Here is a 54126-nt window from a genome sequence, read left to right on the forward strand (position 1 = left end):
CCGACGCGATCGCGGCGGGTTTACCGCCACTGTAAGAAAAGTCGCGGGGAATACAAAGCCGCGGACAGGCTTTTCGGTCAAAGGACCGTAGGGCGCATAACGCCTATGGCGTTATCCGCCGTTTGGCCTTGGCCCCCGGCGACTCCAGGGTTGACCTGGGCGCGGGCCGAGGCCTCCGTATATCGGCGGATAACCGCGAACGGTTATTCGCCCTACGCTCCGGCGTTCACGATAATTGCGGGTTGCGGCGAGGGAGCTGCTCAGCGGAAGCGGCGATTCGGATCGTCTTCGCTCAGCTCCAGGGTCAACCCCTGAGTCATGCTCGACAGATGATCCGCATCGGTCTCCGACCCAAGCTTGATCATCAACCGCAGATCGTTGGCCGAGTCGGCATAGGCCAGCGCATCCTCATAGGTGATCTCACCCTGGGAATAGAGCTGGTACAGCGCCTGATCGAAGGTCTGCATGCCCTGCTCGGTGGAGCGCTTCATCAACGGCTTCAGCTCATGCACCTCCCCCTTGCGGATCAGGTCGGCGGCCAGCGGAGTATTCAGCAGCACCTCGATCACCGCGCGGCGGCCCTTGCCGTCCGGGGTCGGCACCAGTTGCTGGGCGACGATGGCCTTGAGGTTCAGCGACAGGTCCATCCAGATCTGCTGGTGCCGGTCGGCCGGGAAGAAGTGGATGATCCGCTCCAGCGCCTGGTTGGCGTTGTTGGCATGCAGGGTGGCCAGACACAAGTGGCCGGTCTCGGCGAAGGCCACGGCGTGCTCCATGGTCTCGCGCGAGCGCACCTCGCCGATCATGATCACGTCCGGCGCCTGGCGCAGGGTGTTCTTCAGCGCCACCTCGAAGGTGTCGGTATCCAGCCCCACCTCGCGCTGGGTGACGATGCAGCCCTGGTGCTGGTGGATGTACTCGATCGGGTCCTCGATGGAGATGATGTGCCCGGTGGAGTTCTTGTTGCGGTAGCCGATCATCGCCGCCAGCGAAGTGGACTTGCCGGTGCCGGTGGCGCCGACGAAGATCACCAGCCCGCGCTTGGTCATGGCCAGCTTCTTGAGGATCTCCGGCAGCTTGAGGTCCTCGATGGTCGGGATGTTGGTCTCGATGCGGCGCAGCACCATGCCCACCAGGTTGCGCTGGTAGAAGGCGCTGACGCGGAAACGGCCGATGCCGCGGGCGCTGATGGCGAAGTTGCACTCGTGGTGCTCGGCGAAGTCGCGGCGCTGCTGCTCGTTCATCACCGCCAGCACCGTCTCGCGGGTCTGCTCGGGCGACAGCGGGGTCTTGGTCACCGGCAGCACTTTGCCGTTGACCTTCATCGACGGGGGCACGCCGGCGGTGACGAAGAGGTCCGAGGCGCCCTTCTCCACCATCAGCCGCAGAAGCTTCTCGAATTCCATGATCGATCCAACCTGATTCGTTCACGCACTGTGCGATTCGACTGTCATCCAGGCCGCCCGTGCGTGTGCCGCGCCGCCTGGCCGGGCACCGGGCCCGGGGAGAATCAGAAGTTTTCCGGAATCTTCGCCTTTTCCTTCGCCGCGTCGCGGGTCACCAGGCCCTTGGCGACCAGGCCCTTGAGGCACATGTCGAGGGTCTGCATGCCCAGCGCGCCGCCGGTCTGGATGGCCGAGTACATCTGCGCCACCTTGTCCTCGCGGATCAGGTTGCGGATCGCCGGGGTGCCGATCATGATCTCGTGGGCCGCCACCCGGCCGCCGCCGATCTTCTTCAGCAGCGTCTGCGAGATCACCGCCTGCAGCGACTCGGAGAGCATGGAACGGACCATGGCCTTTTCCTCGGCGGGGAACACGTCGACGATACGGTCGATGGTCTTGGCCGCGGAGGTGGTGTGCAGGGTGCCGAACACCAGGTGGCCGGTTTCCGCGGCGGTCAGCGCCAGGCGGATGGTTTCCAGGTCGCGCATCTCGCCGACCAGGATGATGTCCGGGTCCTCACGCAGGGCCGAGCGCAGCGCCTCGTTGAAGCCGAGGGTGTCGCGGTGCACCTCGCGCTGGTTGACCAGGCACTTCTTCGATTCGTGGACGAACTCGATCGGGTCCTCGACGGTGAGGATGTGGCTGTACTTGGTGTTGTTCAGGTAGTCGAGCATGGCCGCGAGCGAAGTGGACTTGCCCGAACCGGTCGGCCCGGTCACCAGCACCAGCCCGCGCGGCACGTCGGAAACCCGCTTGAACACTTCGCCCATGCCCAGGTCCTCCATGGTCAGAACCTTGGAGGGAATGGTCCGGAACACGGCGCCGGCGCCGCGGTTCTGGTTGAAGGCATTGACGCGGAAACGCGCCACGCCCGGCACTTCGAAGGAGAAGTCGGTTTCCAGGAATTCCTCGAAATCCTTGCGCTGCTTGTCGTTCATGATGTCGTAGATCAGCGCGTGCACCTGCTTGTGCTCCAGCGGCGGCAGGTTGATGCGGCGCACGTCGCCGTCGACGCGGATCATCGGCGGCAGGCCGGCCGAGAGGTGCAGGTCCGAAGCGCCTTGCTTGGCGCTGAAGGCGAGCAACTCGGTAATATCCATGGGACTCCCCAATCCAATGCAAGCAGGTAGAATGCCGCTGAACTTGCAGCAGCCGGGCCTCAGAGCGCAGGTAATGTCCACGATAGCAGAGAATATTGCAAAGGTTCGCGAGCGTATCCGTGAGGCGGAGCAAGCTTGCGGGCGGGCTTCGGGCAGCGTTGCGCTGCTGGCGGTGAGCAAGACCAAGCCCGCCGCCGACATCCGCGAAGCCCATGCCGCCGGCCTCGACGATTTCGGCGAGAACTACCTGCAGGAAGCCCTCGGCAAGCAGGTGGAACTGGCCGACCTGGCGCTCACCTGGCACTTCATCGGCCCCATCCAGTCGAACAAGACGCGGCCCATCGCCGAGCACTTCCACTGGGTGCACTCGGTGGACCGCCTGAAGGTCGCCGAGCGCCTGTCCGCACAGCGCCCGGCGCACCTGCCGCCGCTCAACGTCTGCCTGCAGGTGAACGTCAGCGGCGAGGCCAGCAAGTCCGGCTGCGCCCCCGGGGAACTGCCGGCCCTGGCCCGCGCCGTGGCCGCCCTGCCCAACCTGAAGCTGCGCGGGCTGATGGCCATCCCCGAACCCACCGAGGACGTCGCCGCCCAGCGCGCCGCCTTCGCCCGCCTGCGGGAACTCCTGACTGCCCTGAACCTCGGCCTGGACACCCTGTCCATGGGCATGAGCCACGACCTCGAAGCCGCCGTCGCCGAAGGCGCCACCTGGGTGCGCATCGGCACCGCGCTGTTCGGCGCGCGCGACTACGGTCCCCATTCTTGATCAAGGAACACAACCCATGAGCAGCACCCGCATCGCTTTCATCGGCGCCGGCAACATGGCCGCCAGCCTGATCGGTGGCCTGCGCGCCCAGGGCGTGCCCGCCAGTCACATCCGCGCCAGCGACCCGGGCGCCGAACAGCGCGCGAAGATCGCCGCCGAGCACGGCATCGAGGTGTTCGAGGACAACGCCAGCGCCATCGCCGGCGCCGACGTGGTGGTGCTGGCGGTCAAGCCGCAGGTCATGAAGCAGGTCTGCGAGCCCCTGGCCGCGCTGCTCGAACCGGGCCAGCTGATCGTCTCCATCGCCGCCGGCATTCCCTGCGCCAGCCTGTCGCGCTGGCTGGGCACCGAGCTGCTGGTACGCTGCATGCCCAACACCCCGGCGCTGCTGGGCGAAGGCGCCAGCGGCCTGTACGCCACCGCCCAGGTCAGCCCGGCCCAGCGCCAGCAGGCCGAACAGCTGCTGGGCGCCGTGGGCATCGCCCTGTGGCTGGACGAGGAGAAGCAGATCGACGCCGTCACCGCCGTCTCCGGCAGCGGCCCGGCCTACTTCTTCCTGCTGATGGAAGCCATGACCGCCGCCGGTGAGAAGCTCGGCCTGAGCCCCGAGGTCGCCGCCCGCCTGACCCTGCAGACCGCCCTGGGCGCCGCGCGCATGGCGCTGGCCAGCGACGTCGGCCCGGCCGAGCTGCGCCGCCGCGTGACTTCGCCCAAGGGCACCACCGAAGCCGCCATCACTTCCTTCCAGGGCAATGGATTCGAAGCACTGGTCGAGCGCGCCCTGGCCGCCGCCGACCACCGTTCCGCCGAACTGGCCGAACAACTGGGGCAATGAGGAGCCTTACATGACCGGACTTTCCACCGCTGCCATCTATGTCATCCAGACCCTCGGCAGCCTCTACCTGCTGATCGTCCTGCTGCGCTTCATCCTGCAGCTGGTGCGCGCCGACTTCTACAACCCGCTGAGCCAGTTCATCGTGCGCGCCACCAAGCCGCTGCTGAACCCGCTGCGCCGGGTGATCCCCGGCTTCGGCGGCATCGACCTGGCATCCCTGGTGCTGGCCATCCTGGTCCAGCTGGTGCTGATGATCGTCACCCTGACGCTGATGGGCTACGGCGTCGGCGGGTACGTCCTGCAACTGCTGGTGTGGTCGGTGATCGCCGTGACCTCGCTGTTCCTCAAGGTGTTCTTCTTCGCCCTGATCATCAGCGTGATCCTCTCCTGGGTCGCCCCCGGCAGCTACAACCCCGGCGCGCAGCTGGTGAACCAGATCTGCGAGCCGCTGCTGGCGCCCTTCCGCAAGCTGCTGCCGAACCTCGGCGGGCTGGACATCTCGCCGATCTTCGCCTTCATCGCGCTGAAGCTGCTCGACATGCTGGTAATAGGCAATCTGGCAGCCATGACCGGGATGCCGCAAATCCTCAGCCCGTTCATGTAATGAGCTTCTACCGCTGGGACGGCGAGGACCTGATCCTCGATTGCCACCTGCAGCCCAAGGCGAGCCGCGACGAGTTCGCCGGGCTGCACGGCGAGCGCCTGAAGATCCGCCTCACCGCCCCGCCGGTGGAAGGCAAGGCCAACGCCCACCTGCTGGCGTTCCTCGGCAAGGCCTTCGGCGTGCCGAAAAGCGCGGTGATACTCGAGAGCGGCGAGCTGAACCGCCAGAAACGCGTGCGCATCCCCCGGCCGGCGCGGCTGCCGGCCGAGCTGGGGATAACCGCTCGGTCGGCTTGACCGACCTTACGGATAGGAATGTGATACAGGCCAATTGACGCCACCTCGCCGCGCTTCATAATCCAGGCATTCTTCTCCCGCGCAGGACGCGCAAGCCACAGGACCGCCTGGATGAGCATGGAGCGACTCAGTCAGCAGATCGACGCCTACGTCACCTGGAAGCGGGAACTGGTCCGGGACATCATCCGCTATCGCAGCTGGCTGGAGCAGAGCCGGCTGAACAGCGCCGACATAGACGCGCGCCTGGAGCGCGCCCTGCGCCTGCTGCGCCTGGACCACATCACCCTGGCCTTCGTCGGCGAGTTCTCCCGCGGCAAGACCGAGCTGATCAACAGCCTGTTCTTCTCCGAGTACGGCCAGCGCATGCTGCCCTCCCAGGCCGGGCGCACCACCATGTGCCCCACCGAGATCTTCTTCGACCCGCGCTCCGAACGCCCCTACATCCGCCTGCTGCCCATCGAGACACGGGTGGCCGACGCCAGCATCGCCCGCTTCAAGCAGGTGCCGCGGCACTGGGTGAACATCCCACTGGACACCTCCGACCCGGCCAACATGGCCCAGGCCTTCGCGCAGACCGCCCGGACCAAGAGCCTGCCGGTGGAGCAAGCGATCCAGTTGGGCTTCCTCCCGGATATGCTGGAAGCCGCCGAACGCCCCGGCCACGTGCGCGTGCCGGCCTGGCGCCACGCCCTGGTCAACTTCGACCACCCGCTGCTGCGCCAGGGCCTGCGCATCCTCGACACCCCCGGGCTGAACGCCCTGGGCAGCGAGCCGGAACTGACCCTGTCGATGCTGCCCAGCGCCCAGGCGGTGGTCTTCCTGCTGGCCGCCGATACCGGCGTCACCGCCTCGGACCTGGCGGTCTGGCAGGACCACGTGCGGCACCTGGTGGAAGACGGCCAGTGCACCCTGTACGCGGTACTGAACAAGGTCGACGTGCTCTGGGACGACCTGGCCGGCGATACCTTCGTGCACAACGCCATCCAGCGCATCCGCGACGCCACCGCGCGGCAGCTGGGCATCCCCCGCGACAGCGTGCTGCCGCTGTCGGCCAAGCAGGCGCTGCTGGCCAAGGTGCGCAAGGACGCCGAACTGCTCGCCCGCAGCCAGCTGGAAAACCTGGAGAACCTGCTCTGCGAGCGCATAGTGGCGGACAAGGAGCGCCTGCTGGAGGGCGCGGTGCTCGGCCAGGTGCTGGCCCTGCTGAACAACAGCCAGCACAGCCTGCGCGCCCGCCTGGAGCGCCTGCGCGAACAGCAGGCGCAGCTCGAAGGCCAGCAGCAGGACAGCGGCCAGCTGCTGTTCGAGCTGACCGCGCGGACCAAGGAAGACCACGGCCTGCACCACCGCCGCCTGCTCAACCTGAAGACCAACCAGCGCCTGCTGCGCCGCCAGGGCGAGCTGCTCGGCCAGACCGTGCGCGCCGAACGCCTGGAGCGGCACCTGGCCAAGGTCCACGAGAAACTGCGCGGCAGCTGGACCACCCTGGGCATCAACCAGGCCATCCTGAACTTCTTCCAGGCCGTGGAGGGCGACCTGCACAGCCTGCAGCACGAGGCCGAGCTGGGTAACCGCATGGTCGAGGCCATCTACCAGCGGCACAACCAGGAAAACCCGCTGAACGCCCTGGACGCCCCGCGCTTCGACGTCGCCGCCTACCAGCGCGAACTGGCCCGGCTGCGCGAGCAGGCCGACCGCTTCCGCCTGCAGCTCAAGACCCTGCTCACCGAACAGCGCCTGCTGACGCGGCGTTTCATCGCCACCCTGGCCCAGGAAGTCATCCTCCTGCACCAGCGCGTGCGCGAGGAAGTCGAGCGCTGGGCCACCGACGCCCTGATGCCGCTGATGCAGTACACCCTGGAGAACAAGCAGCTGCTGGAAACCCACATGCTGCGCCTGAAGGCCCTGGCCCAGGAAACCCAGCAGGTGCGCCAGCGCGCCCTGCTCCTGGCGCGCTACCAGGAAGAGCTGGAAAAACAACTGGCCGAAGCCTCGGAAATCCTCCGCCTGCTGCGCCGTCCCTCGCCGCTGCAGCGCCAGGCCCGCGTGGTCGCCCTGCCCGGCTCGCAGCGCGCCTGAACTTGGTTTTTCCAGGCAGACTCCCTATGCTCGGAAAGTCCTATCGATGGGGAGTACCGCCCATGTCGAACTACAACCTGATCTCCAACCCCAACGAACCCAGCGAGGAGCAGTTGTCCGACCTGCTGAGCGAGGTTCGTCAGGCCGCCCGGCAGCGGATATCCCGCGTCGACCAGCAGCTCAGGGCATCGTTGAACGCCGCTTTCGAAGACAGCCGCAAGCGTCGTGACCAGCGCCCCCAGCCCAAAACCTGAAGCATGGAAAAACCCAGGCTGATCGTCTTCGCCGGCCCCAATGGCTCCGGCAAGACCTCCATCACCGAGCAGCTTCGCGAACATCAGTGGCTGGAAGGCTGCATCTTCATCAATCCGGATGAAATCGCCGAACGGGAATTCGGGGGCTGGAACTCCGAAGAGGCAGCCATCGAAGCGGCCAACAAGGCCCAGCAACTGCGTGAGAAAGCCTTGGTCGAGGGGACGAGCCTGGCCTTCGAGACGGTGCTTTCCACGGATGACAAACTGGACTTCATCGCTCGGGCCAAGGATGCCGGCTATTTCGTCAGGGTATTTTTCGTCAGCACTACGCACCCAGCCATCAATGCCTCACGCATCACTTTCCGCTATATGGATGGCGGCCACGAAGTGCGCATCAGCAAAATCGTCTCGCGCTACTTCAAATCCATAGTCAATTGCGATGCACTGGCCAATTGGGTGGACCGACTCTACGTGTTCGACAACTCCGTGGATCGACAGGAACCCCGCCCGCTATTCAGAACCCGCGACGGGCGACTTTCCAAATGCTACTGCGATGAATCCGAAACCCCGGAATGGGCTCTGAAAATCCGCCAGAACCTGCCTGGCTGAGCAACCTTGCCCTCTCTGGCCACCCTCTTTAGACTGGCGCCCTCCTTTTATTCATGAGCTGGGTCGATGCCAACAGTCTTCCCCGAAGATTCCGTCGGTCTGGTCTCTCCCCAGACGCTGCACTTCAGCGAACCCCTGGCCCTGGCCAGCGGCAGGACGCTGCCCGAATACCAGCTGGTGATCGAGACCTACGGCGAGCTGAACGCCACGGCGAGCAACGCCGTGCTGATCTGCCATGCGCTTTCCGGCCACCACCACGCAGCCGGCTACAACAGCCCCGACGAGCGCAAGCCGGGCTGGTGGGACAGCTGCATCGGCCCGGGCAAGGCCATCGACACCCGCAAGTTCTTCGTGGTCGCGCTGAACAACCTCGGCGGCTGCAACGGCTCCACCGGCCCCACCAGCCTCGACCCGGAGACCGGGCGCATCTACGGCTCCGATTTCCCGGTGGTCACCGTGGAAGACTGGGTCAACAGCCAGGCACGCCTGGCCGATCGCCTGGGCATCAATCAGTGGGCCGCGGTGGTCGGCGGCAGCCTGGGCGGCATGCAGGCGCTGCAGTGGACCATCAGCTACCCCGAGCGCGTGCGCCACTGCCTGTGCATCGCCAGCGCGCCCAAGCTCTCTGCGCAGAACATCGCCTTCAACGAAGTGGCGCGCCAGGCCATCCTCTCGGACCCGGAGTTCCTCGGCGGCCACTTCCAGGAACAGGGCGTGATCCCGCGCCACGGCCTGCGCCTGGCGCGCATGGTCGGGCACATCACCTACCTGTCCGATGACGCCATGGGCGAGAAATTCGGCCGCGACCGCAAGGCCGAGAAGCTCAACTACGACCTCTACAACGTCGAATTCCAGGTCGAGAGCTACCTGCGCTACCAGGGCGAGGAATTCTCCACCCGCTTCGACGCCAACACCTACCTGCTGATGACCAAGGCGCTGGACTATTTCGACCCGGCCTCCGCCCACGACGGCGACCTGGTGCGCACCCTGGCCGGGGTGAAGGCGGACTTCTGCCTGATGTCCTTCACCACCGACTGGCGCTTCTCCCCGGCGCGCTCGCGGGAGATCGTCGACGCCCTGATCGCGGCGAAGAAGAACGTCTGCTACCTGGAGATCGACGCACCCCAGGGCCACGACGCCTTCCTCATGCCGATCCCCCGCTACCTCCAGGCCTTCAGCGCCTACATGAACCGCATCAGCGTATAAGGAAGCCCCATGCGCGCCGACCTGGACATCATCCAAGACTGGATCCCCGCCGGCAGCCGGGTGCTCGACCTGGGCTGCGGCGACGGCGAACTGCTCGCCTGGCTGGCCGAGCACAAGCAGGTCACCGGCTACGGACTGGAAATCGATGGCGAAAACATCGCCAGATGCGTCGAACGTGGCGTTAACGTCATCGAGCAGGACCTGGACAAGGGCCTCGGCAGCTTCGCCAGCAACAGCTTCGACGTGGTGGTCATGACCCAGGCCCTGCAGGCCGTGCACTACCCGGACAGAATCCTCGAAGAGATGCTCCGCGTCGGCCGCACCTGCATCATCACCTTCCCCAACTTCGGCCACTGGCGCTGCCGCTGGTACTTGGCGCGCAACGGCCGCATGCCGGTGTCGGAATTCCTCCCCTACACCTGGTACAACACGCCGAACATCCACTTCTGCACCTTCAAGGACTTCGAGGCGCTGTGCCGCGAGAAGCGCCTGCGGGTGCTCGACCGCCTGGCGGTGGATCGTGACCACCGTCATCGCTGGTCGTGCCGAGTTTGGCCTAATCTGTTGGGTGAAATCGGCATCTACCGGGTCAGCGGTCCAAGCCTGCCGGACCACCGCATCGCCGTCTGAACCGCCCGGGGCCCCGAACCCAGGAGAAGAAAACCATGCGCCGCCTAGCCTCCCTGCTGTTCTGCCTGTTCCTGGCACTGCCGGCCTTCGCCGAGCAGGCCACCACGCTGGGGGACCTCAAGGTCCACTACAGCGTCTACAACTCCAGCTTCCTCCAACCCAAGGTCGCCGCGGCCGTCGGCGTGGTACGCAGCAAGGCCCAGGGCGTGGTCAACATCGTGCCGCTGGACGCCAGCGGCAAGCCGGCCCAGGTCACCGTCTCCGGCACCGCCAAGAACCTCATGGGCCAGCCGATCCCGCTGACCTTCAAGCGCGTGGTGGAAGAAGGCGCGGTCTACCACATCGCCCAGTTCCCCATCGAAGGCCGTGACACCCTGACCTTCGACATCCAGGTACAGAAAGGCTCCGAAGCCCCGCAAAGCTTCGAGTTCCTCCAGGAAATCTACCCAGACGAATGATCAAGCTCGAACAACTGGTGCTGGCCAGTCACAACGCCGGCAAACTCAAGGAACTCCAGGCCATGCTGGGCGCCCACGTGAAGGTGCGCTCGATCGGCGAGTTCAGTGACGTGGAGCCAGAGGAAACCGGCCTGTCCTTCGTCGAGAACGCCATCCTCAAGGCGCGCAACGCCGCGCGCATCTCCGGGCTGCCGGCGCTGGCCGACGACTCGGGCCTGGCGGTGGACTACCTCGGCGGCGCGCCGGGCATCTACTCCGCGCGCTACGCCGACGGCAAGGGTGATGCGGCGAACAACGCCAAGCTGCTGGACGCCCTGCAGGGCGTGCCGGACGACCAGCGCGGCGCGCAGTTCGTCAGCGTCCTGGCCCTGGTGCGGCATGCCGACGACCCGCTGCCGATCCTCTGCGAAGGCATCTGGGAAGGCAGCATCCTCCACGAGGCCCGCGGCGAGCACGGCTTCGGCTACGACCCGCTATTCTGGGTGCCGGAAAGCGGCTGCTCCAGCGCCGAACTGCCCCCCGAGCAGAAGAACCGCCTGAGCCACCGCGCCCGCGCCATGGCCCTGCTGAAGCAGCGGTTGGGGTTATGAAAGCAGCTGAAAGCTCGAAGCTCGAAGCTGAAAGCCACCAGCTTCCAGCTTCCGGCTTTCAGCTCCCGCCCCTGTCGGCCTACATTCATATCCCCTGGTGCGTGCGCAAATGCCCGTACTGCGACTTCAATTCCCACGCCGCCGGCCCGGAGCTGCCCGAGGACGCCTACGTCCAGGCGCTACTGGCCGACCTGGCGGCTGACCGGCAGCACGTCCACGGCCGCAAGCTGACCTCGATCTTCTTCGGCGGCGGTACGCCCAGCCTGTTCTCCGCCAGTGCCCTGGGGCGCATCCTCGAAGGCCTGGAGCGCGAAGTCGGTTTCGAAAACGACATCGAAATCACCCTGGAGGCCAACCCCGGCACCTTCGAGCAGGCCAAGTTCGCCGACTACCGGGCCCTGGGCATCAACCGCCTGTCCATCGGCGTGCAGAGCTTCCAGGCCGACAAGCTCAAGGCCCTGGGGCGTATCCACGATGGCGACGAGGCGGTGCGCGCGGCGGACATGGCGCGCCGCGCCGGCTTCGACAACTTCAACCTCGACCTGATGCACGGCCTGCCCGACCAGAGCGTGGCCGACGCCCTGGCCGACCTGGAGCAGGCCATCGCCCTGGCCCCGACGCACCTGTCCTGGTACCAGCTGACCATGGAGCCGAACACGGTGTTCTGGAGCCAGCCGCCGGAACTGCCGGAAGACGACGCCCTCTGGGAAATCCAGGAGGCCGGCCAGGCCCGCCTGGCACAGGCCGGCTACGTCCAGTACGAAACCTCGGCCTACGCCCGCGACGGCCTGCGCGCCCGGCACAACCTCAACTACTGGACCTTCGGCGACTTCCTCGGCATCGGCGCCGGCGCCCACGCCAAGCTCAGCAGCCCCGAAGGCCGCATCCTGCGCACCTGGAAGACGCGCCTGCCGAAGGACTACCTGAACCCGGCCAAGGCCTTCCAGGCCGGAGAGCGGGTGCTGGAAGCGGCCGACCTGCCCTTCGAGTTCATGATGAACGCCCTGCGCCTGGTGGACGGCGTCCCGGCAGAGCTGTTCGAGCAACGCACCGGCCTGCCGCTGCAAGCCATCGCCGAAGCCTGCCGCGAAGCCCGCGCCCAGGGTCTGCTGGCCGAGGACGACGAGCGCCTGCGGCCGTCCGAGCGCGGCCAGCTGTTCCTCAACGACCTGCTGCAGCAGTTCCTGCCCTGAGGCCTGCGCGCGGCATGCGAGCGACCATCGTCCTGGTGATCTACAAGCAGAAGCTCGGCGACTCGGAGAGCTTCCGCAGCCTCATGCAGAACCAGGCCCTGCTGGCCACCCATGACGTCAGCCTGGTCATCCACGACAACAGCCCAACGCCCCAGGCGCTGCCGCCCGGCGAATACCCCATCGCCGTGAACTACAGACACAACCCGAGCAACCCGGGCCTCGCCGCCGCCTACAACCTGGCGCTGCGCGACGCCTGCGAGCAAGGCCACGACTGGCTGCTGCTGCTCGACCAGGACACCCGACTGCCCGAGGCGTATTTCCACGAGCTGACAGAACGGGCGGACGGCCTGGCCGCCGATTGCGTCTGCCTGGTGCCGCGGGTCAGCGATGGCCAGCGCCAGGTCTCGCCCATGGACAACAGCCGTGTCCGCGCCAGTGCGGAGGGCATCGAGACCGGCTATCGCAGGCAGCAGATGACCGCGATCAACTCCGGCGCCTGCTGGCGCACGACCTGGCTGGACCGGATCGGCGGCTTCAATCCCGCCTTCCCGCTGGATTACCTGGACCACTGGGCCTTCCACCGCGCGCTGTCCGACGGCCAGCAGGTCTACGTCATGGCCGCGGGAATCCGCCAGAACCTCTCGATCAGCAGCCGCAACCAGGTCTCCCGGGCCCGCTACGAAAGCATCTACGAGTCGGAGTACCGCTACTACAGCCAGCACCGCCCCGAACTCTTCGCCAGCTACCGGCGCCACCTGCCGCTGCGCCTGATCAAGCAGCTTCTGCTGCTGCGCGACAAGAAACTGGCCTGGAAGACGTTGCAGTTGCTGCTGCGAAAAAAGCCCGGCGGCTGAACCACCCACCCGTCGCTCGGGTAAACTCCCCCGTCGACCGCCCCCGACCAAGGAGCCTGCATGGACTTCGCCCTCGACCTGATCGCCAGCGCCTCCCGCTGGAGCCGCAGCCATCTGTCCGATATCGCCCTGGCGATCATGGCCACCCTGCTGGTGCTGTTCGGCCCGGCGATCAACGCCTGGGTGCAGCAGCGCATCGGCAGCCTCAACTTCGTCTTCCGCACCCTGCTGTTCGTGCTCATCTGCGCCGTGGGCTACGGCCTGGCCATGGTCTTCGTCACCCCCTGGGTGGCCCACGGCCTGAACTACTTCAACAACTACACCCTGGCGCCGGTGCTGCTGTTGCTGTTCTTCATCATCGGCATGATCGCCGACCGCAGCTGACGGGCCTGCTAGTGTTTCCCCAGTAGCCAACGCGCAGCTGGGGAAACGCCATGAAACCGATCAAGCACCTGTACCTGCACTTCGTCGACGGCCAGCGCCTGGCGCTGCGCTTCCCGCAACAGAGCGAGGACCCGGTGGAGGTGGCGCAGGGCATCCGCAAGCAGCTCGAATCGCCCTGCCTGAGCATCGAGGTGGACGGCGACCTGCTGCTGATCCCGCGCAGCAGCATCAAGTACCTGCAGATAACCCCGGCGCCGCTGAGCCTGCCGGACATCACCGTGGTCGGCGCGGAGCTGATCGACTGATTCCGGGGTAGGAGCGCGCCCTGCGCGCGATCGCGGGCAGGGCCCGCTACAGGGGCAGGGGAACGCCCTCGTAGGATGGGTTGAGCGAAGCGATACCCATCACCGCGGCCGCATGGGTTTCGCAGGCTCAACCCATCCTACGAAGAGCACCTCGGCGCAGTCGACACGCCGCCGCTCCGCCCACGCCATTGCCATGTAGGAGCGCGCCCTGCGCGCGATATCGCGGGCAGGGCCCGCTCCCATTGCAGGCGAGCATGGCTCAGTCGACGCGCTGGAACTTCAGGTCCCAGACACCATGGCCCAGGCGCTCGCCGCGGCGTTCGAACTTGGTCACCGGGCGCTCTTCCGGGCGCGGCACGTAGGTGTTGTCCGGGGACAGGTTGCGGTAGCCGGGCGCGGCGTTCATCACTTCCAGCATGTGCTCGGCGTACTGTTCCCAGTCGGTGGCCATGTGCAGGACGCCGCCGACCTTCAGCTTGCTGCGCACCAGCTCCGCCCAGGCCGGCTGGACGATGCGGCGCTTGTGGTGGCGCGCCTTGTGCCAGGGGTCGGGGAAGAACAGCAGCACGCGGTCCAGGCTGGCGTCGGCCACGCAGTCGCGCAGCACTTCCAGGGCATCGCAGCTGTAGACGCGGATGTTGGTCAGGTTCTGCGTCAGCATGCCATTGAGCAGCGCGCCCACGCCCGGGCGGTGCACTTCGACGCCGATGAAATCCTGGTCCGGCGCCGCGGCGGCCATTTCCAGGGTGGCGTGGCCCATGCCGAAGCCGATCTCGAAGGTGCGCGGGGCCTGGCGCCCGAACACCTGGTCGAAGTCGCGCAGGCCGTCGACCAGTTCCAGGCCGAAGCGCGGCCAGCCCTGGTCGAGGCCGCGCTGCTGGCCGAGGGTGGTGCGCCCGGCGCGCATCACGAAGCTCTTGATGGTGCGCATCGGCCGGTCGGTGGCCTGCTCGGCCTGGGGCTGCTGGGTATCGCTCATGTTCGGACCTTGGAAAAAACGGGGTAGTGAAAGTGACGACGGGCCGGCCCGCGCTTGGCGAACCGGCCCGCTCGGGGCGCCGCGCCGGGGTCAGCCGATCAGGCCGCTCATCGGCGAGGAGGCGCTGGCGTACAGTTTGCGCGGCATGCGCCCGGCCAGGTAGGCCAGGCGACCGGCGACGATGGCGTGCTTCATGGCCTCGGCCATCATCACCGGGTTCTGCGCGTGGGCAATGGCGGTGTTCATCAGCACCGCCTCGCAGCCCAACTCCATGGCGATAGTGGCGTCGGAAGCGGTGCCCACGCCGGCGTCGACCAGCACCGGCACCGTGGCCTCTTCGAGGATGATGCGCAGGTTGTAGGGGTTGCAGATACCCAGGCCGGAGCCGATCAGGCCGGCCAGCGGCATCACCGCGATGCAGCCCATCTCAGCCAGTTGGCGGGCGATGATGGGATCGTCGCTGGTGTACACCATCACGTCGAAGCCGTCCTTGACCAGCACTTCGGCGGCCTTGAGGGTTTCCACGACGTTGGGGAACAGCGTCTTCTGGTCGGCCAGCACTTCCAACTTGACCAGGTTGTGGCCGTCCAGCAGCTCGCGGGCCAGGCGGCAGGTGCGCACCGCTTCCACGGCGTCGTAGCAGCCGGCGGTGTTCGGCAGGATGGTGTAGCGGTCCGGCGGGATCACGTCGAGCAGGTTGGGCTCGTCGGGGTTCTGGCCGATGTTGGTGCGGCGCACCGCCACCGTGACGATCTGCGCGCCGGAGGCCTCGATGGCGCGGCGCGTCTCGTCGAGATCCTGGTACTTGCCGGTGCCGACCAGCAGGCGCGATTCATAGGTGCGCCCGGCGAGGGAGAAAGGCTTGTCGACCGGCAGGGTGGAAGAGGCTTGGCTCATCGGATCTTTCCTCAGCAAAAGCGGGTGGGGCGGGGCCTGAATCGGGGAAGCGACGGCCTAGCCGCCGCCGATGGCGTGCACCACCTCCACCTGGTCGCCCTCCTTGAGGGCGGTGGCGGCGTGCTGGCTGCGCGGCACTATGTCCAGGTTCAGTTCGACCGCGACGCGGCGCCCGCCCAGTTCCAGGCGTTCGAGCAGGTGGGCCACGCTCTGGCCGTCGGGCAGCTCGTAGGGTTCGCCGTTCAACTGGATACGCATGGGCAGCACCGTCGCGATTGGAGGGGGTGGGCATTCTAGCCCGAGAGCCGGCGATGACCAAGGCGCAAGCGGGCCATCGGCCGGCGATTCTGACGTCCGGGTCAGCCCGCCAGCCTCCAGGCCGCCAGGCCCAGGCACAGCCAGCCGGCGAGGAAGCAGACGCCGCCGATGGGCGTGATGGCGCCGAGCACCGGGGTGGACGTCAGGGTCAGCAGGTAGAGGCTGCCGGAGAAGATCAGGATGCCGGCGACGAAGAACCCGCCGGCGATGCCCACCAGGCGGCCGCCCAGGTGCGCCGACAGCAGCGCCACGCCGAACAGGACCAGGGCATGGAGCATCTGGTAATGCACGCCGGTCTGGAAGATCGCCAGGTAGTCGGCGCTCAGGCGGCTCTTCAGGCCGTGGGCGGCGAAAGCGCCGAGAGCTACGCCGGTGAAACCGAAGAAGGCGGCGAACAGCAGGAAGGTACGCAACATGGGAAACTCCCCGATAGGTCAGGGCCGTTATAATGACGCGCACTATCGCCCGGGCAAACCCCAGCATGCGCAACCTACTCCGCCGCCTGTTCAAGTTCCTCGTCTATTTCGCCCTGGGCAGTGTGGCCGTGGTCGTCGTCCTGCGCTGGGTGCCGCCGCCGGGCAGCATGCTGATGGTCGAGCGCAAAGTGCAGTCCTGGTTCAACGGCCAGCCCATCGACCTGCAGCGCGACTGGCGCAGCTGGGACGCGATTTCCGACAACCTCAAGGTGGCGGTCATCGCCGGCGAGGACCAGAAGTTCGCCGAGCACCACGGCTTCGACCTGCCGGCCATCGAGCAGGCCCTGGCCCACAACGGCCGTGGCAAGAGCCTCCGCGGCGCCAGCACCATCAGCCAGCAGACCGCCAAGAACCTGTTCCTCTGGTCCGGCCGCAGTTGGCTGCGCAAGGGCCTGGAAGCCTGGTTCACGGTGCTGCTGGAGACCTTGTGGCCGAAGCAGCGCATCCTCGAGGTCTACCTGAACAGCGCCGAGTGGGACGACGGCGTGTTCGGCGCCCAGGCCGCCGCGCGCCACCACTTCGGCGTCGACGCCAGCCGCCTGTCGGCGCAGCAGGCCGCGCAGCTCGCCGCGGTGCTGCCCAACCCCCGCCAGTGGAGCGCCGCGCGCCCCAGCGGCTACGTGCGCCAGCGCGCCGCCTGGATTCGCCAGCAGATGTGGCAGCTCGGCGGCCCCGATTACTTGGAGCGCCTGCGCTGAGCCACGCTCAGTGCGCCAGGCTCTCCCGCGGCACCACCTGCAGCCAGACCAGCTCGCCATTGCGGTGCAGCAGCGTCAGGCCGCGCTCGGGGTAGATCCAGGCCTCGCCGCCGTCGGTCTGCAAACGCAGGCGCGGCGGGCCAAAGCTGGCCACCAGGCGGCCGACGCTCAGCGTCTGGCTGGGCGCCAGCAGCACCGAGGCCACCGTCTGCCGGCGCAGCTGTTCCAACATGGCGTCGCTGAGCGGCTGGTCGGGCGCACCCGGCGCTATGCCCGTGGCCTTCTGCAGGCTGCTGCGTTCTTCGTCGCTCAGCACCAGCTCGGCCTCCATGCGCCAGGGCCCGTCGGGCGTGCCCAGGGTGCCGCGGTAACTCAGCTGGGCGCCCTGCTGGTCGCGGGTCAGCCACAGCGCGCCCTCCTGCCAGCTGTGCAACTGGCCGAGGTCCAGGGTGCCGTCGGCCAGGGGGCCGAACACCTCGCGCTGCCAGTCCTCCAGCCAGGCCGGGGGCGGCAGCGGCGCTGTGGAGCGCGCCACCCACAGGCCGGCGGCGAAGGCCAGCAGGGCGAAGGCGAGGATCAGCAGGCCATGGGCCGGGCGTAGTCGGGGCATCGGGTCTCCGGGCATTCGCGGGCAGAAAAAAACCGCACCCCGAGGGGTGCGGTCTTCAGTCTAGCGGTGCAGCGGGCGCTTATGCCTCGATGCGCCCCTTGAGCTTGTTCATCGCGTTCTTTTCCAACTGACGGATGCGCTCGGCGGACACGTTGTACTTGGCCGCCAGGTCGTGCAGCGTCGCCTTCTCCTCGGCCAGCCAGCGCTGGTGGAGGATGTCGCGGCTGCGCTCGTCCAGGCCTTCCAGCGCCTCGTGCAGGCTGGCGGTGGAGCTGTCGCTCCAGTCCGCTTCCTCCAACTGGCGCGCCGGGTCGTAGCGATGGTCTTCCAGGTAGTGCGCCGGCGACTGGTAGGCGCTATCGTCGTCGGCGTCGGCCGCCGGGTCGAAGGCCATGTCCTGGCCGCTCAGGCGGCTTTCCATCTCGCGCACTTCCCGGGCTTCCACGCCCAGGCTCTCGGCGACGCGTTCGACTTCGTCGTTGCTCAGCCAGGCCAGACGCTTCTTCTGGCTGCGCAGGTTGAAGAACAGCTTGCGCTGCGCCTTGGTGGTGGCGACCTTGACGATCCGCCAGTTGCGCAGGATGAACTCGTGGATTTCCGCCTTGATCCAATGCACGGCGAAGGACACCAGACGCACACCCATTTCCGGGTTGAAGCGTTTCACGGCCTTCATCAGGCCGACGTTGCCCTCCTGGATCAGATCGGCCTGGGCCAGGCCGTACCCGGAATAACTCCGGGCGATGTGCACGACGAAGCGCAGGTGCGCCAGCACCATTTGCCGTGCCGCTTCCAGATCTTGCTGATAGAAGAGGCGTTCGGCCAGTTCGCGCTCCTGCTCCGGCGTCAACAGCGGGATGCTGTTCACCGAGTGCACGTAGGCTTCCAGGTTCGCGCCGGGAGCCAGGGCATAGACAGGTTGCAAAGAAGTGGTCATGCGAATCCTCCGATTCACGAAACTCGCGCAGTGTAGCACTGAGCGATCTGACTGCAAGCGGGTGTAAAAGTTCCTTTACAGCCTTGAAGAAAACCGGGCAAATCAGTCGTTTGTCAGCGCGGCGCCAGCTCCCGCAGGTGCCGCGCCACGGCCAGCCAGGCGCCGATCCAGCCCAGCAGCACCGCGCCTATGGTCAGCGACAGGCCGTCGTTCAAGGGCACGCCGGCCAGGGTGAAATCGCTGCCGTAGAGGCCGGCCAGGTTGACCACCGAGGCGTTCAGCCAGTTCAGCCCGAACTCCAGCAGGGCCCAGGACAGGATGCCGGCGCCCAGGCCGTAGAGCGCGCCCATATAAAGGAAGGGCCGACGCACGTAGCCGTCGGTCCCGCCGACCAGCTTGATCACTTCGATTTCGTTACGGCGGTTTTCGATGTGCAGACGAATGGTATTGCCGATCACCAGCAGCAGGGTCAGCACCAGCACCACGGTCAGGCCGAAGACGAAGCGGTCGCCCAGCTTGAGGATGGCCGACAGCCGCTCGACCCACACCAGGTCCAGTTGCGCCTGTTGTACACCCGGCAGCTCGGCCAGGCGTTGACGCAGGGCATCGAGCTGGTTGCGGTCGACCTGCTTGGGCGTCACCGAGATCACCGCCGGCAACGGGTTCTCCGGCAGCTCCTTGAGCGCCTCGCCCAGGCCGGACTGTTCCTGCAGCTCTTTCAGCGCATCCTCGCGGCTGATCAGCTGCGCCTCGATCACGTCGGGCATGCGCTCGATCTGTTCGCGCAGGTCCTGGCCCTGGCTCTCGCTGGTCTTCAGGTCCAGGTACAGGGAAATCTGCGCCGCGCGCTGCCAGGAGCCGCCCAGCCGCTCGACGTTGCCCAGCAGCAGCGACAGGCCCATGGGCAGGCTCAGGGTGATGCCCATCACCAGGCAGGTGAAGAAGCTGCCGAAGGGGTGGCCGAACATCCGCTTGAGGCTGTCCACCAGGCTGGCGCGGTGGCTTTCGCCGTAGGCGCTGAACAGTTGGCCCCAGTCGGTGGATTCCTTCTCCACGCGCTCGCGGCTCTTCTTCGGCTGCGTGCCCTCTTCCGGAGCGTGCGGCAGTTGCTGATCGTTCATCAGGCCTCCTCCTCGCGGTCCGCGATGATCCGCCCGCGCTGCAGGGTGATCATCCGATGGCGCATGCGCGCGATCAGCGCCAGGTCGTGGCTGGCGATCAGCACGGTGGTGCCGAGGCGGTTGATGTCCTCGAACACGCCCATGATCTCCGAGGCCAGGCGCGGGTCGAGGTTGCCGGTGGGCTCGTCGGCGAGCAGCAGGGCCGGGCGGTGCACCACCGCGCGGGCGATGCCGACGCGCTGCTGCTGGCCGGTGGAGAGGTCCGACGGCAGGTCCTCGGCCTTTTCCTTGAGGCTCACGCGGTCGAGCGCCGCTTCCACCCGCTGGGCGATCTCCGCCTTGGGCAGGCCGAGGATCTGCAGCGGCAGGGCGACGTTGTCGAACACCGTGCGGTCGTTGAGCAGTTGGTGGTTCTGGAACACCACGCCGATCTGCCGGCGCAGGAAGGGAATCTGCGCGGTGGTGATGCGCGCCAGGTCCTGGCCGCCGAGCAGCAGCTTGCCGGAGGTCGGCCGCTCCATCGCCAGGATCAGCCGCAGCAGGGTGCTCTTGCCGGCGCCGGAATGGCCGGTGACGAAGAGGATCTCGCCGCGATGGATGCGGAACGAAGCGTCATGCAGGCCGACGTGGCCGTTGGGATAGCGTTTGCCGACCTGCTCGAAGCGGATCATGCGGTCTCCCGGGTCTCGAACAATGCACGGACGAAAGCGTCGGCCTCGAAGGTGCGCAGATCGTCGATCCCTTCGCCGACGCCGATGTAGCGGATAGGCAGGCCGAACTGCTTGGCCAGGGCGAAGATCACCCCGCCCTTGGCGGTGCCGTCCAGTTTGGTCAGGGCCAGGCCGGTGAGTTCCACGGCGTTGTTGAACTGCTTGGCCTGGTTGATGGCGTTCTGCCCGGTGCCGGCGTCGAGCACCAGCAGGACTTCGTGGGGAGCCGTGTCGTCCAGCTTGCCGATGACCCGGCGCACCTTCTTCAGCTCCTCCATCAGGTTGTCCTTGGTGTGCAGGCGCCCGGCGGTGTCGGCGATCAGCACGTCGACGCCACGGGCCTTGGCGGCCTGCACGGCGTCGAAGATCACCGAGGCCGAGTCGGCGCCGGTGTGCTGGGCGATCACCGCGATGTTGTTGCGCTCGCCCCATACCTGCAGCTGTTCAACGGCGGCGGCGCGGAAGGTGTCGCCGGCGGCCAGCATGACCTTCTTGCCGTCCATCTGCAGCTTCTTCGCCAGCTTGCCGATGGTGGTGGTCTTGCCCACGCCGTTCACCCCGACCACGAGGATCACGTAGGGCTGCTTGCCGGCCGCGATGGCCAGCGGTTGTTCCACCGGGCGCAGCAGGCCGGCCAGTTCTTCCTGCAGGGCCTTGTACAGCGCTTCGCTGTCGGCCAGTTCCTTGCGCGCCACGCGCCTGGTCAGGTTCTGCACGATGGCGGTGGTGGCCTCGACGCCGACGTCGGCGGTCAGCAGGCGCGTCTCGATCTCGTCGAGCAGGTCGTCGTCGATAGCCTTCTTGCCCAGGAACAGGCTGGCCATGCCCTCGCCGAGGCTGGCGCTGGTCTTCGACAGGCCCTGCTTGAGGCGGGCGAAGAAACCGAGCTTGGCTGCTTCGGTCGGAGCGGCGGGCTTCTCGACGGCGACGGGCGCGGGCTCGGCGGCTGCCGGCAGCTCCGCAATCGGAGCCGGAGCCGGGACAGGCTCGACCACGGGCGCGGCGGGGACGACTGGCGCGGCCGCTTCCACCGGGGGCTGCGGCTCGACGGGCGCTTGCGGCTCGGCCGGGCGAACAGGCTCCAGCGGCTCGGCCGGCACGCTTTCGGCCTGCGGCGCCGGCGCCAACGGCTCGGCAGGGGCCACGGGCAGCGGCGTGCTCAGCTCGTCGACGGGGGCCGGACGGGGCGCGTCGGCCGCCGGGGCCGCCGGGGCCGCCGCGGGCTGCTCAGGCTGCGCCGGGCTTTCCGCCGGCTGCGCGGCAGCCGCCTCGGCCTCGGGGGCTGGCGCTACGGTTTCTTCGGCCTGGGGTTTCTTGCGGAACCAGCTGAACAGGCCTTTCTTCTCCCCGCCCTGCGGGGCCTTCTTGTCGTCGTTGGAACCAAACATGAATGGCTTGCATCTCAAGGGAGCGGCACGGGACGTGGCCGCCCGGAAAACGGATGGGTATCCTAGCATCTCCTCGCCTGCCGGGGTTAGGCGGCTGCCCGACAGCCATGCCACCGCCCTTCGGGCCACCAGCAAGGACCTGTTCGACCATGAAGAATCCTCCCCGCCGCGCGCTCGGCCTGCTCTGCGGCGTTCTCTGCCTGCCGCTGTTCGCCGTCGCCGCCGAACCCCAGCCGACCCACGAATACGTACTGGACAACGGATTGAAGCTGGTGGTTCGCGAAGACCACCGCGCCCCCGTGGTAGTCTCCCAGCTCTGGTACAGGATCGGCTCCAGCTACGAGACGCCCGGCCTCACCGGCCTGTCCCACGCCCTGGAGCACATGATGTTCAAGGGCAGCAGCAAGATGGGCCCGGGCGAGGCCTCGCGCGTGCTGCGCGACCTCGGCGCCGAGGAGAACGCCTTCACCACCGACGACTACACCGCCTACTACCAGGTGCTGGCCAAGGACCGCCTGCCGGTGGCCTTCGAGCTGGAAGCCGACCGCATGGCGCACCTGACGCTGCCGGCCGACCAGTTCAAGAGCGAGATCGAGGTGATCAAGGAAGAGCGCCGCCTGCGCACCGAGGACAAGCCCTACGCCCTCGCCTACGAGCGCTTCAAGGCCGCGGCCTACCTGTCCAGCGGCTACCACTCGCCGACCATCGGCTGGATGGCCGACCTGCAGCGCATGACCATCGACGACCTGCGCGCCTGGTACAAGGCCTGGTACGCGCCGAACAACGCCACCCTGGTGGTGGTCGGCGACGTCCAGCCCGAGGAGGTCAAGGCCCTGGCCCAGCGCTGGTTCGGCGACATCCCGCGGCGCGAGCTGCCGCCGGCGCGCAAGCCGCTGGAAGTGCCCGACCCGGGCGAACGCCGCCTCACCCTCGAGGTGCGCACCCAGTTGCCCAGCCTGATCATGGGCTTCAACGTGCCCAGCCTGGGGAGCAGTGAGAACCCCCGCGAGGTGCATGCCCTGCGGCTGATCTCCGCGCTGCTCGACGGCGGCTACAGCGCCCGCCTGTCCTCGCGCCTGGAGCGCGGCCAGGAGCTGGTGGCCGGCGCCTCCGCCTCCTACGATGCCTTCGCCCGCGGCGACACCCTGTTCACCCTGAGCGCCACCCCCAACGTGCAGAAGGGCAAGACCCTGGAGCAGGTGGAGAAGGCCCTCTGGCAGCAGCTCGACGAACTCAAGACCACCCCGCCCAGCCAGGAAGAACTGGAGCGCGTGCGCGCCCAGCTGATCGCCGGGCTGGTCTTCGAGCGCGATTCCATCGCCGCCCAGGCCAGCAGCATCGGCCAGCTGGAGAGCGTCGGCCTGTCCTGGCGCCTCGCCGACCAGGACCTGGAGGCCATCCGCCAGGTCTCGGCCGAAGATATCCAGAAAGCCGCCCGCACTTATTTCGTCCGTTCGCGCCTGACCCTCGCCCAGGTGCTGCCGCAAGCCGATACCGACAAGGAGCCGAGCAAATGAGTGAACGAAATGGCCTGCGCTACGGCCTGCTCGGCCTGGTCGTCCTCCTGCTGATCGCCGGCCTGGCGTTCTGCGTCAGCCGCCCCGCCGGCGGCAGCAACCCCGCCCCGCAGGCGCCGGCCACAGCAGCGCCCAGCGGCCTGCAGTCGCTGGCCGAGGCCGCCGGCAAGAAGCCCGGCCACCGCCAGCTGGACATCCAGCGCTGGACCACCGCCGAAGGCGCCCGCGTGCTCTTCGTCGAAGCCCACGAGTTGCCGATGTTCGACCTGCGCCTGACCTTCACCGCCGGCAGCAGCCAGGACGGCGACGCCCCGGGCCTGGCCATGCTGACCAACGCCATGCTCAACGAAGGCGTGCCGGGCAAGGACACCAGCGCCATCGCCGCCGGTTTCGAGGACCTGGGCGCCGACTTCATGAACGGCTCCTACCGCGACATGGCGGTAGCCGGCCTGCGCAGCCTGAGCGAGAAGGACAAGCGCGAGGCCGCCGTCGCCCTGTTCGACCAGGTAGTGGGCCAGCCGACCTTCCCCGAGGAAGCCCTGGCGCGCATCAAGAACCAGGTGCTGGCCGGCTTCGAATACCAGAAGCAGAACCCCGGCAAGCTGGCCGGCCTGGAACTGTTCAAGCGCCTCTACGGCGACCACCCCTACGCCCATTCCAGCGACGGCAACGAGCAGTCGGTGCCGAAGATCGGCGTCGCCCAGCTGCGCGCCTTCCACCAGAAGGGCTACGCCGCCGGCAACACGGTGATCGCGCTGGTCGGCGACCTCAGCCGCGCCGAGGCCGAGGCCATCGCCGCCAAGGTCTCCGCCGCGCTGCCCAAGGGCCCGGCGCTGCCGCCGGTGGCCCAGCCGGCCGTGCCCAAGCCGGGCCCCAGCCACATCGAGTTCCCCTCCAAGCAGACCCACCTGCTGCTGGCCCAGCTGGGCATCACCCGCAACGACCCGGACTACCCGGCGCTGTACCTGGGCAACCAGATCCTCGGCGGCGGCGGCTTCGGCACCCGCCTGATGGACCAGGTGCGCGAGAAGCGCGGGCTGACCTACGGCGTGTCCTCCGGCTTCACCGGCATGCAGGCGCGCGGGCCCTTCACCATCGGCCTGCAGACCCGCGCCGAACTCAGCGAAGGCACCCTCAAGCTGGTCCAGGACATCGTCCGCGACTACGTGAAGAACGGCCCGACGCATAAGGAACTGGACGACGCCAAGCGCGAACTGGCCGGCAGCTTCCCGCTGTCCACCGCGAGCAACGCCGACATCGTCGGCCAGCTCGGCGCCATCGGCTTCTACGGCCTGCCCTCGGACTACCTGGAGACCTTCCTGGCCCAGGTCCAGGCGCTGGACGTGGACAAGGTCAAGGCGGCCATGCAGCGCCACATCGACCCGGACGCCTTCGTCATCGTCACCGCCGGCCCCACGGTGCCGCAGAAACCGCTGCCGCCGCCCACCGACAAACCGGCCGAACAGCCCCTCGGCGTTCCGGAGCACTGATGAACAGAAGACCCAAGGCCCCTGCCCCCGCCAACGCCCGCCAGCATGGCGGCCAGGGCCAGCTGCGCATCATCGGCGGGGAGTGGCGCAGCCGCCGCTTCGCCTTCCCCGACGGCCCGGGCCTGCGCCCGACCCCGGACCGGGTGCGCGAGACGCTGTTCAACTGGCTGGCCGCCTACGTCCCCGGCGCCCGCGTGCTCGACCCCTTCGCCGGCAGCGGCGCGCTGTTTCTCGAAGCCCTGTCCCGCGGCGCCAGCAGCGGCCTGGCCCTGGACCTGAACCGCGAAGCCGTGGCCGCCCTGCGCGGCCATCTGACCACCCTCCAGTGCGAGAACGGCGAAGTGCAGTTGCAGGATGCCCTCGCCTACCTGGCCAAGCCGGCCCCGGCGCCGGTGGACCTGGTATTCCTCGACCCGCCCTTCCACCAGGACCTGCTGCAGAATACCTGCCGCCTGCTGGAGGAAAACGGCTGGCTAGCGGCCGACGCCTGGATCTACACCGAGAGCGAAAGCGCCCCTTCCAGCCTCGGCCTGCCGGCCAACTGGCGGCTGCACCGGGAGAAGCAGGCGGGGAATGTGCATTACGCGCTGTGGCGGCGCAGCAGCCGATAAGCCAAACCACCTGGCGCAAGGAGCAGCCAATGGACGAACCGACGCAGAGCCCCATCGCCATTTATCAGGCGGATGACGGCGGCCAGACCACCGAAGTTCGTCTGGAAGGCGAAAGCGCCTGGCTGACTCAGAGGCAGATGGCAGAGCTGTTCGCCACGACGCCGGAAAACGTGCTGATGCACCTGAGGAACATCTACCGGGAAGGCGAGTTGCAGGAAGAGGCAACTACTAAGGATTTCTTAGTAGTTCGCGAGGAAGGCCGGCGAAAGGTGCAGCGCCGGCTCAAGCATTATCACCTCGACGCCATCATCTCCGTCGGCTACCGCGTCAACTCCCGGCAAGGCACGCGCTTCCGCATCTGGGCCAACCAGGTGCTCAAGGACTACCTGGTCCAGGGTTACGCACTCAACGAGCAACGCCTGAAAGCCCAGCAGGCACGGGTTCGCGAACTGGAGCGGACGCTGACGCTGTTCCAGCAAAACCTCATCGACCAGGCCAGCCTGCCCGAGGCCCGGGGCCTGGTGAGCGTCATCGCCGGCTATGCGCGCACCTTCGTGCTGCTCAACCAGTTCGACAGCGAGCGCCTGCCCGCGGAAGGTTTCGATGAAAGCATCCGCTACGCCATCGAACCCGCCGATGCCCAAGCTGCGATCACGGCCCTGAAGGCCGACCTGCTGGCCAAGGGCGAGGCAAGCGAGTTGTTCGGCCGCCCCAAGGACGACAGCTTCCTCGGCATTCTCGGCAACGTCACGCAGTCCTTCGCCGGCCAGTTCCTCTACCCCAGCATCGAGGAGCAGGCTGCGCACCTGCTTTACTTCATCATCAAGAACCATCCGTTCACCGACGGCAACAAGCGTATTGGCGCCTTCCTGTTCATCTGGTTCCTGCAGCGCAACCAGCATCACCTCAAGCACGACGGCGAACTGAAGATCAACGACAACGCCCTGGCCGCCATCGCCCTGCTGGTGGCGCAAAGCGATCCGCGACAGAAAGAACTGATGATCCACCTGATCATGAACCTCATCCGCAACTGAGCCGTGCCCGCATGACACCGCCCTTCCAACCCGCCTGGTGGCTCCCCAGCCCGCATCTGCAGACGCTCTACGGCTCGCTGCTGCGCAAGGCGCCGGTGCTGCGCCGCGAGCGCGAGCGGCTGTGGCTGGAGGACGGCGACTTCCTCGACCTCGACTGGCACGGCCCGCACAGTGCGCGCACGCCACTGGTGCTGGCCGTCCATGGGCTGACCGGCTCTTCCGACTCGCACTACATCCGCGGCCTGCAGTTCGCCGTGCAAGCCCGCGGCTGGGCCAGCGTGGCGCTGAACTGGCGCGGCTGCTCGGGCGAACCCAACCTGCTGCCGCGCGGCTATCACTCGGGCATCAGCGAGGACCTGGCGGCGGTCATCGAGCACCTGCGGCGCATGCGCCCGCTGGCGCCGCTATACGCGGTGGGCTATTCGCTGGGCGGCAACGTGCTGCTCAAGTACCTCGGCGAGCAGGGCCAGGACTGCCCCCTGCGCGGTGCCGCAGCGGTGTCGGTGCCGTTCCGCCTGGACCGCTGCGCCGACCGCATCGGCATCGGCTTCTCGCGCATCTACCAGGCGCACTTCATGCGCGAACTGGTGGCCTACGTGCGCAACAAGCAGCAGAGCTTCGCCCGGCGCGGCGCCCAGGAGCACCTGGCGGCGCTGGAGCGCCTGGGGCCGCTGGACGGCATGCGCACCTTCTGGGACTTCGACGGCCGCGTCACTGCGCCGCTGCACGGCTTCGCCGACGCCCACGACTACTACAAGCGCGCCTCCAGCCGCTTCTACTTGGGCGGCATCCGCACCCCGACGCTGATCATCCATTCCAGCGACGATCCCTTCATCGACGCCGGCAGCATCCCGCCGGCGGACGAGCTCTCCGCCAGCACCGAGCTGGAGCTGCACGAGCACGGCGGCCACGTGGGCTTCATCGGCGGCACGCCAGGGCGGCCGGACTACTATCTGGAAAGGCGCATCCCCGACTGGCTGCTGGCCCTGCATGGCAGCGCCGGCTGACGCGAGCTTGACCGGGATCAGCATCTGCCGGCCAGCGATGGTCCAGGCTGGAAGCGCCAAAGGGCAAGGAGGGGAAGCCATGAGCGAAGCGACCATCCGCATCCACCGCGCCACTTCACTGGACGACACCCAGTGCGCCGGCATAGCCACGCTCTACCGCGCCGTCGGCTGGGGCCACCCGAACGACGCGGACGAGTTGCGCGATCTCTGCGAATCTTCCGGCTACGTGCTGCTGGCCAGCGAGGGCGAGCAGGTGGTCGGCCTGCTCCGCGCCGAGCCGGAGAACGCCCAGACCACCTGGCTGGCGGAGCTGGCGGTGCTGCCTGGCCACCAAGGGCGAGGTATCGGCACTTCGCTGATGCAGCGCTTCATCGCCGACCATCCCGGCGCGCGCCTGTACACCGATGCCACCGATGGGGTGGAGGGGTTCTTCCTCCGGCATGGCCTGGAACTGCGCCAACCGCTGGTGCCGGGGCCGCGCAAGGGGTGATACCGGCGGGGGTCGATACGGCTTTTCGTAGGATGGGTTGAGCGAAGCGAAACCCATGCGGTCGTGGTGATGGGTATCGCTTCGCTCAACACCATCCTACGGCGGTGCTCCTTCTTGCCATGTAGGAGCGAGCTTGCTCGCGAACGGTGTTTGCCGGTGGGAGCTTGGTGTTCGTCCAAGAGCACCCTCTCCCTAACCCTCTCCCTGAAGGGAGAGGGGACCGTTGGGCAGGGTCGGACATTCTAGTGTCAGCCGGCTAGCACAGAGATTGCTGGCTGAAACCTTCCTCCTCTCGGCACGGACAAGCCCCCTCTCCCTTCAGGGAGAGGGCTGGGGAGAGGGAAAGGAATTCAACTTCGCACCGAAGCAACCGGCAGACGCCCGTTCGCGAGCAAGCTCGCTCCTACGAAAAGCCGAACGTAGGACGCCATCCGTGATCACCCCTGTGGATAACTCACGCGCCCTGCGAAGAACTTTCCGTCAACGGCACATACAGCCGTTCGGCGATCCGCTCCACCGCCGCCTGCGAATCCTCGGCGATGTGCCCGCTCTCCAGCGCCAGCACCTGGTAGATGCCGCGCCGCAGCAGTTCCTCGCTGAGGTCGCCGGTGACTTCCTGGGTGGTGCAGAGGAAGCGCACCCAGGAGGTGAGAATGATCCAGGCGTTGAGGGTCAGGGCCTCCAGCTGGATTTCGTCCATCCGCAATATCCCGGCCTCGACGAAGCCGCGGTAGATGGCCTTGGCGTTCACCAGCGCGCGGCGGGCGAAGGCGCGGTAGGCCGCGGCCAGCTCCGCGTCGCTTTCCAGCAGGTGCTCCAGGTCGCGGTGCAGGAAGCGGTAGCGCCACATGGCCGCCAGCAGCGCCTCCAGGTAGAAGGTCTTGTCCTCGATGGTCAGCCCGCGGCCTTCGGGCAGGCGCAGGAAGTCGTCGACGCGCGCCTCGTACTCGGCGAACAGCTCGGCGATGATCGCCTGCTTGTTGCGGAAGTGGTAGTACAGGTTGCCCGGGGACATGCCCAGGTGCGCGGCGATGTGGTTGGTGGTGACGCTGCGCTCGCCCTGGGCGTTGAACAGCGCCAGGCTCTCCTGGACGATGCGGTCGCGGGTCTTGATGCGTGGGGCCATGCGCGGACTCGGAATCACTCTTCTACGGCAAGGGGCAAAGGTACACGGATTGCTACGTGCGATGCAGCCGGCGTAACACTCCGGACGGCCGCCCAGCTTTTCGTTGGGTGGGCCGCGCGGCGCTGACGCGGCATGCTATTTGACACTTTAGAGTAATTGCTCTAAAAATCCAGCGACAAGCACAACGCGAAGCGCCCCACCCACTCGGAGCGCTTCCCCCAGCCGGTCCGCCGAGGAGCCCGCCATGGTCGCCGACATCGCCTACCTGCAGCAGACGCAGCAGGACATCAACCAGCTTCAGAGCCTGTTCGAGCGCCAGCGCCAGGCCTACCGCGCCAACCCGCAGCCCAGCGCCGGCCAGCGCCAGCAATGGCTCAAGAGCCTGGCCGACCTGCTGGTGCGCGAGCAGCAGCCGATCATCGAGGCCATTTCCCGCGACTTCAGCCACCGCTCCGCCGACGAGACCCTGCTCGCCGAGATCATGCCCAGCCTGCACGGCGTGCACTACGCGCGCAAACGCGTGGCGCGCTGGATGAAGCCCTCGCGGCGCAGCGTCGGCATCCAGTTCATGCCGGCCTCGGCCAAGGTGGTGTACCAGCCGCTGGGCGTGGCCGGGGTGATAGTGCCGTGGAACTACCCGCTGTTCCTTGCCATCGGCCCGCTGACCGCCGCGCTGGCCGCCGGCAACCGGGTGATGATCAAGATGAGCGAATCCACCCCGGCCACCGCCCAGGCGCTCAAGGAACTGCTGGCCAAGGTCTTCCCCGAGGACCTGGTGGCCGTGGTCCAGGGCGAGGTGGACGTCGGCGTGGCCTTCTCCAGGCTGCCCTTCGACCACCTGCTGTTCACCGGCGCCACCAGCGTCGGCAAGCACGTGATGCGCGCCGCGGCGGAGAACCTCACCCCGGTCACCCTGGAACTGGGCGGCAAGTCGCCGGCGCTGATCTCCGAGAACGTGCCGATGAAGGACGCCGCCGAGCGCATCGCCTTCGGCAAGTCGCTCAACGCCGGGCAGACCTGCGTGGCGCCGGACTACGTGCTGGTGCCGCAGCAGCGCGTCGAGGAGTTCGTCAGCGCTTACCGCGACGTGGTGCAGGGCTTCTTCCCAACAGTGGAGAACAACCCCGACTACACCGCCATCGTCAACGAACGCCAGTTGGCCCGCCTCAACGGCTACCTGAGCGATGCCCAGGCCAAGGGCGCGCAGGTCATCCGCCTGCTGCCGGAAGCCAGCGGGCGGCGCCTGCCCCAGGCGCTGCTGCTGAACGTCGACGACGACATGAAGGTGATGCAGGACGAGATCTTCGGCCCGCTGCTGCCGGTCGTCCCCTACCAGCGCCTGGACGAGGCCCTGGCCTACATCAACGACCGGCCGCGACCACTGGCGCTGTACTACTTCGGCTACGACAAGCGCGAGCAGGAGCAGGTGCTGGCGCAGACCCACTCCGGCGGCGTGTGCCTGAACGACACCCTGCTGCACGTCGCCCAGGACGACATGCCCTTCGGCGGCGTCGGCCCCTCCGGCATGGGCCACTACCACGGCCACGAAGGCTTCCTCACCTTCAGCAAGGCCAAGGCGGTGTTCAGCAAGCCGCGCTTCAACGCCGCCCGGGTGATCTACCCGCCCTACGGCAAGGCGCTGCAGAAACTGGTCTACAAGCTGTTCGTCCGCTGAAACCGCGTATTCCACCCAGGTGAAACAACAACAATGACAGACACCTCCCTGAGCGCGCCGGGACTCTCCCGGCGCGGCGTGCTCAAGATCGGCCTGCTCGGCGGGGCCTTCCTGGCCACCGCCGGCGTCACCGCCACCCTCAGCGGCTGCTCGGCCAGCACCCCGGCCAGCGGCATGAAGGTCATCCGCGAGTCCGACCTGCCCTTCCTGCGCGCCCTGATCCCGGTGATGCTGGCCGGCGCCGTGCCGGCCGAGCGCATGGCCGAGGCGGTGCAGGCCAGCCTCGCCGGCCTCGACCACACCCTCGACCACCTCTCGCCGGAAATGCTCAAGCTCACCGTGCAGTTGTTCGACGTGCTGGCCCTGCCGGTCACCCGCGGCCCGCTCACCGGCATCTGGGGCAGTTGGGAGAAGGCCAGCGCGGACGACGTGAAGCACTTCCTGGAGCGCTGGCAGAACAGCTCCATCGGCCTGCTGAAGATGGGCCACAGCTCGCTGCTGCAGCTGGTGATGATGGCCTGGTACGGGCGCCCGGAATCCTGGGCGCACTGCGGCTACCCCGGGCCGCCGAAGGTCTGAGCCCCGCCACTCCCATAACAAGAATTCCCGAGAGTACCCCTGATGCCCGTACCCGATCTGTTCGCCGAGGGCCTGGCCCGCGGCTGGAAAGTCCACGACGGCTCGCGCTTGGACAACGACCTGACCCTGGAAGCCGACGTGGTCGTCATCGGCTCCGGCGCCGGTGGCGGCACCACCGCGGAAATCCTCAGCGGCGCCGGCTACAAGGTGCTGCTGGTGGAGGAAGGCCCGCTCAAGACCAGCTCCGACTTCAAGATGCAGGAGCCGGAGGCCTACTCCAGCCTGTACCAGGAAGGCATCGGGCGGATGAGCAAGGACGGCGCCATCACCATCCTCCAGGGCCGCGCCGTGGGCGGCACCACCCTGGTCAACTGGACCTCCAGCTTCCGCACCCCCGACGCCACCCTGGAGCACTGGGCCAAGGAACACGGCGTGAAGGGCCACAGCCCGGCGGAAATGGCCCCCTGGTTCGCGAAGATGGAAGAACGCCTGGGCGTGGCGCCCTGGATCATGCCGCCGAACTTCAACAACGACGTGATCCGCCGCGGCTGCGAAAAGCTCGGCTACCACTGGAAGGTCATCCCGCGCAACGTGCGCGGCTGCTGGAACCTCGGCTACTGCGGCATGGGCTGCCCGACCAACGCCAAGCAGTCGATGCTGGTCACCACCATCCCGGCCAGCCTGGACAAGGGCGGCGAGCTGCTGTTCCTGGCCCGCGCCAACCGCCTGTTGCACGACGGCGGCAAGGTCAGCGGCCTGGAATGCCTGGCCATGGACGCGCGCTGCGTGGCGCCCAGCGGCCGCAAGATCACCGTCAAGGCGCGCCACTACGTGCTCGCCGGCGGCGGCATCAACAGCCCGGCGGTGCTGCTGCGCTCCAAGGCGCCGGACCCCAACGGCCGCGTAGGCCAGCGCACCTTCCTGCACGTGGTGAACTTCAGCGCCGCGCAGTTCGACGAGGTGGTCAACCCCTTCTACGGCGCGCCGCAGTCGATCTACTCCGACCACTTCCAGTGGGACGACGGCACCGCCGGGCACATGTCCTACAAGCTGGAAGTGCCGCCGCTGCAGCCGGCCCTGGCGGCCACCCTGCTCGGCCGCTTCGGCATCGACAACGCCCTGCGCATGGAGCAGCTGCCGCACACCAACATGATCCTCGCCCTGATGCGCGACGGCTTCCACCCGGATAGCGCAGTGGGCACGGTGAGCCTGCGCGGCGACGACACCCCGGTGCTCGACTACCGCATGACCGACTACACCTGGGACGGCATCCGCCGCGCCTTCCACACCATGGCCGAGGTGCAGTTCGCCGCCGGCGCCAAGAGAGTGCTGCCGCTGCACGCCGACGCCGGCTACGTGAAGACGCCCGCCGAAGCCCGCGCGCTGATCGACGGCCTGAGCCTTGAGCTGTACCGCACCCGCCTGGGCAGCGCCCACGTGATGGGCGGCTGCGCCATGGGCGAGGACCCGCGGCAATCGGTGTGCGACAGCCTCGGCCGCCACCACCAGTTGGAGAACCTGTCGATCCACGACGGCTCGCTGTTCCCCACCAGCATCGGCGCCAACCCGCAGCTGTCGGTCTACGGCCTGACCGCGCAGCTGGCCAGCGGCCTCGCCGAGCGCCTGGGCAAGGCCTGAGCCCCGATCCCGGCGCGAAGGCTCTGCCACGGGCCTTGCGCGCCGGCCGGCGATTTCCTCCGGGGAAAATCCGGTAGTCCGCGCCGGCGGGCACTACCAAGGTCGCTTGGCCCATCCGGGCTGCTGCGTTACCATCCAGCCCCGCCAATGCCCACGCCTGCCCCTTGAACCACCAGGACGCTGCGATGAACCGAGTGCTGTACCCGGGTACCTTCGACCCCATCACCAAAGGCCATGCCGATCTGGTCGAACGGGCCTCGCGGCTGTTCGACCAGGTGATCATCGCCGTCGCCGCCAGCCCCAAAAAGAACCCCCTGTTCCCCCTGGAACAACGGGTCGAGCTGGCGCGCCAGGTCACCTCGCACCTGCCCAACGTCGAAGTCGTCGGCTTCTCCACCCTGCTCGCGCACTTCGTCAAGGAACAGAACGCCAACATCCTGCTGCGCGGCCTGCGCGCGGTGTCGGACTTCGAATACGAATTCCAGCTGGCCAACATGAACCGCCAGCTCGCCCCGGACGTGGAGAGCATGTTCCTCACCCCGTCGGAGAAGTACTCGTACATCTCCTCGACCCTGGTGCGCGAGATCGCCGCCCTGGGTGGCGACATCACCAAGTTCGTCCATCCCGCGGTGTCCAGCGCCCTGGCCGAGCGCTTCAAGCGCTGACCGGGCGCCGCCAGGGAAGGCGGCAATTGATCCGGCCGGCGTGCAACGCGCACGCCAATGCGGCAAAATTGCAGCATTCCTGTTGCTGACAGCCTGGCCATGGGCCAAGGCCGGAGTTTTTCGATGTCCCTGAAAATCACCGACGATTGCATCAACTGCGACGTCTGCGAACCCGAGTGCCCGAACGGCGCCATCTCCCAGGGCGAGGAGATCTACGTGATCGACCCCAACCTGTGCACCGAGTGCGTCGGCCACTACGACGAACCGCAGTGCCAGCAGGTCTGCCCGGTGGACTGCATCCCCCTCGACGACGCCCATGTCGAGAGCAAGGACGAGCTGATGCAGAAGTACCTCAAGATCACCGGCAAGGCCTGACCTCGCGGGCTTGACAGGCGGATCGCCGAAATCCCACAGGGCATTCGGCAACCGCGACGCGGCGGGATTGTCTATCCTCCCAATTCGCTCCCGTGGTTTTTCCCGGATGCCAGTCCGGGGCCACCCGACGATTCGTGAGATGCCATGTCCCTGCTGAACCACAGTTTCCGTTCCCTCGCCCTCGCCTGCGGCCTGCTGTTGCTCGGCGCCGCCAGCGTCCATGCCGCCAGCCAGCCGGTCGCCCAGGCCACCGTGGCCAGCGCCCACCCGGCGGCCACCGTGGCCGGCCTGGAAACCCTCGCCGGCGGCGGCAACGCCTTCGACGCCGCGGTGGCCATCGCCGCCGCCCTGGCAGTGGCCGAACCCTACAGCTCGGGCCTGGGCGGTGGCGGCTTCTTCCTGCTGCGCCAGGCCGGGCCGACGCCCAGCTACCGCTTCATCGACGCCCGCGAGCGCGCGCCGCTGGCCGCCAGCGCGCAGATGTACGTGCGCAACGGCAAGGTGCAGCCGGAACTGTCGCTGAACGGCCCGCTGGCCGCCGCCATCCCCGGCCTGCCCGCGGCCCTGGTGGAGCTCACCAGCCGCTTCGGCCGCAAGCCGCTGGCCGACAACCTGGTGCCGGCGATCCGCCTGGCCACCGACGGCGTTTCCGTCGACCGCATCTACATCACCCGCGCCGCCGGCCGCCTGGAAGCCATGCGCAAGGACCGCGAGACCTCGCGCATCTTCCTGCAGCAGGGCAACCTGCCCGAGGAATGGGACCTGCTGCGCCAGCCGGACCTGGCCAACACCCTGTCGCGCCTGGCGCGCTACGGCCGCAGCGGCTTCTACGAAGGCGAGACGGCGGAGCAGCTGGTGCAGGGCGTGCGCGCCGCCGGCGGCGTCTGGAGCCTGGAAGACCTGCGCAGCTACCAGGTGGTGGAGCGCCAGCCGCTGCGCTACCCGCTGGGCGACGGCCGCGAGCTGGTCAGCGCGCCGCCGCCCTCGGCCGGCGGCGTGGCCATCGCCCAGAGCCTGGGCATGCTCGCCCAGCTGCCCTGGCAGAAAGCCGAGCCCATCCAGCGCGTGCACTACGTGGCCGAGGTCCTGCGCCGCGCCTACCACGACCGCAGCATGCTCGGCGACCCGGACCGCATCGCCAACCCGGTGCAGCAACTGCTCGCCCCCGACTACCTCAAGCGCCTGGCCGCCGGCATCGACCCGCGCCGCGCCACGCCCAGCGCGTCCCTGCCGCCGGCGCCGAGCTGGCGCGAGGGCGACCACACCACGCACTTCGTGGTGATCGACGAACAGGGCAACGCGGTGGCCGCCACCCTCTCGGTGAACCTGCCGTTCGGCGCCACCTTCACCCCGCCCGGCACCGGCGTGCTGCTCAACGACGAAATGGACGACTTCGCCGCCGACATCCAGGGCAGCAACGCCTACGGCCTGGCCGGCAGCGCGGCCAACGCCATCGCCCCCGGCAAGCGTCCGCTGTCGAGCATGAGCCCGAGCTTCATCGAAAGCCCCGAGGAACTGGCGGCCTTCGGCACCCCGGGCGGCAGCCGCATCCCCAGCATGGTGCTGCTGGCCATGCTGCAATACCTGGACGGCCGCTCGGTGCAGAGCTGGGTGGGCGCGCCGCGCTACCACAACCAGTACCTGCCCGACGTGCTGGAGCACGAGCCGCGCACATTCACCGAGGCGCAGAAAGCCGAGCTGAACGGCCGTGGCTACAGCCTCAAGGAAGTCGCCCCGTCCTACGGCAACCAGCAGGTGCTGCTGTGGCGCAAGAAGACCGGGAACGTGGATGCCGCCAGCGACCCGCGCGGCATAGGCCTGGCCGCCGGGACCACGGTGCACTACTGAGTCAGGGCACCAGCAGCGAGGGCGCCCCGTCGGCGTCGCGCTCGGGCAGGGCGCCGTCCAGGCCCTGCTCGGCGCGCAGCTGCAGCACGTTGCGCAGGCTCTGCACGATACGGCTGGCGTAGCCCAGGTCGTTCATCAGCGAGCTGGTCTGGGCGCCGTCCAGCTCGTGGCGGCGCACCGCGGCGAACAGGCGGTTGCGGAAGGCGCCGTCGAATTCCGCGGCCTGCTCGTCGAACAGCGCCAGGCGCGCGGCCCAGGCGCCTTCCGGCAGCTGGCGGGGGTCGAGGGCGCCGATGGCGCGCACCTCGCGCAACGCGCCCAGCAGGTGGCGGCGCAGCTCCAGGTAGCATTCCCGCGCCACCGAAGGCTCGCCCTGCAGCGCCCTCCCCAGGTTCTTCTGCAGGTGCTTGGCGTCCTTCACCGCGTCCACCAGTTGCAGCGCCGCCACCTGGCAGGCCATCCAGAAATGCTGGTGCGCCTCGTCCAGCGGCGTCTCCAGGCGCCCCATGAAGCTCAACAGGTCGCCGTACACGCCCTTGATGTGCTGCTGGTAGAGCGCCTGGGCGTCCATGGCGAAGCGCTCCGGCCCGGCGTGCAGGGCGGCCTCGTCCACCTTCGGCTGGTTGAGCAGGTCCACCGGCAGGTAGAGCGCGTGGCAGATCACCTCGATGCTCAGGCGCCCCAGGTGCTGCAGCTCCTGGGTCACCGCGCTGGCGGCGGCGTCCGCCGAGTCCAGGGCGCGCTCGCTGAGGTAGCGCGCATGGGTGCGCTCCGGCAGTTGCACCGCGGTCGCCGGGGCCAGGTCGGTGATCAGCACCGAAGGCTCCTCGACGTCCGGCAGCCAGCGGATCAGCCACTGCGCCAGGCGCGTCTGCAACGGCCAGAACAGCAGCACGCCCATGCCGTTGAACAGGGTGTGGAAGGCCGCCAGCTGGATCAGCAGGTTGTCGCCCAGGCCGACCTGGGCGGTCAGCCAGCGCACCAGCCAGGTCAGCGGCGCCAGCAGGATGAAGGCGATCACTCCGCTGACTACGTTGAACAGCACGTGGGCCAGGGCCAGGCGCTGGCCGTTGCGGTTGCCGCCCAGGGAGCCGACGAAAGCGGTGGTCACGCTGCTACCGACGTTCGAGCCGATGGCGATGGCCAGGCTCTGGCCCAGCTCCAGTTGGCCGCCGGCCAGCGCGGCGAGGGTCAGCATCAGGGTGGCGTGGCTGGACTGCAGCACCACGGTGAGCAGGGTGCCGATGCCGACGAACAGCAAGGCGCCCAGCACGCCTTCGGCCTGCAGGCCGGTCATGTCCATGGCGTCGCCGAAGCTGGAGAAGCCTTCCTTGATCTGGTCGATGCCGAGGAAGATGAAGGCGATGCCCATGAGGATGCGCCCGGCGGCCTTGCTCTTGGGCCCGTTGAAGCTGGCCAGCACGCCGAACACCAGCAGCGGCAGGGCCAGCGGGCTCAGGCTGAGGTTCTGCCCGGCCAGGGCCAGCAGCCAGATGCCGCTGGTGGCGCCGAGGTTGGCGCCGAAGAGGATGGCGATACCGCTGGCCAGCTGGATCAGCCCGGTGCTGATGAAGGCGATGGTGAGCAGCGAGACCAGGGTGCTGGACTGCAGCACGAAGGTGCCGCACAGGCCGAACAGCAGGCTCTTGGACGGCGTCGAGGTGCTGCGTTCGAGCCACAGCTCCAGTTGGCTGCCGGCCAGGTCGCGCAGGCCCTCCTCCAGGCACTGCATGCCGAACAGGAACAGCGCCAGGCCCGCGCCCAGCTGCAGCAGCCCGGCGCTGGACCAGAAGGCGTAGCCGAGCCCGCCCGCCGCCAGCAGCAGGAGCAGCGGGCGCAGGTGCTTCTTCAGTTCGCTACGGGCCATGGCCCCCTCGGCAAGGGCGCGCCGGCGTACCGACGCGCAGGATCAGTCCTGCTTGTAGCCGCTTTCGGTGCAGCCCAGGCAGCGCACGAAGGTGGCCTTGCCCGGGTCCACCACCAGCGCCTGGCCGGCTTCCTTGACGTTGCCGCCCAGGGCGGTGAACGGCAGGCTGACGATGAAGGCCGCGGTGCCGATCACGGTGGCGCCCAGCAGCAGCGGGCGGGCGATGATCAGGTCGCCGAGCATCTTGTAGAACGGCGGCGAATCGGTGCTGTAGATCGGGTCCCCGCTGGAGGTGTTGCTGATCGCGTCGGAGGCCTGGGCGGTAACGGCCGACAGACCGAAGGTCAGGGCCAGAACGACGGCCAGGGCGCGGAACAGGTTCATGGCGTAAATCCTTTTTTATGCTGGGTTGGCAGGCAGACTGCCATTAACTATATCAGCGCGACAGGGCTTGTCAGCGTGATGGCCATCAACCGCCGAGGAAGGCGTGCTCCGGCTTCCTCGGCACGAAGGGGCGGTAGAAGGCCAGCATCCGCTGCAGGTCGGCCGCCTCGTCGCCGCTCGGCCAAAACGGCTCGCCGATGACGATGCGGCGGTTGCCGTAGTCCAGCGCGGCCAATACCACCGGAACATCGGCGCCGCGGGCGATGTGGTAGAAGCCCATCTTCCAGCGCTCGACCTTCTTGCGCGTGCCCTCGGGGGAGATGATCAGGATCATCTCGCGGCTGTCGCGGAAGGCCTGCACCGCCTGCTCCACGGTGTTCAGCTTGAGGTGGCGCTGGATCGGGATGCCGCCCCAGCGCCGCAGCAGGCCGCCGAACGGCCGGCGGAACAGGGTGTGCTTGGCGAACCAGCGGGCGTTCAGGCGCAGCACGAACTTGGCCGCCAGGAACAGCATGAAATCCCAGTTGGAAGTGTGGTGCGCGCCTATCACCACGAACTTGTCGAGGGGCGGCAGCGCGCCTTCGATGCGCCAGCCGGCGGCCTTGAGCATGCCGTGGCCGAGCCATTCGGCGAAAGGGTTGCGGGGCAGGTAGTTGCCGGACATCGATGGACCTTCTTGTTGTTATGGGTGCAGGGCAGGGTTCGCGAGCAAGCTCGCTCCTACAGGCGGCCGCTCTTCGTAGGAGCGAGGGGGGACGCCTAGTTCTTGCTCGCGAACCACCCGATAGCAATAGCGGAAAAGCGCCCGCTCAGCGTTGGCAGCGCGGACAGTAGACGCTGGCGCGCTGGCCCAGACGCACCTCGCGCAGGGTGCTGCCGCAGACCTTGCAGAACTCCCCGCCGCGGCCGTAGACGAACAGTTCCTGCTGGAAGTAGCCGGGCTGGCCGTCGCCGCCGACGAAGTCACGCAGGGTGGTGCCGCCGCGCTCGATGGCGATGGCCAGGATACGCTTGATCTCCTCGGCGAGCTTCAGGTAGCGCGCCCGCGAAATGCTCCCGGCCTCGCGGCGCGGGTCGATGCCGGCGGCGAACAGCGCCTCGGTGGCGTAGATGTTGCCCACCCCGACCACCACGGCGTTGTCCATGATGAACGGCTTGACCGCCATGCTGCGGCCGCGGGACAGCTGGTACAGGCGCTCGCCCTCGAAGGCGTCGGTGAGCGGTTCCGGGCCCAGGTGGCGCAGCAGCTCGTGCTCCAGCGGCGCCTGGCTCCAGAGCAGCGCGCCGAAACGCCGCGGGTCGGTGTAGCGCAGCGCCAGGCCCGACTCCAGCTCGATGTCCACGTGCTCGTGCTTGGCCGGCGCCAGGCCGCACTCCACCAGGCGCAGGCTGCCGGACATGCCCAGGTGGCTGATCAGCGTGCCCGCCTCGGCCTCCAGCAGCAGGTACTTGGCGCGCCGCGTGACCTGCAGGATGCGCTGCCCGGACAGGCGCACGTCCAGGTCCTCGGGCACCGGCCAGCGCAGGCGCCGGTCACGGACCACCACGCGGCTGACGCGCTGGCCTTCGAGGTAGGGCGCGATGCCCCGGCGGGTGGTTTCGACTTCGGGTAATTCAGGCATGGAAAGTCACGGCGATGATGATCTGTCTGTAGGCGCAAGCTTGCTCGCGAACCGCTTCGCTTGCCAGGGGCAACTGTCTTGCCGGCTGCGCCGAGATGCTCTTCGTAGGATGGGTTGAGCCTGCGAAACCCATGCGGTTGCGCTGATGGGTATCGCTTCGCTCAACACCATCCTACGGGTGTTTCCCTTGCAGCCCCGTAGGAGCGGATCTTATCCGCGAACCACGCCGGTGTATCCGGCTATCGCGGACAAGGTCCGCCCCTACGGGAAGCACCATGCCTCATGTTGAACTGTAGGAGCGGGCCCTGCCCGCGATTTCGCGCGCAGGGCGCGCTCCTACATGGGAATGGCGCGGAGGCGTGGCGTAGGAGCAAGCGGATCTTATCCGCGAATCGCGCCGGTGTGTCCGGCTATCGTGGACAAGGTCCGCTCCTACGGGAAGCACCATGCCTCAGTTGAACTGTAGGAGCGGGCCCTGCCCGCGATTTCGCGCGCAGGGCGCGCTCCTACATGGGAATGGCGCGGAGGCGTGGCGTAGGAGGATCTTATCCGCGAATCGCGCCGGTGTATCCGGCTATCGCGGACAAGGTCCGCTCCTACGGGAAGCACCATGCCTCATGTTGAACTGTAGGAGCGGGCCCTGCCCGCGATTTCGCGCGCAGGGCGCGCTCCTACATGGGAATGGCACGGAGGCGTGGCGTAGGAGGATCTTATCCGCGAATCGCGCCGGTGTGTCCGGCTATCGCGGACAAGGTCCGCTCCTACGGGAAGCGATTTCGTGCGCAGGGCGCGGGAAATCAATCCAGCGCGCGGGCCAGCTGGATCAGCTCGTCGCGCCAGGCCGCCGCCTTCGGCAGGGCCAGGAAGGAGCCGTTCAGGTAATCCTCGCGGGCCTCGTAGGTGAAGGCTTCGCCGCGCAGGTCCAGCACTTCGCCGCCGGCGCCTTCCAGCACGCCCTGGGCCGCCGCGGTGTCCCACTGCGAGGTGGGCGCCAGGCGCGGGTAGCAGTCGGCCGAGCCTTCGGCCAGCAGGCAGAACTTCAGCGAGCTGCCGATGTTGGCCAGCGCCAGGTCGCCGAAGCGCTCGCCCAGGCCGGCCAGCAGGCGCTCCTGGGCCGGGCTGGAGTGGCGCTTGCTGGCCACCACGGTAAAGGCTTCGGCAGGTGCGGTGCGCACGCTGATCGGTTCGACCGCGCCGTTCGCGTCCTGGCGCCAGGCGCCCAGGCCGGCGCCGCCGTAGTAGCAGCGGCCGGTAGCCGGAATGCCGACCACGCCGAACAGCACCTTGCCGTGCTCGATGAGTGCGACGTTGACGGTGAATTCCTCGCTGCCGGCGATGAACTCTTTGGTGCCGTCCAGCGGGTCGACCAGCCACCAGCGCGACCACTGGCTGCGCTCGGCCAGGGCGATGGCGCAATCCTCCTCGGACAGCACCGGCACCTCCGGCGCCAGCGCCCGCAGGCCTTCTTCCAGCACGCGGTGGGCGGCCAGGTCGGCGGCGGTCACCGGCGAGGCGTCGGCCTTCTCGTCCACTTTCAGTTCGCTGCGCCAGAACGGCAGTATGACTTCGCCGGCGCGCTGCACCAGCGCCACGACGGATGGAATCAGGTCTTGCATCAGAGCTGCAGCTCCCCACGCTGGATCAGGATGTCGCGCACCAGGTACAGCGCGGCCAGGGCGCGGCCTTCGCTGAAGGCGGCGTTCTGCGCCAGGCTGGACAGCTCGCGCAGGTTGATGCGGTCCACCCGCAGCGGCTCGGGTTCGTCGCCCGGCAGGCTTTCGGCGTAGAGGTCGCGGGCCAGCACCACCTGGATGCGCTGGCTCATGTAGCCCGGCGACAGCGACAGCTCGGTGATGTACTCCAGCTGCCCGGCGCCGTAGCCGGCTTCTTCCTTCAGCTCGCGGTTGGCCGCGGCCAGCACGTCCTCGCCCGGCTCCACCAGGCCCTTGGGCAGCGACAGCTGGTATTCGTCGACGCCGGCGCAGTATTCCTCCACCAGTACGGCGTGCTCGGCGTCCAGCAGCGCCACCACCATCACCGCGCCATAACCCTGGCCTTTGCCCACCAGGCGCTCGTAGGTCCGCTCGACGCCGTTGGCGAAGCGCAACTGCAGCTCTTCGACTGCGAACAGGCGGCTCTTGGCGACGATCTCGCGGGCGAGCACCTCGGGTTTCTGACGCATGGGACGACTCCTGGGGCGGGTCCGGGTGGGCTATGATACCCGCCTTTTCCGATAATCCGTGCCGATCCTTGCGCCCCGATGGCGACAGGACGGCACTTCGCGACAGGGCAGAACATGCCACGCCTGGACTGGGCCGGGATCGACAGCGTATTGCTGGACATGGACGGCACCCTTCTCGACCTGCACTTCGACAACCATTTCTGGCTCGAGCACCTGCCGCAGCGCTACGCCGAGCACCACGGCATCAGCCGCGGGCAGGCCGACGCCGAACTGCTGCCGCTGTTCCGCGACAACGCCGGGCAGCTCAACTGGTATTGCCTGGACTTCTGGAGCCGCGAACTGAAGCTGCCGGTCCGCGACCTCAAGCGCGAGGTGGCGCACCTGATCGCCCTGCGCCCGGACGCCGATACCTTCCTCGCCGCCCTGCGCGGCGCCGGCAAGCGCGTGGCGCTGATCACCAACGCGCACCGCGATTCGCTGTCGCTGAAGCTGGAGCGGGTGGAGCTGGCGCCCTGGTTCGACCGCCTGATCAGCTCCCACGACTACGGCTTCCCCAAGGAAGACCAGCAGTTCTGGCAGGCCCTGCACGCCGACTTCGGCTTCGAGCCGGCGCGCAGCCTGTTCATCGACGACAGCCTGCCGATCCTGCGCAGCGCCCGCGCCTTCGGCGTGGCCCACCTGCTGGCGGTACGCCAGCCGGACAGCCGCCAGGGAGCGAAGGACACGGCGGAGTTCGCGGCGGTAGAGGATTACCGCACCTTGATCGAGGGCCTGTAGGAAGAACACCGTCGTAGGATGGTGTTGAGCGAAGCGATACCCATCACCGCCGCCGCATGGGTTTCGCTTCGCTCAACCCATCCTACGAAGAGCGCCGTTACAGGGTATCGATCCCCCGCCTGCCCGCCTTACTCCGGAATCCGCAGCACCTGCCCCGGGTAGATCTTGTCCGGGTGGCTGAGCATCGGCTTGTTGGCCTCGAAAATCTTCATGTAGGCGTTGGCGTTGCCGTACTCGGCCTTGGCGATGGCGCTCAGGGTGTCGCCCTTCTTCACCGTCACGAAGCGCGCCGCCGGCGCCGCCTGGGGCACGCTGATGCTGTCCTCGACGCCGGCCACGCCTTCGACGTTGCCCAGGGCCAGGAGAATCTTCTCCTTCTCTTCCTGGCTGGCCGCCTCGCCGCTGACGATCACCTTGTCGCCCTCGACGCTGACCTGGATGTTCGGGTTGCCCAGGCCGACCTTGGCCACGTGCTCCTTCAGCGAATCGGCGGCCTGCGCCTTGTCGCCCAGCAGGCCGCCCAGCAGCTTCTCGCCGGCTTCCTTAACGAATGACAGAATGCCCATGTCCTTTCTCCTTGCGGTTACGGTTCCAGCGGCCGGCTCCAGGCCGCCCGCGCCGCCAGGAAGTCTAGACGCCACCCGGGGAGACAACGATAGGAGTCGTCCGAAAGCCGGCGGCAACCGACGGAACGCCCCGCCCAGCCTCGTGATAGACGCCATCGATCAAGGCATAGGCGCAGCCGATTAGACACCCTCGGCCCCCAGGCTTAGGCTGGGGCCATTATTCGAATACAGTGCCCACCCCATGCCTTGCCAGCCAGATCGCCCGGCGCCCGCGGATGCCGCAGCCGAGGGCGCCTACGCCTATGCCGAACTGGGCAGCGGGCCCGCTTCCGGCAGCGCCGTGCTGGCCGAGGAAGTGGCCCTGGCCATCGCCTACAACGGCCTGAGCCAGGCCGTGATGATGGCCTCGCCCGGCGACCTCGAGGATTTCGTCCGCGGCTTCAGCCTGAGCGCCGGTCTGGTCGAGTCCATCGACGACATCTATGACATCCGCCTGAAGCGCCTCGCCGACGCCGTCAGCGTCGACGTGCAGATCACAAACCGTGCCTTCTGGGCGCTCAAGCGCCTGCGCCGGCGCCTGGCCGGCACCAGCGGCTGCGGCCTGTGCGGCGTGGAAGCGCTGGAGCAGGCGCTGCCCGAACTGCGCCCGCTGGAGCCGGCGCCGCTGCCGCCTGCGGCCCACCTGCAGGGCCTGCGCCAGCGCATCGAGCAGGCGCAGAGCCTGGCGCAGCGCAGCGGCGCGTTGCACGCGGCGCTGTATGTCGACGGCACCGGCAGCATCGTCCTGTGCCGCGAGGACATCGGCCGGCACAACGCCCTGGACAAACTGATAGGCGCGCTCAAGCAGCAACGCCTGGACTGCCGCGAGGGCTTCGCGGTGGTCACCAGCCGCTGCAGCCTGGAGCTGATCCAAAAGGCCGTGCGCGCCAGCATCGCCACCCTGGTCAGCCTGTCCGCGCCCAGCGCGCTCACCGTCGAGTGGGCGCGCGGGCACCGGCTGAACCTGGTCCACCTCCCCCACCACAACGCGCCGCGGGTCTACAGCCCGGCGCCGGCCTCCCACCGACACCCGACATCCCGATGAGCCTGCAACCGATCAACCCCCGTTACCAACCCTACAAGGGCCCGGCAGCCGGCTGGGGCGCGCTGATCAGCGTCACGCGCTTCTGGCTGGACAGCAAGCAGCCGCTGAAGAACCTGCGCGCGCTGCTCAAGACCAACCAGAACGGCGGCTTCGACTGCCCCGGCTGCGCCTGGGGCGACTCCCCCGAGGACGGCCGGGTGAAGTTCTGCGAGAACGGCGCCAAGGCGGTGAACTGGGAAGCCACCAAGCGCCGCGTGGACGCCGCCTTCTTCGCCCGCCACAGCGTCAGCGCGCTGCGCGAGCAGAGCGACTACTGGCTGGAGTACCAGGGCCGGCTGACCGAGCCGATGCGCTACGACCGCGCCAGCGACCGCTACGTCCCGGTGACCTGGGACGAGGCCTTCGCCCTGGTGGCCAAGCACCTGAACAGCCTGGAAAGCCCCGACCAGGCCGAGTTCTACACCTCCGGCCGGGCCAGCAACGAGGCGGCCTTCCTCTACCAGCTGTTCGTCCGCGCCTTCGGCACCAACAACTTCCCGGACTGCTCGAACATGTGCCACGAGGCCAGCGGCGTGGCCCTGGGGCAAAGCGTCGGGGTCGGCAAGGGCACCGTCACCTTCGACGACTTCGAGCACGCCGACGCCATCTTCGTGTTCGGCCAGAACCCCGGCACCAACCACCCGCGCATGCTCGAACCGCTGCGCGAGGCGGTGAAGCGCGGCGCCCAGGTGGTGGCCTTCAACCCGCTCAAGGAGCGCGGCCTGGAGCGCTTCCAGCACCCGCAGCACGCCCTGGAGATGCTGACCAACGGCTCCGAGCCGCTGAACACCGCGTTCTTCCGCCCCGCCCTGGGCGGCGACATGGCCGCCGTGCGCGGCATGGCCAAGTTCCTCCTGCAGTGGGAGCGCGAGGCCCAGGCCAAGGGCGAGCCGGCGGTGTTCGACCACGCCTTCATCGCCGAACACACCCATGGCCTCGAGGCCTACCTGGCCGAGCTGGACGCCACCGCCTGGGACGCCATCGAGCGCCAGTCGGGCCTGAGCCTGACCGAGATCGAGACGGCGGCGACCATGTACCGCCGCGCCGAGCGCGTGATCATGTGCTGGGCCATGGGCCTGACGCAGCACCGCCATTCGGTGCCGACCCTCCAGGAAGTGGTCAACCTGCAGCTGCTGCGCGGCAACATCGGCCGGCCCGGCGCCGGCCTGTGCCCGGTGCGCGGCCACAGCAACGTGCAGGGCGACCGCACCATGGGCATCAACGACCGGCCGCCGGCGGCGCTGCTCGATGCCCTGGAGAAACGCTTCGCCTTCCAGGTGCCGCGGCACAACGGCCACAACACCGTGGAAGCCATCAACGCCATGCTCGAAGGCAAGGCGCGGGTGTTCATCGGCCTGGGCGGCAACTTCGCCCAGGCCACGCCGGACAGCCCGCGCACCCACCGCGCCCTGGCGAGCTGCGCGCTGACCGTGCACATCAGCACCAAGCTCAACCGCAGCCACCTGACCTGCGGCGAAGACGCGCTGATCCTGCCCTGCCTCGGCCGCACCGACGTCGACCGCCAGGCCGGCGGCCCGCAGGCGGTGACAGTGGAAGATTCCTTCAGCATGCTCCACGCCTCCTACGGCCAGCTGGAGCCGCTGTCGACGCAGATGCGCTCGGAACCGGCGATCATCGCCGGCATGGCCAAGGCCACCCTGGGCAACCGCCCGGTGGACTGGGACACGCTGATCGCCGACTACGACCGCATCCGCGAGCTGATCGCCGACACCATCCCCGGCTTCGCCGGCTTCAACCAGCGGGTCAAGCACCCGGGCGGCTTCTACCTGGGCAACGCGGCCCGGGAGCGGCGCTGGAACACCGCCAGCGGCCTGGCCAACTTCAGCGCCGCGCCCCTGCCCGAGGACCTGCTGCCGGAACAGGTGCGGCGCACCGGCCAGCGCCCCGACCTGATCCTCCAGACGCTGCGCTCCCACGACCAGTACAACACCACCATCTACGGCCTGGACGACCGCTACCGCGGCGTGCGCGGCCAGCGCGAGGTGGTCTTCGCCAACGAGGCGGACATCCGCCGGCTGGGCTTCGAACCCGGGCAGAAGGTGGACATGGTTTCCCTGTGGGACGATGGCGTGGAACGGCGGGTCAGCGGCTTCACTCTGCTGGCGTTCGACATCCCCGCGGGCCAGGCAGCGGCCTATTACCCGGAGACCAACCCGCTGGTGCCGCTGGAAAGCCACGGCGAAGGCAGCTTCACCCCCACCTCGAAGTTCGTCGCGGTGCGCCTGGAAAACGCCCGGGACGACAGCCGCATCCTCTGACGGTCTCGGGCGTGCGACCCCGCACGGTTGTACGCCCGAGTCATTCATCCGGAAAATTCGACGGGAAAGAGCCGAGGCTGGTCTACGGAATCGGCTTTCGCCTTTTTCCCCATCGCGTGAAATGCCATCATTGCAACAGCATTTTGTGAGAAAAACACGCGAATTCCGTACCCTCGGAATGTCATTCTGACAGCCCGAAATAGAAAAAGTTCTGTTCTTAAATCATATACTTGCGTTTTTTGATGAAAGTCGCGTCACTCGTCGGCAGAGGCTTGTAAGCGCCTTCGCACAACAGCAGCATCGGCGCCAACATCCACACAGAGAACCTCTCTATGAAGTACTCCTCGATGCTCCTGTTGTCTCTTGCGCTGGTCGGTGGTTCCGCCTTCGCGGACGGCGACACCCGTGCCGGCGTCGGTGGCGCCCTGGGCGGGGTATTGGGTACCGTCGTCGGCCAGGCGGTCGGCGGCAGCACCGGCGCAGCCATTGGCGCCGGTGTCGGTGGCGCGGCCGGCGGCGCGGTCGGCGCCCGCCGCGGCAACAAGACCGAAGCGGCCATCGGCGGCGGCCTCGGCGCAGCCGGCGGCCAGGTCATCGGCAACAAGATCGGCGGCAGCACCGGCGGCCTGATCGGCGCGGCCCTGGGCGGCGGCGGCGGTGGCGCCCTGGGCAACCACTATGCCGACAACAACCGCCACGACGATGACGACGACTACCGCGGCTACCGCCGCGCCCGCTACGACGACCGCCACCACTGGCACGACCGTGGCCGTCATCGCGGCTGGTACAAGCACCATCGCCACCACAAGCACTGGGATTGACCCAGGGCAGGCGCCCCGCGATAAACCCCGCAGCTCAGCCGGACACCCTTGTCCGGCTGTTTTGCGTTCGGAACAATGCTTCCACCCCCTTCCCTCCTGAAAGGTTCGAACATGCGCAAGACTCTCTCGGCCCTGGCCCTCGGCCTGGTCGCCAGCCAGTACGCCCTGGCCGGCGACAACACCAACGCGGCGGTCGGTAGCGGCCTGGGCGGCGCCCTGGGCAACGTCGTCGGCGGCGCCCTGGGTGGCAGCACCGGCGCGGCCATCGGCGCCGGCGTCGGCGGTGCGGCCGGCGGCGCCATGGGCGCCAAGGACGGCAAGAAGACCGAGGCCGCCATCGGCGGCGGCCTGGGCGCGGCCGGCGGCTCGGTGCTGGGCAACAAGGTCGGCGGCTCCACCGGCGCGGCCATCGGCGCCGGCCTGGGCGGCGCGGCCGGCGGCGCGGTGGGCAGCTCGCTGGCCGATGACAAGGATCATCACGACAGCGGCCACAAGCATAAGCACAAGCGCCGGCACAAACACCGCGACTGAGCCTTCAGCCGCACAGGCCACGCAAAACGCCGTTTCCTCCCGGAGAGGAAACGGCGTTTTTCATGGTGGCTGGAGCCCCTGGCCGTAGGTGAAACGGCGGATTGGAGGTTGGGTGCAGGGCGCATAACGCCTACGGCGTTATCCGCCGTTTGACCTCGTTCCCAGCCGCGCTTCGGGTTCGGACACGGAGCACCTCTTCCGGGCGCTCCGAGTTCAACCACGAAACCAGGCATGAGCCAAGTGAAACGGCGGATAACCGCGAACGGTTATTCGCCCTACGGTTTTTCTTCTCAGGCGCTCAGCGAACAAAAAACATTGAGCGTCCCTGGCTAAATAGCACTCTGGGGGTGCCGTTGCGCTCGTCCTGCGCAACGTAGATGGCAACCCACTCCGGCAACTCGGCACTGACCCTCTGTAGCACTTGCATCTTGCGCGGCTTGATCCCGGAATCGCCCGCCGTCAACGAAAGATTCACCCTCACCCGGTTACCGTCAAAGTCTCCCCAGTTGGAGAACAGGTAGCTCTGCCCTGAAGGATTGGCATGGAGGAAGTCCGGCGTCGGGTAAAGCCCGGCGGCCTTGTGGACGCTAAAGCTGATGCTGCACAGGCGCTTGAAGTTTTCCTCTACCAGGGGCGCACCGGCGAGATCGCACCCCATCTCGTGAGACTCGAAGAGGATCACCTTGTTGATGTTCGGATCACCGATGCCAAAGATCTCCCCATCGGACTCGTAGGTGCCGCGGTCAACATAGCGCATCCCCGCCCGATCGAAGGCCTCGGTGAACCCACGAGTGATTGTATCGACCAACTTGCGCTGAGCCTCTTGCGGAGTCGCGGCAAGTTCACTGGGCACCCATGCCAGGATGGCATCACGCTGGTAATTCTCCACGTGAAAGCCGTAACCCATGCCGATCAATAGCGGGGTCAAGTCGAGCATCGCATAGTTCGGCCATGCCTGGGCACCATCGATTGCCCCCCAGTCCAGGCCCGGGCCATCGATGAACGGACGTAGCGCTGGCGGCACTTCTGCGTCCTTGAGAACGGTCATCTTGCCCGCATCGGTGATGTTGGCAGCCTTGCTGCGAGTAGGGTCGTAGCTATAGTTCCCGAGGATGACATCCTGCACGGCCATGCAGCCGGAAAGGCCCAGTATCCCGGCAAGCAAGACACCCCGGGTCGATCTCCATTGTCGAAGCCGCTTCACGTTTCATCCCTGTCTGTAGATTTCGCCACAGCGTTTTAACCGGCAACGCCGTCGCGAATCAACCTGCCCCTCGATCCACCAGCAACGCCTGCATCGCCTCGCGCAGGCCGGCAGGGATCGCCACCGGCCGGTTGCCCGCGCGTTCGACGAAGACGTGCACGAAGCGCCCGGCGGCGCAGGCCAGGTCCTCGCCCTGGCGGAACACCGCCAGTTCGTACTGCACCGAGCTGTTGCCCAGCTTGCCGACGCGCAGGCCGACCTCGATGCGCTCGGGGAAGGCCACCGGGGCGAAGTAGTCGCAGCTGGAGCTGACCACGAAGCCGACCACCTCGCCGTCGTGGATGTCCAGTCCGCCCTGCTCGATCAGGTAGGTGTTCACCGCGGTATCGAAGAAGCCGTAGTAGGTCACGTTGTTCACGTGGCCGTAGATGTCGTTGTCGTGCCAGCGCGTGGTGATCGGCTGGAAGTGCCGGTAGTCGGCGCGGCTGGGGTGTTCGCTCATGTCGTCCTCAGTAGGCGGCGCGGTAGATCGCCAGGGCATCGGCCTCGTCGACCTCGCGCGGGTTGTTGACCAGCAGGCGCTGCTGCTGCATGGCGTCGCTGGCCAACAGCCGCAGCATGTGCTCCGGCACCCCGGCGTCGCGCAGGCGCGAAGGCAGGCCGCAGCGTGGGCTGAGGTCCGCCAGCTCGTCGATGAACTGCCCGACCAGGCCGTCGCGGTCGCCGGGGCGCAGGCGCTCGCCGAGCAACAGCGGCGCCAGCTCCGCATACAGCGCGGCGGCGGCCGGCGCATTGAAGCGCATCACCTCCGGCAGCACCAGCGCGTTGGACAGGCCGTGGGGAATGTGGAAATGCCCGCCCAGCGGGTAGGCCAGGGCGTGCACCGCCGCCACCGGCGCGTTGGCGAAGGCCTGGCCGGCCAGGCAGGCGCCCAGCAGCATGGCCTGGCGCGCCTCGCGGTTGGCGCCGTCGTGCACCACTGCATCGAGGTTTCGTGCCAGCAGGCGCAGGGCCTCGCGGGCCAGCAGGTCGGACAGCGGGTTCTTCTTCAGCTTGCTGGTATAGGCCTCGATGGCGTGGACCATGGCGTCGATGCCGGTGGCCGCGGTCACCGCCGGCGGCAGGCCGAGGGTCAGGTCGGCGTCGAGCAGGGCCAAGTCCGGCAGCAGGTGCGGGCTGACCACGCCGCTCTTGGTGGTGGCGCCGGTGGTGACGATGGCGATGGGGGTGACTTCCGAGCCGGTGCCGGCGGTGGTCGGCACCTGGATCAGCGGCAGCCGCGGGCCGCGGGCATTGCCCACGCCGAACAGCTCCGGCAGGGCCTGGCTGGCCTGCGGGTGGGCCAGCAGGGCGACCAGCTTGGCCACGTCCATGGAACTACCGCCGCCGAAGCCGACCACCAGTTGCGCGCCCATCTCCAGCGCCTGCATGGCGGCCTGCAGGACCACCGCCTCCGGCGGGTCGGCCAGCACCTGGTCGAACACCTGCACCGCCACCCCGGCGGCGGCGAAGCCCGGCAGCACCCCGTCGAGCAGGCCCAGGCGGGTGATTCCGGGGTCGCTGACGATGAGCACGCGGTCGGCGCCGCGCTCCCGGCAAAGCGCGCCGAGGCGGACGGCGGAACCGCTCTCGCAAAGGATCTGCGCGGTGGTGGCGAAGCTGAAAGGCTGCATGACATTTCCCCGTCGTTATCGTTGTTCGGCGCAAGGGCATGGCGCGGCGCAAGCGCAGTGGGGCCGTCCGGACAGCGACGGGCGATCGGGGCAGCATAGCAAGCCGCCACGATCAGGCGGAACCTTGTATCGCTATGCGAAATGAAGCACTACCAATCGAATGGATAGCGCAGCGGCGGGCAGTATTTACGAAGAGCCCAGCACCTTGGCGCGATTGAAAACAACGTAGGAGCAACTGTCTGCGTCGAGGTGCTTTTCGTAGGATGGGTTGAGCTTGCGATACCCATGCAGTTGCGCTGATGGGTATCGCTTCGCTCAACGCCATCCTACGAAAAGCCGTGCTTCCTGGAACCGTAGGAGCAGACCTTGTCCGCGATAGCCGGACGTCCCGGCGCGGTTCGCGGATAAGATCCTACGCTACGCCTCCACGCCATTCCCATGTAGGAGCGCGCCCTGCGCGCGAATCGCGGACGGAGTCCGCTCCTGGGCAAGGGCGGAACGGGAGGAAGGCCCCCGCCATGTGGGCGGGGACGAAGAGGCGGGCGGTCAGACGGCGACAGGCGCCTTGATGTGCGGGTGGGATTCGTAGCCGACCAGCTCGAAGTCCTCGAAGCGGAAGTCGAACAGGTCCTTCACCTCGGGGTTGAGCTTCATGGTCGGCAGCGGCAGCGGCTCGCGGCTCAGCTGCAGGTCGGCCTGTTCCAGGTGGTTGGCGTACAGGTGGCAGTCGCCGCCGGTCCAGATGAAGTCGCCCGGCTGCAGGCCGGCCACCTGCGCCACCATCAGCGTCAGCAGGGCGTAGCTGGCGATGTTGAAGGGCACGCCGAGGAAGATGTCCGCCGAGCGCTGGTACAGCTGGCAGCTGAGCTTGCCGTCGGCGACGTAGAACTGGAACAGCGCGTGGCACGGCGGCAGGGCCATCTCGTCGATCAGCGCGGGGTTCCAGGCCGAGACGATCAGGCGGCGCGAGTCCGGATTGCGCTTGAGCATGTCCATCAGATTGGCGATCTGGTCGATGTGGCGGCCGTCCGGCGCCGGCCAGGAGCGCCACTGGTAGCCGTAGACCGGACCGAGGTCGCCGTTCTCGTCGGCCCATTCGTCCCAGATGGAGACGCCGTTTTCCTTCAGGTAGGCGATGTTGGTGGAACCTTTGAGGAACCACAGCAGCTCGTGGAGGATCGACTTCAGGTGGCACTTCTTGGTGGTCACCAGGGGGAAGCCTTCGCCCAGGCCGAAGCGCATCTGGTAGCCGAATACGCTGTAGGTGCCGGTGCCGGTACGGTCGCTCTTGAAGGTGCCGTGCTCGCGCACGTGGCGCATCAGGTCGAGGTACTGTTTCATGGAAAACCCGTGTCGTAGAGAGGTCCGCGAGGCACGCCGAAGGTTCGGCGCGGGCACTTTCGCCCTGCAGAATCGCGAGATGCCGCAATACTAAGGGGCAGGCCCGCGTATCGCCACCCTTGGTTGGAGCGCGCCGACGATAAGCCAGAAGGCCGGGCCCGACCCAGCCCATAACCCCGTGATCCCGCCGCGGCCCCGGGCCGCCGCTGCCTGCTGAACGAGAGGTCCGCATGCCAGACCAGCCACGCTTTTCCCTGTCCCGCCGGCGCCTGCTGGCCATGGCCTGCGGCGGCGCCGTGGCCGGCGGCCTGCTGCTGGGCCCGGCGGCCCTGGCCTGGGCCGCGCTGACGCCCCAGGCCGAGGCGGAACTGGCGATCTTCATGACGCTGTCGCAGCGCCTGACCGGGCGCAGCAACCTCGACCCACGCATCGGCCAGCGCCTGTACCTGGCCCTGGCGCAGCGCGACACCGCCCTCGCCCAGAGCCTGGGCGAGCTGCAGGCGCGCCTGGGCGACGGCCCGCAGCGCTGGAGCGAGCGCCAGCAGTGGCTGGCGCGGCAGATGCTCGCCGCCTGGTACCTGGGCTACGTGGGCGAGGACGACCACCTCAGCGTGGTCGCCTATGAAAGCGCGCTGATGTTCCGCGCGGTGGACGACGTGCTGCTGCCGCGCAGCTACTGCAGCAACCAGCCGGGCTTCTGGGCCGCGCAACCGGTCGAGCGGGGGGCCTGAGCATGGCCGACACGCAAAGCGCCGACTACGTGGTGGTCGGCTCCGGCGTCGCCGGCGCCCTGGTCGCCCACCAGTTGGCCCTGGCCGGCAAGGACGTGCTGATCCTCGAGGCCGGCCCGCGGCTGTCGCGCTGGGAGATCGTCGAGCGCTTCCGCAACCAGGCCGACAAGTCCGACAACCAGGCGCCCTACCCGTCCATGGCCCACGCGCCGCACCCGCAGTACCACCCGGACAACCACTACCTGGTGCAGAAGGGCGAACACCCCTACGACGTGCAGTACCTGCGGGTGGTCGGCGGCACCACCTGGCACTGGGCGGCCTCGGCCTGGCGCTTCCTGCCCAGCGACTTCAAGCTCCAGAGCCTGTACGGCGTCGGCCGCGACTGGCCGTTCGAGTATGCGGAGCTGGAGCCCTGGTACCAGCGCGCCGAAGAAGCCCTCGGCGTCTGGGGCCCGGCCGACGAGGAGCTGGGTTCGCCGCGCAGCCAGGCCTACCCCATGGCGCCGCTGCCGCTGTCGTGGAACGAGCAGCGGGTGAAGGACGTGCTCAACGCCAACGGCTACCGCGTGGTCACCGAGCCGGTGGCGCGCAACAGCCGCCCCTTCGACGGCCGGCCGACCTGCTGCGGCAACAACAACTGCATGCCGATCTGCCCGGTCGGCGCCATGTACAACGGCATCGTCCACGTCGAGAAGGCCGAGGCCGCCGGCGCCCGGCTGCTGGACAACAGCGTGGTGTTCAAGCTGGAGAAGGGCGATGGCGGACGCATAGTCGCCGCCCTCTGCAAGGACCCGCAGGGCGAGGAGACGCGAGTCGAAGGCAAGGTCTTCGTGCTCGCCGCCAATGGCGTGGAGACGCCCAAGCTGATGCTGATGTCCGAGGTCGGCAACGCCTCCGGCATGGTCGGCCGCAACCTCATGGACCACCCCGGCACCGCGGTGCGCTTCTACGCCAGCGAGAAGCTCTGGCCCGGGCGCGGGCCGCAGGAGATGACCTCGATGGTCGGCTTCCGCGACGGCGCCTTCCGCAGCCAGTACGCGGCGAAGAAAATCCACCTGTCCAACCTCTCGCGGGTGGACCAGGTGGCCGCCGAGCTGATCCGCCAGGGCCCGCTGCTGCTCGGCCGCGAGCTGGAAGCGCATATCCGCGACCATGCGGCGCGCTTCGTGCGTTTCGACAGCTTCCACGAAATCCTCCCGCGCCCGGAGAACCGCATCGTACCCAGCGCCAGCGA

At 67.9% G+C, this 54126-nt stretch carries 58 protein-coding genes (1 of these 58 only partly in view); 35 read left to right on the forward strand and 23 right to left on the reverse strand.

What is annotated here, in order from left to right:
* Positions 1-260 precede the first annotated feature (260 nt).
* On the reverse strand, positions 261-1406 hold the full coding sequence (locus tag RN02_RS07610; protein ID WP_009615238.1) for a PilT/PilU family type 4a pilus ATPase: 1146 nt from the start codon (positions 1404-1406) through the stop codon (positions 261-263).
* Positions 1407-1510: 104 nt separating this feature from the next.
* Positions 1511-2545: a type IV pilus twitching motility protein PilT gene (gene pilT / locus RN02_RS07615; protein WP_009615237.1), complete on the reverse strand. Its 1035-nt coding sequence runs from the start codon at positions 2543-2545 to the stop codon at positions 1511-1513.
* A 73-nt stretch (positions 2546-2618) separates the two neighbouring features.
* On the opposite strand from pilT, the gene RN02_RS07620 reads away from it, so the two are divergent.
* The 15 genes from RN02_RS07620 to RN02_RS07690 all read left to right on the forward strand — a co-directional run bounded on the left by RN02_RS07620 (position 2619) and on the right by RN02_RS07690 (position 13605).
* Positions 2619-3308, forward strand: a complete 690-nt coding sequence (locus RN02_RS07620) for a YggS family pyridoxal phosphate-dependent enzyme (protein ID WP_043313966.1) — start codon at positions 2619-2621, stop codon at positions 3306-3308.
* A 16-nt stretch (positions 3309-3324) separates the two neighbouring features.
* Positions 3325-4143: a pyrroline-5-carboxylate reductase gene (gene proC / locus RN02_RS07625; protein ID WP_043313968.1), complete on the forward strand. Its 819-nt coding sequence runs from the start codon at positions 3325-3327 to the stop codon at positions 4141-4143.
* 10 nt (positions 4144-4153) lie between these two features.
* Entirely contained in the window at positions 4154-4747 is a 594-nt protein-coding gene (locus tag RN02_RS07630; protein WP_009615234.1) for a YggT family protein, read from the forward strand.
* Positions 4747-5043: a DUF167 domain-containing protein gene (locus RN02_RS07635; RefSeq protein ID WP_043313970.1), complete on the forward strand. Its 297-nt coding sequence runs from the start codon at positions 4747-4749 to the stop codon at positions 5041-5043. Before RN02_RS07630 ends, RN02_RS07635 begins: the two co-directional genes overlap by 1 nt.
* Positions 5044-5154: 111 nt before the next feature.
* Positions 5155-7122 (forward strand): dynamin-like GTPase family protein, encoded by a 1968-nt coding sequence (locus tag RN02_RS07640; protein WP_043313972.1) that lies wholly within the window; start codon positions 5155-5157, stop codon positions 7120-7122.
* A 62-nt stretch (positions 7123-7184) separates the two neighbouring features.
* The gene (locus RN02_RS07645) at positions 7185-7376 is read left to right on the forward strand and encodes a hypothetical protein (RefSeq protein ID WP_009615231.1); all 192 of its coding nucleotides are present in this window, start codon (positions 7185-7187) and stop codon (positions 7374-7376) included.
* A gap of 3 nt (positions 7377-7379) precedes the next feature.
* The gene (locus RN02_RS07650) at positions 7380-7985 is read left to right on the forward strand and encodes a zeta toxin family protein (RefSeq protein WP_043269507.1); all 606 of its coding nucleotides are present in this window, start codon (positions 7380-7382) and stop codon (positions 7983-7985) included.
* A 66-nt stretch (positions 7986-8051) separates the two neighbouring features.
* Entirely contained in the window at positions 8052-9191 is a 1140-nt protein-coding gene (gene metX, locus RN02_RS07655; protein ID WP_043269509.1) for a homoserine O-succinyltransferase MetX, read from the forward strand.
* A 9-nt stretch (positions 9192-9200) separates the two neighbouring features.
* Entirely contained in the window at positions 9201-9821 is a 621-nt protein-coding gene (gene metW, locus RN02_RS07660; protein WP_043269511.1) for a methionine biosynthesis protein MetW, read from the forward strand.
* A gap of 35 nt (positions 9822-9856) precedes the next feature.
* Positions 9857-10279 (forward strand): DUF4426 domain-containing protein, encoded by a 423-nt coding sequence (locus tag RN02_RS07665; RefSeq protein WP_009615227.1) that lies wholly within the window; start codon positions 9857-9859, stop codon positions 10277-10279.
* Positions 10276-10869 (forward strand): RdgB/HAM1 family non-canonical purine NTP pyrophosphatase, encoded by a 594-nt coding sequence (gene rdgB / locus RN02_RS07670; protein WP_009615226.1) that lies wholly within the window; start codon positions 10276-10278, stop codon positions 10867-10869. Before RN02_RS07665 ends, rdgB begins: the two co-directional genes overlap by 4 nt.
* A complete protein-coding gene (hemW, locus tag RN02_RS07675) occupies positions 10866-12062 on the forward strand; it encodes a radical SAM family heme chaperone HemW (RefSeq protein ID WP_043313974.1) in 1197 nt (398 codons plus the stop codon). The genes rdgB and hemW overlap by 4 nt, the downstream gene beginning before the upstream one ends.
* 14 nt (positions 12063-12076) lie before the next feature.
* Positions 12077-12916, forward strand: coding sequence for a glycosyltransferase (locus RN02_RS07680; RefSeq protein ID WP_043313975.1), 840 nt, complete (start codon positions 12077-12079; stop codon positions 12914-12916).
* A gap of 60 nt (positions 12917-12976) precedes the next feature.
* On the forward strand, positions 12977-13300 hold the full coding sequence (locus RN02_RS07685) for a DUF3392 domain-containing protein (protein ID WP_009615221.1): 324 nt from the start codon (positions 12977-12979) through the stop codon (positions 13298-13300).
* 50 nt (positions 13301-13350) lie between these two features.
* Entirely contained in the window at positions 13351-13605 is a 255-nt protein-coding gene (locus RN02_RS07690) for a hypothetical protein (protein WP_009615219.1), read from the forward strand.
* A 259-nt stretch (positions 13606-13864) separates the two neighbouring features.
* Here RN02_RS07690 and trmB read toward each other — a convergent pair whose 3' ends face one another.
* The 4 genes from trmB to RN02_RS07710 all read right to left on the reverse strand — a co-directional run bounded on the left by trmB (position 13865) and on the right by RN02_RS07710 (position 16215).
* A complete protein-coding gene (gene trmB / locus RN02_RS07695; RefSeq protein WP_236695165.1) occupies positions 13865-14536 on the reverse strand; it encodes a tRNA (guanosine(46)-N7)-methyltransferase TrmB in 672 nt (223 codons plus the stop codon).
* Positions 14537-14674: 138 nt separating this feature from the next.
* Positions 14675-15481: a thiazole synthase gene (locus tag RN02_RS07700; protein WP_043313977.1), complete on the reverse strand. Its 807-nt coding sequence runs from the start codon at positions 15479-15481 to the stop codon at positions 14675-14677.
* Positions 15482-15538: 57 nt separating this feature from the next.
* Positions 15539-15739 (reverse strand): sulfur carrier protein ThiS, encoded by a 201-nt coding sequence (gene thiS, locus RN02_RS07705; protein ID WP_009615213.1) that lies wholly within the window; start codon positions 15737-15739, stop codon positions 15539-15541.
* 101 nt (positions 15740-15840) lie between these two features.
* Positions 15841-16215: a DUF423 domain-containing protein gene (locus tag RN02_RS07710; RefSeq protein WP_043313978.1), complete on the reverse strand. Its 375-nt coding sequence runs from the start codon at positions 16213-16215 to the stop codon at positions 15841-15843.
* 32 nt (positions 16216-16247) lie between these two features.
* Here RN02_RS07710 and mtgA point away from each other — a divergent pair, with 32 nt between their 5' ends.
* Positions 16248-16973, forward strand: a complete 726-nt coding sequence (mtgA, locus tag RN02_RS07715; protein WP_043300404.1) for a monofunctional biosynthetic peptidoglycan transglycosylase — start codon at positions 16248-16250, stop codon at positions 16971-16973.
* A gap of 7 nt (positions 16974-16980) precedes the next feature.
* Here mtgA and RN02_RS07720 read toward each other — a convergent pair whose 3' ends face one another.
* From RN02_RS07720 to ftsY, 5 genes are all read right to left on the reverse strand, one after another.
* On the reverse strand, positions 16981-17583 hold the full coding sequence (locus RN02_RS07720; protein WP_043313979.1) for a hypothetical protein: 603 nt from the start codon (positions 17581-17583) through the stop codon (positions 16981-16983).
* Positions 17584-17662: 79 nt separating this feature from the next.
* Complete coding sequence (gene rpoH, locus RN02_RS07725; protein ID WP_009615206.1) at positions 17663-18517, reverse strand: RNA polymerase sigma factor RpoH; 855 nt, start codon at positions 18515-18517, stop codon at positions 17663-17665.
* A 113-nt stretch (positions 18518-18630) separates the two neighbouring features.
* Positions 18631-19638, reverse strand: coding sequence for a permease-like cell division protein FtsX (gene ftsX, locus RN02_RS07730; protein ID WP_009615204.1), 1008 nt, complete (start codon positions 19636-19638; stop codon positions 18631-18633).
* The gene (gene ftsE / locus RN02_RS07735) at positions 19638-20309 is read right to left on the reverse strand and encodes a cell division ATP-binding protein FtsE (protein ID WP_009615202.1); all 672 of its coding nucleotides are present in this window, start codon (positions 20307-20309) and stop codon (positions 19638-19640) included. The genes ftsX and ftsE overlap by 1 nt, the downstream gene beginning before the upstream one ends.
* The gene (gene ftsY, locus RN02_RS07740; RefSeq protein WP_043313980.1) at positions 20306-21736 is read right to left on the reverse strand and encodes a signal recognition particle-docking protein FtsY; all 1431 of its coding nucleotides are present in this window, start codon (positions 21734-21736) and stop codon (positions 20306-20308) included. The genes ftsE and ftsY overlap by 4 nt, the downstream gene beginning before the upstream one ends.
* 107 nt (positions 21737-21843) lie before the next feature.
* Here ftsY and RN02_RS07745 point away from each other — a divergent pair, with 107 nt between their 5' ends.
* From RN02_RS07745 to RN02_RS07770, 6 genes are all read left to right on the forward strand, one after another.
* Positions 21844-23253, forward strand: coding sequence for a M16 family metallopeptidase (locus tag RN02_RS07745; protein WP_177331045.1), 1410 nt, complete (start codon positions 21844-21846; stop codon positions 23251-23253).
* The gene (locus RN02_RS07750; RefSeq protein WP_043313984.1) at positions 23250-24743 is read left to right on the forward strand and encodes a M16 family metallopeptidase; all 1494 of its coding nucleotides are present in this window, start codon (positions 23250-23252) and stop codon (positions 24741-24743) included. Before RN02_RS07745 ends, RN02_RS07750 begins: the two co-directional genes overlap by 4 nt.
* On the forward strand, positions 24743-25354 hold the full coding sequence (gene rsmD / locus RN02_RS07755; RefSeq protein ID WP_043313986.1) for a 16S rRNA (guanine(966)-N(2))-methyltransferase RsmD: 612 nt from the start codon (positions 24743-24745) through the stop codon (positions 25352-25354). The genes RN02_RS07750 and rsmD overlap by 1 nt, the downstream gene beginning before the upstream one ends.
* Positions 25355-25383: 29 nt before the next feature.
* On the forward strand, positions 25384-26388 hold the full coding sequence (gene rhuM / locus RN02_RS07760; RefSeq protein WP_043313987.1) for a virulence protein RhuM/Fic/DOC family protein: 1005 nt from the start codon (positions 25384-25386) through the stop codon (positions 26386-26388).
* A gap of 11 nt (positions 26389-26399) precedes the next feature.
* Positions 26400-27395 carry a hydrolase gene (locus RN02_RS07765; protein ID WP_043313989.1) on the forward strand — a complete coding sequence of 332 codons (996 nt, stop codon included), beginning with the start codon at positions 26400-26402 and terminating at the stop codon, positions 27393-27395.
* Between the two features lie 79 nt (positions 27396-27474).
* A complete protein-coding gene (locus tag RN02_RS07770) occupies positions 27475-27885 on the forward strand; it encodes a GNAT family N-acetyltransferase (RefSeq protein WP_051878777.1) in 411 nt (136 codons plus the stop codon).
* Positions 27886-28339: 454 nt separating this feature from the next.
* On the opposite strand, the gene RN02_RS07775 is transcribed toward RN02_RS07770, so the two are convergent.
* Positions 28340-29011 carry a TetR/AcrR family transcriptional regulator gene (locus tag RN02_RS07775; protein ID WP_043269538.1) on the reverse strand — a complete coding sequence of 224 codons (672 nt, stop codon included), beginning with the start codon at positions 29009-29011 and terminating at the stop codon, positions 28340-28342.
* 244 nt (positions 29012-29255) lie between these two features.
* Here RN02_RS07775 and RN02_RS07780 point away from each other — a divergent pair, with 244 nt between their 5' ends.
* The 6 genes from RN02_RS07780 to ggt all read left to right on the forward strand — a co-directional run bounded on the left by RN02_RS07780 (position 29256) and on the right by ggt (position 35791).
* Positions 29256-30686: a coniferyl aldehyde dehydrogenase gene (locus RN02_RS07780; protein ID WP_009615184.1), complete on the forward strand. Its 1431-nt coding sequence runs from the start codon at positions 29256-29258 to the stop codon at positions 30684-30686.
* A 33-nt stretch (positions 30687-30719) separates the two neighbouring features.
* Positions 30720-31265, forward strand: a complete 546-nt coding sequence (locus tag RN02_RS07785; RefSeq protein WP_043269542.1) for a twin-arginine translocation pathway signal protein — start codon at positions 30720-30722, stop codon at positions 31263-31265.
* A 42-nt stretch (positions 31266-31307) separates the two neighbouring features.
* On the forward strand, positions 31308-32903 hold the full coding sequence (locus RN02_RS07790; RefSeq protein WP_043313990.1) for a GMC family oxidoreductase: 1596 nt from the start codon (positions 31308-31310) through the stop codon (positions 32901-32903).
* A 185-nt stretch (positions 32904-33088) separates the two neighbouring features.
* Positions 33089-33568: a pantetheine-phosphate adenylyltransferase gene (gene coaD / locus RN02_RS07795; RefSeq protein ID WP_009615178.1), complete on the forward strand. Its 480-nt coding sequence runs from the start codon at positions 33089-33091 to the stop codon at positions 33566-33568.
* A 123-nt stretch (positions 33569-33691) separates the two neighbouring features.
* Positions 33692-33943 (forward strand): YfhL family 4Fe-4S dicluster ferredoxin, encoded by a 252-nt coding sequence (locus RN02_RS07800; RefSeq protein WP_009615176.1) that lies wholly within the window; start codon positions 33692-33694, stop codon positions 33941-33943.
* Between the two features lie 144 nt (positions 33944-34087).
* A complete protein-coding gene (ggt, locus tag RN02_RS07805; RefSeq protein WP_043269548.1) occupies positions 34088-35791 on the forward strand; it encodes a gamma-glutamyltransferase in 1704 nt (567 codons plus the stop codon).
* A 1-nt stretch (position 35792) separates the two neighbouring features.
* Here the strand turns inward: ggt and RN02_RS07810 are convergent, their stop codons facing one another.
* From RN02_RS07810 to nudE, 6 genes are all read right to left on the reverse strand, one after another.
* Positions 35793-37658, reverse strand: a complete 1866-nt coding sequence (locus RN02_RS07810) for a Na/Pi cotransporter family protein (protein ID WP_043313992.1) — start codon at positions 37656-37658, stop codon at positions 35793-35795.
* 42 nt (positions 37659-37700) lie between these two features.
* Positions 37701-38042 carry a hypothetical protein gene (locus RN02_RS07815; protein WP_043269552.1) on the reverse strand — a complete coding sequence of 114 codons (342 nt, stop codon included), beginning with the start codon at positions 38040-38042 and terminating at the stop codon, positions 37701-37703.
* Between the two features lie 85 nt (positions 38043-38127).
* Positions 38128-38706, reverse strand: coding sequence for a lysophospholipid acyltransferase family protein (locus RN02_RS07820; protein ID WP_043313993.1), 579 nt, complete (start codon positions 38704-38706; stop codon positions 38128-38130).
* 145 nt (positions 38707-38851) lie between these two features.
* Positions 38852-39664 (reverse strand): bifunctional DNA-formamidopyrimidine glycosylase/DNA-(apurinic or apyrimidinic site) lyase, encoded by an 813-nt coding sequence (gene mutM / locus RN02_RS07825; RefSeq protein WP_043313994.1) that lies wholly within the window; start codon positions 39662-39664, stop codon positions 38852-38854.
* 797 nt (positions 39665-40461) lie between these two features.
* The gene (cysQ, locus tag RN02_RS07830; RefSeq protein WP_043313995.1) at positions 40462-41280 is read right to left on the reverse strand and encodes a 3'(2'),5'-bisphosphate nucleotidase CysQ; all 819 of its coding nucleotides are present in this window, start codon (positions 41278-41280) and stop codon (positions 40462-40464) included.
* On the reverse strand, positions 41280-41846 hold the full coding sequence (nudE, locus tag RN02_RS07835) for an ADP compounds hydrolase NudE (protein WP_009615159.1): 567 nt from the start codon (positions 41844-41846) through the stop codon (positions 41280-41282). Before nudE ends, cysQ begins: the two co-directional genes overlap by 1 nt.
* 114 nt (positions 41847-41960) lie before the next feature.
* Between nudE and yrfG the strand changes: the two genes are divergently transcribed.
* The gene (yrfG, locus tag RN02_RS07840; RefSeq protein ID WP_043313996.1) at positions 41961-42623 is read left to right on the forward strand and encodes a GMP/IMP nucleotidase; all 663 of its coding nucleotides are present in this window, start codon (positions 41961-41963) and stop codon (positions 42621-42623) included.
* A gap of 128 nt (positions 42624-42751) precedes the next feature.
* Here the strand turns inward: yrfG and lysM are convergent, their stop codons facing one another.
* Positions 42752-43189: a peptidoglycan-binding protein LysM gene (gene lysM, locus RN02_RS07845; RefSeq protein WP_043269560.1), complete on the reverse strand. Its 438-nt coding sequence runs from the start codon at positions 43187-43189 to the stop codon at positions 42752-42754.
* Between the two features lie 241 nt (positions 43190-43430).
* Here lysM and fdhD point away from each other — a divergent pair, with 241 nt between their 5' ends.
* The 4 genes from fdhD (at position 43431) to RN02_RS07865 (ending at position 47943) form a co-directional block, all read left to right on the forward strand.
* Positions 43431-44273, forward strand: a complete 843-nt coding sequence (gene fdhD / locus RN02_RS07850) for a formate dehydrogenase accessory sulfurtransferase FdhD (protein ID WP_043313997.1) — start codon at positions 43431-43433, stop codon at positions 44271-44273.
* Positions 44270-46591 carry an FdhF/YdeP family oxidoreductase gene (locus RN02_RS07855; RefSeq protein ID WP_043313998.1) on the forward strand — a complete coding sequence of 774 codons (2322 nt, stop codon included), beginning with the start codon at positions 44270-44272 and terminating at the stop codon, positions 46589-46591. Before fdhD ends, RN02_RS07855 begins: the two co-directional genes overlap by 4 nt.
* Positions 46592-46923: 332 nt before the next feature.
* The gene (locus tag RN02_RS07860; protein WP_043313999.1) at positions 46924-47412 is read left to right on the forward strand and encodes a surface antigen; all 489 of its coding nucleotides are present in this window, start codon (positions 46924-46926) and stop codon (positions 47410-47412) included.
* Positions 47413-47523: 111 nt separating this feature from the next.
* Complete coding sequence (locus RN02_RS07865) at positions 47524-47943, forward strand: glycine zipper domain-containing protein (protein WP_043314000.1); 420 nt, start codon at positions 47524-47526, stop codon at positions 47941-47943.
* Between the two features lie 298 nt (positions 47944-48241).
* Here RN02_RS07865 and RN02_RS07870 read toward each other — a convergent pair whose 3' ends face one another.
* The 4 genes from RN02_RS07870 to RN02_RS07885 all read right to left on the reverse strand — a co-directional run bounded on the left by RN02_RS07870 (position 48242) and on the right by RN02_RS07885 (position 52161).
* Positions 48242-49147, reverse strand: a complete 906-nt coding sequence (locus RN02_RS07870) for a hypothetical protein (protein WP_152623734.1) — start codon at positions 49145-49147, stop codon at positions 48242-48244.
* Positions 49148-49205: 58 nt separating this feature from the next.
* Positions 49206-49649 carry an acyl-CoA thioesterase gene (locus tag RN02_RS07875; protein WP_043314002.1) on the reverse strand — a complete coding sequence of 148 codons (444 nt, stop codon included), beginning with the start codon at positions 49647-49649 and terminating at the stop codon, positions 49206-49208.
* 7 nt (positions 49650-49656) lie between these two features.
* Entirely contained in the window at positions 49657-50820 is a 1164-nt protein-coding gene (locus RN02_RS07880; RefSeq protein WP_043314003.1) for an iron-containing alcohol dehydrogenase, read from the reverse strand.
* Positions 50821-51366: 546 nt separating this feature from the next.
* Positions 51367-52161, reverse strand: coding sequence for a thymidylate synthase (locus tag RN02_RS07885; RefSeq protein WP_043314004.1), 795 nt, complete (start codon positions 52159-52161; stop codon positions 51367-51369).
* A gap of 230 nt (positions 52162-52391) precedes the next feature.
* On the opposite strand from RN02_RS07885, the gene RN02_RS07890 reads away from it, so the two are divergent.
* Positions 52392-52892 carry a sugar dehydrogenase complex small subunit gene (locus RN02_RS07890; RefSeq protein ID WP_043314005.1) on the forward strand — a complete coding sequence of 167 codons (501 nt, stop codon included), beginning with the start codon at positions 52392-52394 and terminating at the stop codon, positions 52890-52892.
* Between the two features lie 2 nt (positions 52893-52894).
* On the forward strand, positions 52895-54126 hold the 5' portion of the coding sequence (locus RN02_RS07895; RefSeq protein WP_043314006.1) for a GMC family oxidoreductase. Its footprint extends 352 nt past the window's final position; only the first 1232 of its 1584 coding nucleotides appear in the window; the start codon lies at positions 52895-52897; the stop codon falls past the right edge of the window.

Source organism: Pseudomonas sp. PI1 (assembly GCF_000812405.1).
GTDB classification, from domain to species: domain Bacteria; phylum Pseudomonadota; class Gammaproteobacteria; order Pseudomonadales; family Pseudomonadaceae; genus Pseudomonas; species Pseudomonas citronellolis.

What these genes read in the sequence shown, in the direction of transcription:
- RN02_RS07610 (WP_009615238.1), bottom strand. Translation starts at nt 1,406, where the DNA reads ATGGAATTCGAGAAGCTTCTGCGGCTGATGGTGGAGAAGGGCGCCTCG.
- pilT (WP_009615237.1), bottom strand. Translation starts at nt 2,545, where the DNA reads ATGGATATTACCGAGTTGCTCGCCTTCAGCGCCAAGCAAGGCGCTTCG.
- RN02_RS07620 (WP_043313966.1), top strand. Translation starts at nt 2,619, where the DNA reads ATGTCCACGATAGCAGAGAATATTGCAAAGGTTCGCGAGCGTATCCGT.
- proC (WP_043313968.1), top strand. Translation starts at nt 3,325, where the DNA reads ATGAGCAGCACCCGCATCGCTTTCATCGGCGCCGGCAACATGGCCGCC.
- RN02_RS07630 (WP_009615234.1), top strand. Translation starts at nt 4,154, where the DNA reads ATGACCGGACTTTCCACCGCTGCCATCTATGTCATCCAGACCCTCGGC.
- RN02_RS07635 (WP_043313970.1), top strand. Translation starts at nt 4,747, where the DNA reads ATGAGCTTCTACCGCTGGGACGGCGAGGACCTGATCCTCGATTGCCAC.
- RN02_RS07640 (WP_043313972.1), top strand. Translation starts at nt 5,155, where the DNA reads ATGAGCATGGAGCGACTCAGTCAGCAGATCGACGCCTACGTCACCTGG.
- RN02_RS07645 (WP_009615231.1), top strand. Translation starts at nt 7,185, where the DNA reads ATGTCGAACTACAACCTGATCTCCAACCCCAACGAACCCAGCGAGGAG.
- RN02_RS07650 (WP_043269507.1), top strand. Translation starts at nt 7,380, where the DNA reads ATGGAAAAACCCAGGCTGATCGTCTTCGCCGGCCCCAATGGCTCCGGC.
- metX (WP_043269509.1), top strand. Translation starts at nt 8,052, where the DNA reads ATGCCAACAGTCTTCCCCGAAGATTCCGTCGGTCTGGTCTCTCCCCAG.
- metW (WP_043269511.1), top strand. Translation starts at nt 9,201, where the DNA reads ATGCGCGCCGACCTGGACATCATCCAAGACTGGATCCCCGCCGGCAGC.
- RN02_RS07665 (WP_009615227.1), top strand. Translation starts at nt 9,857, where the DNA reads ATGCGCCGCCTAGCCTCCCTGCTGTTCTGCCTGTTCCTGGCACTGCCG.
- rdgB (WP_009615226.1), top strand. Translation starts at nt 10,276, where the DNA reads ATGATCAAGCTCGAACAACTGGTGCTGGCCAGTCACAACGCCGGCAAA.
- hemW (WP_043313974.1), top strand. Translation starts at nt 10,866, where the DNA reads ATGAAAGCAGCTGAAAGCTCGAAGCTCGAAGCTGAAAGCCACCAGCTT.
- RN02_RS07680 (WP_043313975.1), top strand. Translation starts at nt 12,077, where the DNA reads ATGCGAGCGACCATCGTCCTGGTGATCTACAAGCAGAAGCTCGGCGAC.
- RN02_RS07685 (WP_009615221.1), top strand. Translation starts at nt 12,977, where the DNA reads ATGGACTTCGCCCTCGACCTGATCGCCAGCGCCTCCCGCTGGAGCCGC.
- RN02_RS07690 (WP_009615219.1), top strand. Translation starts at nt 13,351, where the DNA reads ATGAAACCGATCAAGCACCTGTACCTGCACTTCGTCGACGGCCAGCGC.
- trmB (WP_236695165.1), bottom strand. Translation starts at nt 14,536, where the DNA reads ATGCGCACCATCAAGAGCTTCGTGATGCGCGCCGGGCGCACCACCCTC.
- RN02_RS07700 (WP_043313977.1), bottom strand. Translation starts at nt 15,481, where the DNA reads ATGAGCCAAGCCTCTTCCACCCTGCCGGTCGACAAGCCTTTCTCCCTC.
- thiS (WP_009615213.1), bottom strand. Translation starts at nt 15,739, where the DNA reads ATGCGTATCCAGTTGAACGGCGAACCCTACGAGCTGCCCGACGGCCAG.
- RN02_RS07710 (WP_043313978.1), bottom strand. Translation starts at nt 16,215, where the DNA reads ATGTTGCGTACCTTCCTGCTGTTCGCCGCCTTCTTCGGTTTCACCGGC.
- mtgA (WP_043300404.1), top strand. Translation starts at nt 16,248, where the DNA reads ATGACGCGCACTATCGCCCGGGCAAACCCCAGCATGCGCAACCTACTC.
- RN02_RS07720 (WP_043313979.1), bottom strand. Translation starts at nt 17,583, where the DNA reads ATGCCCCGACTACGCCCGGCCCATGGCCTGCTGATCCTCGCCTTCGCC.
- rpoH (WP_009615206.1), bottom strand. Translation starts at nt 18,517, where the DNA reads ATGACCACTTCTTTGCAACCTGTCTATGCCCTGGCTCCCGGCGCGAAC.
- ftsX (WP_009615204.1), bottom strand. Translation starts at nt 19,638, where the DNA reads ATGAACGATCAGCAACTGCCGCACGCTCCGGAAGAGGGCACGCAGCCG.
- ftsE (WP_009615202.1), bottom strand. Translation starts at nt 20,309, where the DNA reads ATGATCCGCTTCGAGCAGGTCGGCAAACGCTATCCCAACGGCCACGTC.
- ftsY (WP_043313980.1), bottom strand. Translation starts at nt 21,736, where the DNA reads ATGTTTGGTTCCAACGACGACAAGAAGGCCCCGCAGGGCGGGGAGAAG.
- RN02_RS07745 (WP_177331045.1), top strand. Translation starts at nt 21,844, where the DNA reads ATGCCACCGCCCTTCGGGCCACCAGCAAGGACCTGTTCGACCATGAAG.
- RN02_RS07750 (WP_043313984.1), top strand. Translation starts at nt 23,250, where the DNA reads ATGAGTGAACGAAATGGCCTGCGCTACGGCCTGCTCGGCCTGGTCGTC.
- rsmD (WP_043313986.1), top strand. Translation starts at nt 24,743, where the DNA reads ATGAACAGAAGACCCAAGGCCCCTGCCCCCGCCAACGCCCGCCAGCAT.
- rhuM (WP_043313987.1), top strand. Translation starts at nt 25,384, where the DNA reads ATGGACGAACCGACGCAGAGCCCCATCGCCATTTATCAGGCGGATGAC.
- RN02_RS07765 (WP_043313989.1), top strand. Translation starts at nt 26,400, where the DNA reads ATGACACCGCCCTTCCAACCCGCCTGGTGGCTCCCCAGCCCGCATCTG.
- RN02_RS07770 (WP_051878777.1), top strand. Translation starts at nt 27,475, where the DNA reads ATGAGCGAAGCGACCATCCGCATCCACCGCGCCACTTCACTGGACGAC.
- RN02_RS07775 (WP_043269538.1), bottom strand. Translation starts at nt 29,011, where the DNA reads ATGGCCCCACGCATCAAGACCCGCGACCGCATCGTCCAGGAGAGCCTG.
- RN02_RS07780 (WP_009615184.1), top strand. Translation starts at nt 29,256, where the DNA reads ATGGTCGCCGACATCGCCTACCTGCAGCAGACGCAGCAGGACATCAAC.
- RN02_RS07785 (WP_043269542.1), top strand. Translation starts at nt 30,720, where the DNA reads ATGACAGACACCTCCCTGAGCGCGCCGGGACTCTCCCGGCGCGGCGTG.
- RN02_RS07790 (WP_043313990.1), top strand. Translation starts at nt 31,308, where the DNA reads ATGCCCGTACCCGATCTGTTCGCCGAGGGCCTGGCCCGCGGCTGGAAA.
- coaD (WP_009615178.1), top strand. Translation starts at nt 33,089, where the DNA reads ATGAACCGAGTGCTGTACCCGGGTACCTTCGACCCCATCACCAAAGGC.
- RN02_RS07800 (WP_009615176.1), top strand. Translation starts at nt 33,692, where the DNA reads ATGTCCCTGAAAATCACCGACGATTGCATCAACTGCGACGTCTGCGAA.
- ggt (WP_043269548.1), top strand. Translation starts at nt 34,088, where the DNA reads ATGTCCCTGCTGAACCACAGTTTCCGTTCCCTCGCCCTCGCCTGCGGC.
- RN02_RS07810 (WP_043313992.1), bottom strand. Translation starts at nt 37,658, where the DNA reads ATGGCCCGTAGCGAACTGAAGAAGCACCTGCGCCCGCTGCTCCTGCTG.
- RN02_RS07815 (WP_043269552.1), bottom strand. Translation starts at nt 38,042, where the DNA reads ATGAACCTGTTCCGCGCCCTGGCCGTCGTTCTGGCCCTGACCTTCGGT.
- RN02_RS07820 (WP_043313993.1), bottom strand. Translation starts at nt 38,706, where the DNA reads ATGTCCGGCAACTACCTGCCCCGCAACCCTTTCGCCGAATGGCTCGGC.
- mutM (WP_043313994.1), bottom strand. Translation starts at nt 39,664, where the DNA reads ATGCCTGAATTACCCGAAGTCGAAACCACCCGCCGGGGCATCGCGCCC.
- cysQ (WP_043313995.1), bottom strand. Translation starts at nt 41,280, where the DNA reads ATGCAAGACCTGATTCCATCCGTCGTGGCGCTGGTGCAGCGCGCCGGC.
- nudE (WP_009615159.1), bottom strand. Translation starts at nt 41,846, where the DNA reads ATGCGTCAGAAACCCGAGGTGCTCGCCCGCGAGATCGTCGCCAAGAGC.
- yrfG (WP_043313996.1), top strand. Translation starts at nt 41,961, where the DNA reads ATGCCACGCCTGGACTGGGCCGGGATCGACAGCGTATTGCTGGACATG.
- lysM (WP_043269560.1), bottom strand. Translation starts at nt 43,189, where the DNA reads ATGGGCATTCTGTCATTCGTTAAGGAAGCCGGCGAGAAGCTGCTGGGC.
- fdhD (WP_043313997.1), top strand. Translation starts at nt 43,431, where the DNA reads ATGCCTTGCCAGCCAGATCGCCCGGCGCCCGCGGATGCCGCAGCCGAG.
- RN02_RS07855 (WP_043313998.1), top strand. Translation starts at nt 44,270, where the DNA reads ATGAGCCTGCAACCGATCAACCCCCGTTACCAACCCTACAAGGGCCCG.
- RN02_RS07860 (WP_043313999.1), top strand. Translation starts at nt 46,924, where the DNA reads ATGAAGTACTCCTCGATGCTCCTGTTGTCTCTTGCGCTGGTCGGTGGT.
- RN02_RS07865 (WP_043314000.1), top strand. Translation starts at nt 47,524, where the DNA reads ATGCGCAAGACTCTCTCGGCCCTGGCCCTCGGCCTGGTCGCCAGCCAG.
- RN02_RS07875 (WP_043314002.1), bottom strand. Translation starts at nt 49,649, where the DNA reads ATGAGCGAACACCCCAGCCGCGCCGACTACCGGCACTTCCAGCCGATC.
- RN02_RS07880 (WP_043314003.1), bottom strand. Translation starts at nt 50,820, where the DNA reads ATGCAGCCTTTCAGCTTCGCCACCACCGCGCAGATCCTTTGCGAGAGC.
- RN02_RS07885 (WP_043314004.1), bottom strand. Translation starts at nt 52,161, where the DNA reads ATGAAACAGTACCTCGACCTGATGCGCCACGTGCGCGAGCACGGCACC.
- RN02_RS07890 (WP_043314005.1), top strand. Translation starts at nt 52,392, where the DNA reads ATGCCAGACCAGCCACGCTTTTCCCTGTCCCGCCGGCGCCTGCTGGCC.